Annotated in this window: 55 protein-coding genes and 10 pseudogenes (1 of these 65 running past the window's edge); 38 read left to right on the top strand and 27 right to left on the bottom strand. The window is 38.1% G+C overall.

All coding sequences use genetic code 11. From position 1 onward, the window contains the following. Positions 1 to 512 carry the 3' portion of an IS6-like element IS1006 family transposase gene (locus tag J7649_RS16365; RefSeq protein ID WP_001067784.1) on the top strand. 193 nt of this gene lie to the left of the window's left edge, so 512 of the gene's 705 nt are visible here — the last part of the coding sequence; the start codon falls outside the window, past its left edge; it ends in the stop codon at positions 510 to 512. Positions 513 to 680: 168 nt separating this feature from the next. Continuing rightward, positions 681 to 1,335 (top strand): annotated as a pseudogene (locus tag J7649_RS16360) (DDE-type integrase/transposase/recombinase); the annotation flags it as partial. A gap of 90 nt (positions 1,336 to 1,425) precedes the next feature. Here the strand turns inward: J7649_RS16360 and J7649_RS16355 are convergent. Continuing rightward, positions 1,426 to 1,725, bottom strand: coding sequence for a hypothetical protein (locus J7649_RS16355; RefSeq protein WP_034171686.1), 300 nt, complete (start codon positions 1,723 to 1,725; stop codon positions 1,426 to 1,428). Between the two features lie 2 nt (positions 1,726 to 1,727). After that, entirely contained in the window at positions 1,728 to 2,366 is a 639-nt protein-coding gene (locus J7649_RS16350) for an AAA family ATPase (protein WP_034171687.1), read from the bottom strand. Positions 2,367 to 2,759: 393 nt separating this feature from the next. Between J7649_RS16350 and repM the strand changes: the two genes are divergently transcribed. After that, positions 2,760 to 3,707 carry a replication initiation protein RepM gene (repM, locus tag J7649_RS16345; protein ID WP_201773389.1) on the top strand — a complete coding sequence of 316 codons (948 nt, stop codon included), beginning with the start codon at positions 2,760 to 2,762 and terminating at the stop codon, positions 3,705 to 3,707. Between the two features lie 1,481 nt (positions 3,708 to 5,188). Here repM and J7649_RS17030 read toward each other — a convergent pair. Continuing rightward, a pseudogene (locus J7649_RS17030) lies at positions 5,189 to 5,314 on the bottom strand (IS6 family transposase); the annotation flags it as partial. A 108-nt stretch (positions 5,315 to 5,422) separates the two neighbouring features. Next, a complete protein-coding gene (locus tag J7649_RS16335) occupies positions 5,423 to 5,668 on the bottom strand; it encodes a hypothetical protein (RefSeq protein WP_034171689.1) in 246 nt (81 codons plus the stop codon). A 149-nt stretch (positions 5,669 to 5,817) separates the two neighbouring features. Here J7649_RS16335 and J7649_RS16330 point away from each other — a divergent pair, with 149 nt between their 5' ends. Continuing rightward, positions 5,818 to 6,042 (top strand): helix-turn-helix transcriptional regulator, encoded by a 225-nt coding sequence (locus J7649_RS16330; protein WP_004676219.1) that lies wholly within the window; start codon positions 5,818 to 5,820, stop codon positions 6,040 to 6,042. An 83-nt stretch (positions 6,043 to 6,125) separates the two neighbouring features. Here the strand turns inward: J7649_RS16330 and J7649_RS16325 are convergent. After that, a pseudogene (locus tag J7649_RS16325) lies at positions 6,126 to 6,695 on the bottom strand (type I restriction endonuclease subunit R, EcoR124 family); the annotation flags it as partial. 1,027 nt (positions 6,696 to 7,722) lie between these two features. Next, positions 7,723 to 8,184: a DIP1984 family protein gene (locus tag J7649_RS16320; protein ID WP_000761345.1), complete on the bottom strand. Its 462-nt coding sequence runs from the start codon at positions 8,182 to 8,184 to the stop codon at positions 7,723 to 7,725. 237 nt (positions 8,185 to 8,421) lie between these two features. On the opposite strand from J7649_RS16320, the gene J7649_RS16315 reads away from it, so the two are divergent. The 3 genes from J7649_RS16315 to J7649_RS16305 all read left to right on the top strand — a co-directional run bounded on the left by J7649_RS16315 (position 8,422) and on the right by J7649_RS16305 (position 9,896). Beyond that, on the top strand, positions 8,422 to 8,811 hold the full coding sequence (locus J7649_RS16315; protein WP_034171729.1) for a tautomerase family protein: 390 nt from the start codon (positions 8,422 to 8,424) through the stop codon (positions 8,809 to 8,811). A gap of 218 nt (positions 8,812 to 9,029) precedes the next feature. Next, positions 9,030 to 9,458, top strand: a complete 429-nt coding sequence (locus tag J7649_RS16310) for an organic hydroperoxide resistance protein (protein WP_005108699.1) — start codon at positions 9,030 to 9,032, stop codon at positions 9,456 to 9,458. Positions 9,459 to 9,464: 6 nt separating this feature from the next. Next, a complete protein-coding gene (locus J7649_RS16305; protein ID WP_005108698.1) occupies positions 9,465 to 9,896 on the top strand; it encodes a MarR family winged helix-turn-helix transcriptional regulator in 432 nt (143 codons plus the stop codon). A 253-nt stretch (positions 9,897 to 10,149) separates the two neighbouring features. On the opposite strand, the gene J7649_RS16300 is transcribed toward J7649_RS16305, so the two are convergent. Continuing rightward, a complete protein-coding gene (locus J7649_RS16300) occupies positions 10,150 to 10,716 on the bottom strand; it encodes a recombinase family protein (protein WP_004282172.1) in 567 nt (188 codons plus the stop codon). A 70-nt stretch (positions 10,717 to 10,786) separates the two neighbouring features. Between J7649_RS16300 and J7649_RS16295 the strand changes: the two genes are divergently transcribed. Further along, complete coding sequence (locus tag J7649_RS16295) at positions 10,787 to 11,491, top strand: IS6-like element IS1008 family transposase (RefSeq protein ID WP_001067783.1); 705 nt, start codon at positions 10,787 to 10,789, stop codon at positions 11,489 to 11,491. A 53-nt stretch (positions 11,492 to 11,544) separates the two neighbouring features. Here the strand turns inward: J7649_RS16295 and J7649_RS16290 are convergent. The 4 genes and pseudogenes from J7649_RS16290 to J7649_RS16275 form a co-directional block, all read right to left on the bottom strand. Further along, positions 11,545 to 11,742: pseudogene (locus J7649_RS16290) on the bottom strand (hypothetical protein); the annotation flags it as partial. A 112-nt stretch (positions 11,743 to 11,854) separates the two neighbouring features. Next, positions 11,855 to 12,775: a copper resistance protein B gene (locus tag J7649_RS16285; RefSeq protein WP_086197643.1), complete on the bottom strand. Its 921-nt coding sequence runs from the start codon at positions 12,773 to 12,775 to the stop codon at positions 11,855 to 11,857. Then, complete coding sequence (locus J7649_RS16280; RefSeq protein ID WP_219310247.1) at positions 12,762 to 14,585, bottom strand: copper resistance system multicopper oxidase; 1,824 nt, start codon at positions 14,583 to 14,585, stop codon at positions 12,762 to 12,764. Before J7649_RS16280 ends, J7649_RS16285 begins: the two co-directional genes overlap by 14 nt. Before the next feature lie 89 nt (positions 14,586 to 14,674). Next, the gene (locus J7649_RS16275) at positions 14,675 to 14,971 is read right to left on the bottom strand and encodes a hypothetical protein (RefSeq protein WP_004695744.1); all 297 of its coding nucleotides are present in this window, start codon (positions 14,969 to 14,971) and stop codon (positions 14,675 to 14,677) included. Between the two features lie 148 nt (positions 14,972 to 15,119). Between J7649_RS16275 and J7649_RS16270 the strand changes: the two genes are divergently transcribed. After that, complete coding sequence (locus J7649_RS16270) at positions 15,120 to 15,800, top strand: heavy metal response regulator transcription factor (RefSeq protein ID WP_004679347.1); 681 nt, start codon at positions 15,120 to 15,122, stop codon at positions 15,798 to 15,800. Then, the gene (locus tag J7649_RS16265) at positions 15,793 to 17,193 is read left to right on the top strand and encodes a heavy metal sensor histidine kinase (RefSeq protein WP_005105857.1); all 1,401 of its coding nucleotides are present in this window, start codon (positions 15,793 to 15,795) and stop codon (positions 17,191 to 17,193) included. The genes J7649_RS16270 and J7649_RS16265 overlap by 8 nt, the downstream gene beginning before the upstream one ends. A gap of 38 nt (positions 17,194 to 17,231) precedes the next feature. On the opposite strand, the gene J7649_RS16260 is transcribed toward J7649_RS16265, so the two are convergent. From J7649_RS16260 to J7649_RS16235, 6 genes are all read right to left on the bottom strand, one after another. After that, complete coding sequence (locus J7649_RS16260; RefSeq protein WP_213687778.1) at positions 17,232 to 18,515, bottom strand: MgtC/SapB family protein; 1,284 nt, start codon at positions 18,513 to 18,515, stop codon at positions 17,232 to 17,234. Then, the gene (locus tag J7649_RS16255; RefSeq protein ID WP_004663996.1) at positions 18,512 to 20,887 is read right to left on the bottom strand and encodes a heavy metal translocating P-type ATPase; all 2,376 of its coding nucleotides are present in this window, start codon (positions 20,885 to 20,887) and stop codon (positions 18,512 to 18,514) included. Before J7649_RS16255 ends, J7649_RS16260 begins: the two co-directional genes overlap by 4 nt. A gap of 11 nt (positions 20,888 to 20,898) precedes the next feature. After that, complete coding sequence (locus J7649_RS16250) at positions 20,899 to 21,549, bottom strand: methyltransferase family protein (protein WP_004663997.1); 651 nt, start codon at positions 21,547 to 21,549, stop codon at positions 20,899 to 20,901. A gap of 20 nt (positions 21,550 to 21,569) precedes the next feature. After that, positions 21,570 to 21,818, bottom strand: a complete 249-nt coding sequence (locus J7649_RS16245; RefSeq protein ID WP_004695740.1) for a DUF2933 domain-containing protein — start codon at positions 21,816 to 21,818, stop codon at positions 21,570 to 21,572. A 26-nt stretch (positions 21,819 to 21,844) separates the two neighbouring features. Further along, complete coding sequence (locus tag J7649_RS16240; protein ID WP_004695737.1) at positions 21,845 to 22,276, bottom strand: hypothetical protein; 432 nt, start codon at positions 22,274 to 22,276, stop codon at positions 21,845 to 21,847. A 603-nt stretch (positions 22,277 to 22,879) separates the two neighbouring features. Then, a complete protein-coding gene (locus J7649_RS16235; RefSeq protein WP_004281876.1) occupies positions 22,880 to 23,122 on the bottom strand; it encodes a DUF2789 family protein in 243 nt (80 codons plus the stop codon). A 351-nt stretch (positions 23,123 to 23,473) separates the two neighbouring features. On the opposite strand from J7649_RS16235, the gene J7649_RS16230 reads away from it, so the two are divergent. From J7649_RS16230 to J7649_RS16220, 3 genes are all read left to right on the top strand, one after another. Continuing rightward, a complete protein-coding gene (locus J7649_RS16230; protein ID WP_004681441.1) occupies positions 23,474 to 23,854 on the top strand; it encodes a copper resistance CopC family protein in 381 nt (126 codons plus the stop codon). Positions 23,855 to 23,918: 64 nt separating this feature from the next. After that, positions 23,919 to 24,800 carry a copper resistance D family protein gene (locus tag J7649_RS16225; RefSeq protein ID WP_005220177.1) on the top strand — a complete coding sequence of 294 codons (882 nt, stop codon included), beginning with the start codon at positions 23,919 to 23,921 and terminating at the stop codon, positions 24,798 to 24,800. Positions 24,801 to 25,269: 469 nt separating this feature from the next. Continuing rightward, positions 25,270 to 25,464, top strand: a complete 195-nt coding sequence (locus J7649_RS16220) for a heavy-metal-associated domain-containing protein (protein ID WP_004733233.1) — start codon at positions 25,270 to 25,272, stop codon at positions 25,462 to 25,464. A 65-nt stretch (positions 25,465 to 25,529) separates the two neighbouring features. Here the strand turns inward: J7649_RS16220 and J7649_RS16215 are convergent. Next, positions 25,530 to 25,736: pseudogene (locus J7649_RS16215) on the bottom strand (IS1 family transposase); the annotation flags it as partial. 175 nt (positions 25,737 to 25,911) lie between these two features. Here J7649_RS16215 and J7649_RS17025 point away from each other — a divergent pair. After that, a pseudogene (locus J7649_RS17025) lies at positions 25,912 to 26,013 on the top strand (TetR family transcriptional regulator); the annotation flags it as partial. Positions 26,014 to 26,089: 76 nt separating this feature from the next. Here J7649_RS17025 and J7649_RS16210 read toward each other — a convergent pair. From J7649_RS16210 to J7649_RS16205, 3 genes and pseudogenes are all read right to left on the bottom strand, one after another. Then, a complete protein-coding gene (locus tag J7649_RS16210) occupies positions 26,090 to 26,704 on the bottom strand; it encodes a thiol:disulfide interchange protein DsbA/DsbL (protein WP_004281236.1) in 615 nt (204 codons plus the stop codon). A gap of 177 nt (positions 26,705 to 26,881) precedes the next feature. Beyond that, positions 26,882 to 27,003 (bottom strand): annotated as a pseudogene (locus J7649_RS17020) (cation diffusion facilitator family transporter); the annotation flags it as partial. Between the two features lie 557 nt (positions 27,004 to 27,560). Then, on the bottom strand, positions 27,561 to 28,127 hold the full coding sequence (locus tag J7649_RS16205) for a recombinase family protein (protein WP_219310260.1): 567 nt from the start codon (positions 28,125 to 28,127) through the stop codon (positions 27,561 to 27,563). A 315-nt stretch (positions 28,128 to 28,442) separates the two neighbouring features. On the opposite strand from J7649_RS16205, the gene arsC reads away from it, so the two are divergent. The 6 genes from arsC (at position 28,443) to J7649_RS16175 (ending at position 32,728) form a co-directional block, all read left to right on the top strand. Further along, positions 28,443 to 28,871, top strand: a complete 429-nt coding sequence (gene arsC, locus J7649_RS16200; RefSeq protein WP_004733243.1) for an arsenate reductase (glutaredoxin) — start codon at positions 28,443 to 28,445, stop codon at positions 28,869 to 28,871. Positions 28,872 to 28,915: 44 nt separating this feature from the next. Continuing rightward, on the top strand, positions 28,916 to 29,239 hold the full coding sequence (locus J7649_RS16195) for a metalloregulator ArsR/SmtB family transcription factor (protein WP_004644742.1): 324 nt from the start codon (positions 28,916 to 28,918) through the stop codon (positions 29,237 to 29,239). Between the two features lie 4 nt (positions 29,240 to 29,243). Further along, positions 29,244 to 29,717, top strand: coding sequence for an arsenate reductase ArsC (locus J7649_RS16190; RefSeq protein WP_004781073.1), 474 nt, complete (start codon positions 29,244 to 29,246; stop codon positions 29,715 to 29,717). Between the two features lie 5 nt (positions 29,718 to 29,722). Next, entirely contained in the window at positions 29,723 to 30,763 is a 1,041-nt protein-coding gene (gene arsB, locus J7649_RS16185; RefSeq protein WP_004644740.1) for an ACR3 family arsenite efflux transporter, read from the top strand. Positions 30,764 to 30,767: 4 nt separating this feature from the next. Beyond that, complete coding sequence (gene arsH / locus J7649_RS16180) at positions 30,768 to 31,472, top strand: arsenical resistance protein ArsH (RefSeq protein WP_004644739.1); 705 nt, start codon at positions 30,768 to 30,770, stop codon at positions 31,470 to 31,472. A gap of 167 nt (positions 31,473 to 31,639) precedes the next feature. Further along, positions 31,640 to 32,728 carry an ArsO family NAD(P)H-dependent flavin-containing monooxygenase gene (locus J7649_RS16175; RefSeq protein ID WP_026444402.1) on the top strand — a complete coding sequence of 363 codons (1,089 nt, stop codon included), beginning with the start codon at positions 31,640 to 31,642 and terminating at the stop codon, positions 32,726 to 32,728. Positions 32,729 to 33,055: 327 nt separating this feature from the next. On the opposite strand, the gene feoB is transcribed toward J7649_RS16175, so the two are convergent. Genes feoB through J7649_RS16160 form a run of 3 tightly spaced genes read right to left on the bottom strand, consistent with a single transcriptional unit; the run spans position 33,056 to position 36,427 of the window. Then, the gene (gene feoB, locus J7649_RS16170; protein ID WP_034171691.1) at positions 33,056 to 34,885 is read right to left on the bottom strand and encodes a ferrous iron transporter B; all 1,830 of its coding nucleotides are present in this window, start codon (positions 34,883 to 34,885) and stop codon (positions 33,056 to 33,058) included. After that, positions 34,875 to 35,135 (bottom strand): FeoA family protein, encoded by a 261-nt coding sequence (locus J7649_RS16165; RefSeq protein ID WP_004665962.1) that lies wholly within the window; start codon positions 35,133 to 35,135, stop codon positions 34,875 to 34,877. The genes feoB and J7649_RS16165 overlap by 11 nt, the downstream gene beginning before the upstream one ends. 11 nt (positions 35,136 to 35,146) lie before the next feature. Beyond that, complete coding sequence (locus J7649_RS16160) at positions 35,147 to 36,427, bottom strand: cation efflux transmembrane domain-containing protein (protein ID WP_005105969.1); 1,281 nt, start codon at positions 36,425 to 36,427, stop codon at positions 35,147 to 35,149. Positions 36,428 to 36,517: 90 nt separating this feature from the next. Between J7649_RS16160 and cadR the strand changes: the two genes are divergently transcribed. The 14 genes and pseudogenes from cadR (at position 36,518) to J7649_RS16090 (ending at position 51,912) form a co-directional block, all read left to right on the top strand. After that, positions 36,518 to 36,910 (top strand): Cd(II)/Pb(II)-responsive transcriptional regulator, encoded by a 393-nt coding sequence (gene cadR / locus J7649_RS16155; RefSeq protein ID WP_004281856.1) that lies wholly within the window; start codon positions 36,518 to 36,520, stop codon positions 36,908 to 36,910. Positions 36,911 to 37,052: 142 nt separating this feature from the next. Beyond that, entirely contained in the window at positions 37,053 to 37,463 is a 411-nt protein-coding gene (locus J7649_RS16150) for a hypothetical protein (RefSeq protein ID WP_004733191.1), read from the top strand. 49 nt (positions 37,464 to 37,512) lie between these two features. Next, positions 37,513 to 38,880, top strand: coding sequence for a TolC family protein (locus tag J7649_RS16145; protein ID WP_004281854.1), 1,368 nt, complete (start codon positions 37,513 to 37,515; stop codon positions 38,878 to 38,880). 1 nt (position 38,881) lies between these two features. Beyond that, positions 38,882 to 40,117: an efflux RND transporter periplasmic adaptor subunit gene (locus tag J7649_RS16140; protein ID WP_004281853.1), complete on the top strand. Its 1,236-nt coding sequence runs from the start codon at positions 38,882 to 38,884 to the stop codon at positions 40,115 to 40,117. After that, positions 40,107 to 43,265, top strand: coding sequence for an efflux RND transporter permease subunit (locus J7649_RS16135; RefSeq protein WP_005407475.1), 3,159 nt, complete (start codon positions 40,107 to 40,109; stop codon positions 43,263 to 43,265). Before J7649_RS16140 ends, J7649_RS16135 begins: the two co-directional genes overlap by 11 nt. Positions 43,266 to 43,351: 86 nt before the next feature. Beyond that, positions 43,352 to 44,251 carry a cation diffusion facilitator family transporter gene (locus J7649_RS16130; protein ID WP_008304330.1) on the top strand — a complete coding sequence of 300 codons (900 nt, stop codon included), beginning with the start codon at positions 43,352 to 43,354 and terminating at the stop codon, positions 44,249 to 44,251. 203 nt (positions 44,252 to 44,454) lie between these two features. Further along, positions 44,455 to 44,634, top strand: a pseudogene (locus J7649_RS16125) (hypothetical protein); the annotation flags it as partial. A 521-nt stretch (positions 44,635 to 45,155) separates the two neighbouring features. Beyond that, a complete protein-coding gene (locus J7649_RS16120) occupies positions 45,156 to 45,860 on the top strand; it encodes an IS6-like element IS1006 family transposase (protein ID WP_001067784.1) in 705 nt (234 codons plus the stop codon). Between the two features lie 790 nt (positions 45,861 to 46,650). Next, on the top strand, positions 46,651 to 48,462 hold the full coding sequence (locus J7649_RS16115) for a copper resistance system multicopper oxidase (protein ID WP_180053057.1): 1,812 nt from the start codon (positions 46,651 to 46,653) through the stop codon (positions 48,460 to 48,462). Further along, positions 48,449 to 48,787, top strand: coding sequence for a hypothetical protein (locus J7649_RS16110; RefSeq protein ID WP_004897649.1), 339 nt, complete (start codon positions 48,449 to 48,451; stop codon positions 48,785 to 48,787). Before J7649_RS16115 ends, J7649_RS16110 begins: the two co-directional genes overlap by 14 nt. Then, the gene (locus tag J7649_RS16105) at positions 48,774 to 49,718 is read left to right on the top strand and encodes a copper resistance protein B (protein ID WP_104510421.1); all 945 of its coding nucleotides are present in this window, start codon (positions 48,774 to 48,776) and stop codon (positions 49,716 to 49,718) included. The genes J7649_RS16110 and J7649_RS16105 overlap by 14 nt, the downstream gene beginning before the upstream one ends. Before the next feature lie 231 nt (positions 49,719 to 49,949). Beyond that, positions 49,950 to 51,275, top strand: a complete 1,326-nt coding sequence (locus tag J7649_RS16100; protein ID WP_081400761.1) for an ISNCY family transposase — start codon at positions 49,950 to 49,952, stop codon at positions 51,273 to 51,275. Positions 51,276 to 51,384: 109 nt separating this feature from the next. Continuing rightward, positions 51,385 to 51,630: a type II toxin-antitoxin system RelB/DinJ family antitoxin gene (locus J7649_RS16095; RefSeq protein WP_000246755.1), complete on the top strand. Its 246-nt coding sequence runs from the start codon at positions 51,385 to 51,387 to the stop codon at positions 51,628 to 51,630. Continuing rightward, positions 51,620 to 51,912, top strand: a pseudogene (locus J7649_RS16090) (type II toxin-antitoxin system RelE family toxin). The gene J7649_RS16095 and the pseudogene J7649_RS16090 overlap by 11 nt, the downstream one beginning before the upstream one ends. A 128-nt stretch (positions 51,913 to 52,040) precedes the next feature. Here J7649_RS16090 and J7649_RS16085 read toward each other — a convergent pair. Next, complete coding sequence (locus J7649_RS16085) at positions 52,041 to 52,370, bottom strand: four-helix bundle copper-binding protein (RefSeq protein ID WP_016658833.1); 330 nt, start codon at positions 52,368 to 52,370, stop codon at positions 52,041 to 52,043. A 792-nt stretch (positions 52,371 to 53,162) separates the two neighbouring features. On the opposite strand from J7649_RS16085, the gene J7649_RS16080 reads away from it, so the two are divergent. Continuing rightward, a complete protein-coding gene (locus J7649_RS16080; protein WP_092818271.1) occupies positions 53,163 to 53,519 on the top strand; it encodes a type II toxin-antitoxin system RelE/ParE family toxin in 357 nt (118 codons plus the stop codon). After that, complete coding sequence (locus J7649_RS16075) at positions 53,512 to 53,814, top strand: helix-turn-helix domain-containing protein (RefSeq protein ID WP_001140620.1); 303 nt, start codon at positions 53,512 to 53,514, stop codon at positions 53,812 to 53,814. Before J7649_RS16080 ends, J7649_RS16075 begins: the two co-directional genes overlap by 8 nt. A 59-nt stretch (positions 53,815 to 53,873) precedes the next feature. Here J7649_RS16075 and J7649_RS16070 read toward each other — a convergent pair. Beyond that, positions 53,874 to 54,280: pseudogene (locus J7649_RS16070) on the bottom strand (DUF2000 family protein). Between the two features lie 202 nt (positions 54,281 to 54,482). On the opposite strand from J7649_RS16070, the gene J7649_RS16065 reads away from it, so the two are divergent. After that, the gene (locus tag J7649_RS16065) at positions 54,483 to 55,088 is read left to right on the top strand and encodes a LysE family translocator (protein ID WP_219310257.1); all 606 of its coding nucleotides are present in this window, start codon (positions 54,483 to 54,485) and stop codon (positions 55,086 to 55,088) included. Between the two features lie 21 nt (positions 55,089 to 55,109). On the opposite strand, the gene J7649_RS16060 is transcribed toward J7649_RS16065, so the two are convergent. Then, positions 55,110 to 55,931: an AraC family transcriptional regulator gene (locus J7649_RS16060; RefSeq protein ID WP_219310255.1), complete on the bottom strand. Its 822-nt coding sequence runs from the start codon at positions 55,929 to 55,931 to the stop codon at positions 55,110 to 55,112. A gap of 355 nt (positions 55,932 to 56,286) precedes the next feature. On the opposite strand from J7649_RS16060, the gene J7649_RS16055 reads away from it, so the two are divergent. Continuing rightward, the gene (locus J7649_RS16055; RefSeq protein WP_219310253.1) at positions 56,287 to 57,621 is read left to right on the top strand and encodes an ISNCY family transposase; all 1,335 of its coding nucleotides are present in this window, start codon (positions 56,287 to 56,289) and stop codon (positions 57,619 to 57,621) included. The last annotated feature ends 50 nt before the right edge of the window (positions 57,622 to 57,671 follow it).

Here is a 57,671-nt window from a genome sequence, read left to right as displayed (position 1 = left end):
ATTGGCGTAATCCTACAGATCTGAGCTCGTGGCATATTGATGAAACCTATGTAAAAGTGAATGGACGATGGTCTTATCTGTATCGTGCAGTCGATCAACGTGGCGATACCATTGATTTTTATCTTTCTTCTAGACGTAATACCAAATCAGCATATTGTTTTCTTGGAAAAATTTTAAATAATGTGAAGAAGTGGCAAATTCCACAAGTGATCAACACGGATAAAGCACCCACATATGGACGTGCTTTATCACGGTTAAAACGGGAAGGTAAATGTCCACCAGACCTTGAGCACAGGCAGATTAAGTATAAAAATAACGTGATTGAATGTGATCATGGCAAGCTAAAGCGGATCATCAGGGCCACATTAGGATTCAAATCTATGAAGACGGCTTATGCCACAATTAAAGGTATTGAAGTCATGCGTGCACTACGTAAAGGACAAGCATCGTCATTTTATTATGGTCAGCCTCAGGGTGAAGTGTGTCTAATCAACAGGGTTTTCGGTCTCTAAGTACTTTTTAAAGGAAACATCATCGACTCAAATCTCTATTTGCAACAGTGCCGTTTCAATTGCTTCGGTCGCTTTGCAACATGGATTGAATACAAATCTTGTATCCAAATGGATTCGCTTAATTGATGGTAAGCTAGGGAATGATCGCTCACCACTCTGGCTTTAGCTTACCGCATTTACTGTGAGTTGGCACTGAATCTGCGTATTAAACTGAGAAGAAGACTAAAACGGCATGCACCTGAACCATTGAAAGAACCAATCCGAGAAAATCAGGTTTGGTCATTAGATTTTATACATGATCAGCTTTCCGATGGTCGCAAGTTTCGATTATTGAATGTGATTGATGATTACCGCCGCCAAGGCCTAGCCATTGAGTCAGGGTTCTCATTGCCCACAATCAGGATTATTCGTACGTTGAATCAATTGCTGGAGTAGAGAGAAAACCATTAGTGATCCGATGCGATAATGGTCCCGAATTTATCAGTCACGAATTTGTGCGCTGGGCTACTGAGCACGGTATTCGTATTGAATATATTCAACCGGGTAAACCACAGCAGAATGCGTATATTGAACGCTATAATCGGACCATACGTTATATAGCTGAATTCTAAAAGGTATAGCACCCAAATATTTTCGTAAGATACCATTTCATAAGGATTTTACTGTGCTACTCAATTTTATAATCAACTATAGTTGGCTGAGCAAGCATTTGTTTGATACATTGGAAGAAGTTTAGGATTACGTAACTGATTGGCTGTGGCATTACAATCATGAAAGACCACACCAAGCTAACAAAGGAAAGTTATCTTTAATGGCTGCTTAACCTCTACTTTTAACTTCGGTTATTTATTTATGGGAGGATTACCCACGGATTTAACTGAATAGACCACTTTCCACTTTATCCCCCCCTATTTTATTTAAAACTTTTATCAATCAGCTGCTTAAAATCTTCTAAATTCTGCTCTGCCAGTGACTCTAAAGCTATTCTTACAATACTAGATCTGTTAACACGAGCGTTATTACTTTTGATAATTAGCTCATCAATTAATTCACTTAATTCTTGGTTTAAAGAAAAGGTACAACGAACGAATTTCTTTTGTGAAACTTCTAGATCCTTAACTCTTTTATCAGCTCCAGATATGAAATTTTCAACCAGTTTATCCTGATCTGAAAGCTCGTCAGTTTTCTTTTTTAAACCGCTAAGACCTGCCATAGTTATACTCCTAAAAACTCTTGAGCTATCCCTTCAATTTCTGCTTTTGCTTTAAAATCACTTGTTACTTCAAAAACAGATAGGCCATTTTCATCTGCATCATCATAAACATTTCGATTTGTCGTAATTTGGTCTAAGGCTTTTATTCCGAACGATATACAGGCTTCTTTAGCATCTAGAATTCGCTGTACTTGTGACGGTAATGTTGGGCATTGTGTAATGATTGCTCTTGCATTCAAATCTGGATTCACTGCTCGCGCCAGTTTTAATACTTGCTCCATATGATCCAAAGTCTTTAGATCTCTACGTTTAGGCCTAAAAGGCAATAGCATATGTGTTGCTATAGTCATAGCAGAACGCAATGCTTCCGAATCTTGCCCACCAGCATCAATGATAATATCTTCATATCTTTTTGATAAATCTTTTAAAACTTGACGAATATTGCCTGAAGCTTGTACAGATGGAATATTCTTTAAATCCTCATTCTCATCACGCTCTTTAATCCAGTCAGTAGTTGTACCTTGAGGATCTGCATCTAGAAGAAGAACATCTCTATTCTTTTTTTGTAAATAAACCGCTAAGTTTTGGGCAAGGCAGCTTTTACCAGCTCCGCCTTTTTCACCACCTACTAAAATAATCATAAGTTATGTAAGTTACGTAATTTTGTTAAAAACAATGTACAAGTTTCAATCTCCTGAATCAACTATTGTGAAAAATAAAGTTAAAAAATAAAGTTATCCACAAGTAATGCTCTTTTTTAATTTTATATATATTTTTAAATTTATATTTATAGGACCTTTGTATGCCTTATGTAGTCTAATTCTCAGAGGATTTATATGGACGTTTTCCTGACAATAAGTGGACATTTTCCTTTATTTAAATGGACGTTTTCCTGACAATAAGTGGACATTTTCCTTTATTTAAATGGACGTTTTCCTGATATAAATGGACGTTTTCCTGGCATAAATAGATCTTCCATTAATGGTCATTAAGTGTTAATGTCCATTAATGATATTTGTTTCTCTAATCACAATATGGCAAATCTAATTTATAAAGATAATAACTTGATTGAAGCATCTTATGCGTTGACTTTGTCTGAACAACGCTTAATTTTAGTTGCGATTATTGCAGCTAGGGAAATTGAAAAAGAGCTTACATCGGATACCTTGCTAACAATACATGCATCTGAATACATGAAGCACTTTAATTTGGGTCGTCAAGCGGCCTATGAGGCTCTTCAGGGAGCGTGTGATAACTTGTTTGAACGTAGACTCACCTATAAGGCCATAGATCCTGTTACAGGTAAGCCAGCGGTCTACAAAAGCCGTTGGGTATCAAAAGTTGGCTATGTTAAAGAAGCTGCATGCGCTCAACTAATTTTTGCTCCTGATATTTTACAGCTTTTTGTAAAACTTGAAGAAAAATTTACCCGTTATGAATTAAAGCAAATTTCTCAATTATCTAGCGTATACGCTATACGGCTGTATGAACTTTTGATTAGATGGCGTAGCAAAGGCAAGCTATATATTAGTATGGTTGAATTGCGTGATAAGTTAGGTTTACTTGAAAATGAATATAAAACCATGGGCGATTTTAAAAAGCGTGTATTGACGGTTGCCATAGATCAAATTAATAAACTTACTGATATCGACGTAAGTTATGAGCAGAAAAAAGAAGGAAGAACAATTACACATATCGAATTTTCTTTTAATCAAAAAGCTTCCTTAATTGTTAGTGATAAGGTACTGGAACCGACATATCAGTTGACACCAAAACAATCTATATTTTTCGCTCAAAAATTGTGTGACCTTATCAAATATCCCGAATTCGGGGGAAAATATGCCAATGTAGGTGAAGAGATCGAAGCGTTTAAAGAAAGGATTTCACTTGAACTTCTCGACCCTGAAAAGGTAAAAAAGTATTATCCTGATTTGTTAAAAGTGGGCTATAAAGAAAAATATAAATCAGAAAAGTTATCATAACCTGAATAATAGAAATTCTTATTTTGAACACTACTAACCTATAGAAAAAAATTTAGTCTGTCTTGGTAACCCTAATTCTATAATTTGGTCTTTATTGAGAAGTGTCCATTTTAATTGGAAGGCTATTACATGAACGGTTAGCAGCTGATCTATAAGGAATATTAAATTATAAAGTTACATAACTTACGCAACTTATGAACTTATGTAATCCTGAAGAGAGTGATGAGATGGAAACCTCTCCCGGTCATGCTTGTCAGGGATTTGTCCATATATGGAAGCGCAGTGCTGAAAACTAAGGATCCATCTAATGAGAAGAACTGCCCGGGATTAATCTGCCAGGAATATTAAATTATAAAGTTACATAACTTACGCAACTTATGAACTTATGTAATCCTGAAGAGAGTGATGAGATGGAAACCTCTCCCGGTCATGCTTGTCAGGGATTTGTCCATATATGGAAGTGCAGTGCTGAAAACTAAGGATCCATCTAATGAGAAGAACTGCCCGGGATTAATCTGCCAGGAATATTAAATTATAAAGTTACATAACTTACGCAACTTATGAACTTATGTAATCCTGAAGAGAGTGATGAGATGGAAACCTCTCCCGGTCATGCTTGTCAGGGATTTGTCCATATATGGAAGCGCAGTGCTGGAAACTAAGGATCCATCTAATGAGAAGAACTGCCCGGGATTAATCTGCCAGGAATATTAAATTATAAAGTTACATAACTTACGCAACTTATGAACTTATGTAATCCTGAAGAGAGTGATGAGATGGAAACCTCTCCCGGTCATGCTTGTCAGGGATTTGTCCATATATGGAAGTGCAGTGCTGAAAACTAAGGATCCATCTAATGAGAAGAACTGCCCGGGATTAATCTGCCAGGAATATTAAATTATAAAGTTACATAACTTACGCAACTTATGAACTTATGTAATCCTGAAGAGAGTGATGAGATGGAAACCTCTCCCGGTCATGCTTGTCAGGGATTTGTCCATATATGGAAGCGCAGTGCTGAAAACTAAGGATCCATCTAATGAGAAGAACTGCCCGGGATTAATCTGCCAGGAATATTAAATTATAAAGTTACATAACTTACGCAACTTATGAACTTATGTAATCCTGAAGAGAGTGATGAGATGGAAACCTCTCCCGGTCATGCTTGTCAGGGATTTGTCCATATATGGAAGTGCAGTGCTGAAAACTAAGGATCCATCTAATGAGAAGAACTGCCCGGGATTAATCTGCCAGGAATATTAAATTATAAAGTTACATAACTTACGCAACTTATGAACTTATGTAATCCTGAAGAGAGTGATGAGATGGAAACCTCTCCCGGTCATGCTTGTCAGGGATTTGTCCATATATGGAAGTGCAGTGCTGAAAACTAAGGATCCATCTAATGAGAAGAACTGCCTGGGATTAATCTGCCAGGAATATTAAATTATAAAGTTACATAACTTACGCAACTTATGAACTTGTGTAATCCTGAAGAGAGTGATGTGATGTAAAACTCTTTCTATACTGCCATACTTACAATACCAGCGCACAGCCCAAAGAATGATTTCGCCCCAAAGATGATGCCGACTATGGAAGTGATTCATCTATTGAACCTTTAGCTGAAAAGCTATTTACAACACTGCCAATTTTTCCTCTTTTATAGCGTTTACTCTAATTTCAACTGCTACAAAAGAGGAAAGACGATTCATCAATTAATAGTCAAAGCTGAAGAAATTTTCAGGGAAACAAGAACGGAAAGCTTTTTGAATATCGCTGTACTCACACTCAGGATGCTTCTCTAAATAACGTCTAGTCCAAATCAGTGTGGCTTCATAATCGTTAAAGCACTGATCGAGTTGTAAAAAAATCCACAGTTCATGGGCTTTTTGAATGAAAAAGTCATTGATAATCATGAGAGCAATTTTCTTTTCAGTGTTTGAATCCGGGTATGAGTACATAGTATGTTTCTCCTATAGAGATGATAAATAGATTAATTGATAAGCTATTTATAACACATAAAAAATGTGTTTGTCACATAATTTATGTGATTTTTGTAATTTTATGGTCTGTGTTATACTTCTAATCCAAACAGATTGTATTTATCACGATGCCGTACGAAGAATTTCAAAGACTTATGGGGAAAGCAGGTCTTTCAATTAAGGAATTTGCAACATTATTGGACATGAACCCAAATTCCATAACTAACTATAAAAAGATCGGAAAAGTACCTACTCATATTGCTGTTCTGGTTTATTTGCTTTCTAGCATGAAAGATGAGGGTGTAGACTTTTACCCTATTTTCGAAAAAATTAAGTCGTATTCAAAAGACTAAGACTCTAGTTTTTTTGATTGTTTTAAGCTGTTAGTGATGACGTAAAAAATGCCTGAAGTTCAGGCATTTTTTGTTTCAGGGACTTATAAGCCTCGATAGAACTTTTCAATAAAGTTTCGAGTTTTGAGAACCAGGGTATTCATCATGGTCTTACGTTTTGAGATCTTAGGGCGAGCAATCGGTAAGTCTTTGACATCTTCCCGGCTAGGTAGACGCTGGGTGTATTCATATTGGCTGAGCACCGTTTTGAAGACTTCAGGTTTGATGGCTTCTTTTTGACACAGCTCATTCAGTGCCTTTTCTTTCTCCACATCCCAAAACTGAACAAAGGCTTGTTCAACGCTTTGACCATCGGCCATGCGTGGAATGTTTTCATCCAGAAACTTTTGAATCAGCTCTTGTTTGTCATACAAGTTGTGGTTGGTCGAGATGATATCTTGCACTTGGGAACGATACTGTTGTTTCTTTTCTGGATCTTTATGATTGACCACCGATTGCAGTAAATTCAGGATATAACCGACATTCACGGTATCGCGGTGGATCAGTTCCAGTTGGAAATTGACATCATTGAGGACCGATACTTTGTCTTTAGGCTGGACCACACGGACGTTGTTGTACAGATATTTGTATTGTGAGGTATGTTTCTGGAATTCTGCCTTATTTAAATTGGTATCGTCCTAGTCATACTCGACAAAGTTTTCCAATTGGGCATTGATCCGCATCAGCTTTTCGGGTTTACGCCCCTATTTCTTATAGTATAAATTTTTGAAATATAATACTATTTACTTTGGAATTACATGCGATGCGATAAATTTCGAATAAGAGATTTTATGTTAAATAATGGTTTTTATATGATCTAGTATTTCTAAATATAAGTGCAATTTTACTAAGGTTGCTTAGATGCTATGGAATCTAAATATCTAAATTGTTCATCCCCCTTTACTTCATTTTCATGTTTAATCACCGCTATTAGTAAAACTATGGTCATAGCCCCAGCTAGATAGGTGATCTTTTTTCTCATGATTTCCTTGTAGTGAAATTCTTTTTGCTTATTTTATATAAATTATATAAATAATAAAATTGTTATATATACCAATCTGTTAGGCAAATTAGTCCTATTCCAAATAACCAAAAAAAGCCGATATCTTTGTAAGCTCTAACCCACAAAAATTGAGGGATAGTTTTCGAAATAGAGTCTTTGATAAAATAGTAAGAATCAATAAATACCTACTTTTTAAACCATTATCATTTAGAGAATATTACAAAGTTGTTTAAAAAAGCCGACTTGTTTCCAAGTCGGCTTTTCGACATCGTCGAGCACATTTTTTATATCATAAATTTCCGATTTTTATAATTTTCAAAGTCTATCTTTCAGCTCTTTATACAACAAAGCCGAACTGAATTAAAAATAGAAATGTAGTTGAGCTGATGCTTGCTCATTTCTTTATTTTTAGTAATTGAGGTGAACATACTGTCAGTACATGGTAGTTATAAGTAACGTGTAACTTTGTTTGCACAAAGATTTGAGTTATGCCAAGTGATGGATTGATTTGTACTTAAAATTTTAAGCTTATCCACTTGCTTTGCAAGCCACTACACTTTATTTACAATCCTATGTTGTGGAAGTAGGGGATCTTGTACTCGCCCAGTATGTTCAACTTGATTATATCTAAAGGACTATTAGGCTTCAATCAAATCAATTTTCCAATTATTCGACTGAATTAACACGTTTAAATCACGTAATTTAAGACTAATATCATCAGCTTGTTTTTGTAATGATGAAACTGGAATAACTTTATGCCACTTTATTTCCCGCGTACTATAACGATCAGATTCACGAGATGTATTACTTATTGCTGCAGTTAGGGTTTTGTGCTGTTCTACAAATTCATCACGCAAAGTCAATAAAGCAAGTAGAGAACGGCCATCATTTAATTTTGTTAAAGCATTAGTTTCATGAATTGCATAACTTAATTTTTGAAATTCTTGAATTAAAGAAAATACTTGTTTTAGTAGTTCATTTGGATCTTCAGATGGTTGATCACCATCTTGTACCAATACATTTGCATTGATACGTTGTTTTAGTGAAATAATTTTTTTTTGTTGATCACTTCGAAGTAAGAGAGCTTCTGCTAATTTCATTTTTCACCTATTAACCAATTAGAATTAAGTTTTAAACAGCTTATATCCTCATTCTTTAAAGATCAAAAAAATTGCTTTTTTATCTAACTAAAAGGTGTCTACAAAATCGGTAGCTATTCATTTTTTAAATTTTAAGCCTAGACCAGAGTCTAGGTTTTTTCATTTCGTATAACAGCCATTATCTTAAATGGGAGGGGGAGATTAAGCTAAAATTAGGGTTTTAATTTAGAGAAAGTAATGTCTCAGATAAAAATTTATGCTTTAGATGAAACTATAGAATTACATCGTGATAATTTAAGTAAAGCTATCCATCAGGCTTTAGTTAAAGAATTAAAATACCCTGAAGAAAAAAGGTTTCAACGTTTTATTCCACTAGAATCCAAAAATTTTATATATCCAGCAGACCGCAGTACATCTTATATAATTATTGAAATTTCCATGTTCGATGGACGAACAAAAGAGACTAAAAAAGCATTTATTAAGACTCTATTCGAAAATATAAACAATCTATGCGGTATTGATTCAAATGATGTTGAGATAACTATATTTGAAACTCCTAAAGAAAACTGGGGCATTAGAGGGGAAAATGCGGATGAACTACAGTTAAATTATCAGGTAAGTGTTTAAATTTCCTAAAATTAACATAATACACGTTATGCGAAATTAGAAAAATGAGTTTATTGCACTGATATTTATCTGTTTTTTAAATTTTAGACCTGGGTTGGTGCCCAGGTTTTTTTATTGCGTATAACAGCCATTATGTTAAATCGCATATAAAAAATTTGACATAAATTAAATTTTATACAATTATATTGCACACAATATATTATTTAAAGGTAATTAAAATGAGTAATCTTTATTCTACCCAAGTTAAAGCAATCGGTGGACGTTCAGGGAATATTCGTAGTGAAGATGGTATCTTAGAACTAAAATTAGCTTTGCCAAAAGAATTAGGTGGTCGAGGTGATGCAACGAATCCTGAGCAATTATTTGCAGCTGGCTATGCTGCATGCTTTGGAAATGCCGTGATCCATGTAACTCGTAGCAATAAAGAACATAAAATCCGTGATAACGATGTAGAAGTCCTGAGTACTGTTGGCATGGTTGCTAATGGCAATGGTGGATTTTCCTTAACAGTACACTTAGATGTCACTCTTTCAGGTATTTCACAAGCTGATGCAGAGAAGATCGTGGAACAAACGCATCAAGTATGTCCTTATTCCAACGCTATTCGAGGTAATATACAGGTATCGACCACTGTCTATACCAAATAAAAAGCTATGTCCAAGAATCAGCTTTGCCTAGATGAGCAACTATGTTTTCCTATTTATGCTGCATCTAATTTAATCGTAAAAGCTTATCGCCCTTTTCTTACACCTCTCGGACTCACTTATCCTCAATATTTAGTGATGTTGGTTTTATGGGAAAAAGAATGTGTAAGTGTGGGTGATCTTGGACAAATTTTACACCTGGATAGTGGGACACTAACGCCCTTACTAAAAAGAATGGAAAAGTCTGAACTTATTAATCGATCACGTGATCCTAATGATGAAAGAAGAGTCCTTATTTCATTAAAAGAAAAGGGTCGAGAGCTACGAGCTGCCGCAGAAATGATTCCTAAAGAGCTGACTCAAAGTATTCAACTTGAAAATTTAAATAAACTAAAAGAAGAATTAAAGTCATTGGTTAAAGTGTTATCAGAGAAAATTTAAGAAATCTTATTATCTGGTGATATGAGTCACTATGATTCTGAAAATTAATTAATTTTTCTAAAATTAACATAATACACCTTATACGAAATACTTGATATTTATCATTAAATTTCAGTATATTAGATCAAGCCGTTGTGGGGCATAGGGTACCAGAGCGGCTTTTTATTGATTATTTATGTTCCACGCTTAAAATTCGAACAATGTTTCATGATTTTTATAAGTTAAACTAAATTTAGTTGCCAATCCCAATAAGCTATTCACTAACTTGTAAATATCGGTATACCGCCTGACGACTAATCCCAAAAGCTTTTCCTAATGCCATTTTTGATGGATACTTCCCTTCCCTCCATGCTTGTCGTAAAGCTTCAGCTTGGTCAGGCTTTAGTTTATGCACCCGACCTTTGTACTTCCCCTGAGCAGAGGCGAGTTTTATTCCTTCCTTTTGCCGCTCTAAAATGATCTCACGTTCGAACTGTGCAAAAGCACCCATCAATTGCAGCATCAAATTATCCATCGGGGTGGATTCGGCCGTAAAAGTAATATTTTCTTTTACAAACTGGATGGCAATCCCTCGTTTGACCAGTTTATCTACTTCAGTGACCAAATCTTTCAGGCTTCGCGCAAAACGATCCATGGAATGTACAATCACCCTGTCCCCTTCCCGGACATAGTTCAACATTTCCTGAAATTTAGGTCGGTCAGTATTTTTACCTGAAGCACGGTCAACAAAAATCCGGTCGACTTCAATTCCCTCAAGTTGACGTCCAGTGTTTTGCTCGACAGAACTTACCCGGATATACCCTACTTTTTGGCCTTTCAATTTTTCAGGCACTGTTGCAAATAGGCTGACATGATAAGCTAAATATCTTATTTATTTCGAGATACAGCAGATGAATCCCTTCCACGGTCGGCACTTTCAAGGTGAAATCATTCTTTGGGCTGTTCGTTGGTATTGTAAATATGGCATCAGCTATCGTGAACTTCAAGAAATGCTCGCTGAACGAGGCATAAATGTGGATCACAGTACAATTTATCGTTGGGTTCAGCGTTATGCTCCAGAAATGGAAAAACGGTTACGCTGGTATTGGCGTAATCCTACAGATTTACATTCATGGCATATGGATGAGACTTATATCAAAGTGAAGGGGCGATGGACTTACCTGTATCGTGCAGTTGATCAACGGGGTCATACGATTGACTTTTACCTTTCCGCTAGACGGAACAGTAAATCAGCCTATAGTTTTCTAGGAAAGATCTTCAATACGGTGAAAAAATGGCAAATTCCACGGGTCATCAATACAGATAAAGCAGCGACCTATGGCCATGCTTTATCACGGTTAAAGCGAGAAGGAAAATGTCCAGTAGATATTGAGCACAGGCAGATTAAGTATAAAAATAATGTCATTGAATGTGATCATGGTAAGTTAAAGCGGATCATCAGGGCCACATTAGGATTCAAATCTATGAAGACGGCTTATGCCACAATTAAAGGTATTGAAGTCATGCGTGCACTACGTAAAGGACAAGCATCGTCATTTTATTATGGTCAGCCTCAAGGTGAAGTGTGTCTAATCAACAGGGTTTTCGGTCTCTAAGCACTTTTAAAAAGGAACTTCATCGACTCAAATCTCTATTTGCAACAGTGCCTTTTTTTGACCTTTGCTTCAACTTTCATACAGTCGGTATGCATCATATCCTGGTTTTGAGATGCTTCCATTTGCATGGATTTCATCTGTTCAGATGGCATTAAACACCGCTTATGTACAGACGAAGCAGCAGCAGCCGATCCTACTAAAAGGATAGCAAACGATAAAAACAGCGATAGGCATGTTTTTAACCACTGCATAGAGATAAGACCAAAATTTAAGCTTTTTTAGTTTTACAGATTCGAAAGGAAATGACAACAATTTCATGAATAGTAGCCGAAGCTACCATTCATGATTCCAAGTCATATTATTTTAAAAAACTAATTCGATACCTGCACCATATTTCCATCCCTTTTCAGACTCTGTTGCCTCTTGCATAGAAGTGGCTTTCTGTCCTTTTTCATATTGGTAAGCAACATCAATGAAAGGTTTAATTCGCTTAGTAATCTCATATCGGGTTTTGATACCAGTTTTAAGTTCTGATAAACCTGATTTTGCAGCATAGTTAGAATCATCGCTAAATATTACATCTGCTTCGATATAAGGTTGAGTAATAAGTTTCTGAGTTAAAAGCAAATCACGTTCTAATTCAAAACTTGCTCCCCAAAAATTATTCTCACCGCCATAAAGATATGCTTGTGTTTCAAAGAAATAAGGAGCTAATCCTAATACACCAATAACACCATCAACTCGATCACTGTTGCTGCTATTTTTATCTTCGCTATATCTTACACCAGCTTGTATATCCCAAAATGGGGCTACGTTACGGCTATAAAGTGCTGATACAGCATATTTTGGATCATTACTTTCTGACTTTTCCGAATTGGCTTCAATAAATAGACGATTTTCATCTGTTCCAATCAAAGTTTCAAGCTTTGTTCCTAGGTTGCCCTTACCGTCTTCATCAACCATCCATGCATTTTCAAGTCTTGTTACTTGATAAATTTGTCCGCCATGTTCTTTAAGATGATCATCGTGAGATCCGTCTGATCTCTTTCTTGCAGTCAAAATAATATTATCTCCCCCATTTGCATTTTCCATTGAATAATATTCTGGATACAATTCTTGGGGGCTATATCTTAAGCCACCAGACTCCTGTAATAAGACTCTCATACCATTTGTAATATTACTTTCTTGTTCCGAAGTGCTGCTATTAGCAAAAGTTAAGTTTGATATACTTATTAATGCAATTGATAAGACTGTTTTTGAGAAGAAATTCTTAGTGATTTGCATGTGGATTTACTCCCTTCTCATTTACTTGGGACTGAGGAACAGTCTTTGTAGAATTACCATCTTCCACTTGAGCTACAATGAGTTTATTCATCATTCCTGCACTCATATGGTAAAGCAGGTGACAATGAATAGCCCACTCACCTAACTCATCAGCTGTGAGTAGAGTGGTTATCGTTTTCCCAGGTGGAACAATTACCGTATGTTTGTTTGGCATATTGCTTGGATCCTGACCATTCTCAAGCTGCATAAACATGCCATGTAAGTGCATTGGGTGAGCCATCATACTGTCATTGACAAATTTTAAGCGAATACGTTCACCATACTTCACCACTAGTGGGTCGGCTTCATTAAATTTTTTACCATTTATTGTCCAAATATAACGCTCCATGTTTCCACCAAGACGGATCTCTATTTCACGTTCAGCTGCACGAGTGTCTTTTTGAGGATCTAACGATTGCAAATCACTATATTGCAATGCTTTATTACCTTCAGGTGTTGAAGCATTTGCCCATCCAAATACGGTATTATCATTCTTGTCTGAAGCCGCCTTAACAGTAGCGCTATTCATCGGCATATCATGATCCATACCTTTCATAGAAGACATATCATGATCCATACCTTTCATAGAAGACATATCGTGATTCATGCCTTTCATAGAAGACATATCATGATCCATACCTTTCATAGAAGACATATCGTGATTCATATCTTTCATAGATGACATATCATGATTCATTCCCATATCTTCCATAGTCAATAAAGAACGAGGACGAGGCTTAGGCATCTCAATTTGTTTGACTGCTGGGCTGCTTTCTTCATGTAATGTTCCCACTGAAAAACCGGTACGATCAATAGATTCAGCTTCAATTTGGTAATGTGCTTGTTTTGGTTCCACAATGACATCATAGGTTTCAGCAGTACCAATACGGAACTCATCTACAGGAACGGGCTTTACAGGTTGACCATCAGCACTGACTACAGTCATTTTTAGGTTTGGAATGCGTACATCAAAGAATGACATAGCGGAAGCATTAATAAAACGAAGGCGAACTTTTTCACCAGCTTTGAAGTTACCGGTCCAGTTTTGCTGAGGTGTTTTGCCATTCATTAAAAATGTATAACCAGTCACATCGGACATATCTGTTTTCAACATCCGCATCTGATTCCACATAGAGCGGTCTTGCCAAGTTGCCTTTAATCCATCACGTTTAACTTGTTTTAATACATCGAATACTGTTTCGCGACGGTTCTGATAGTAATCTGCTTCTTTTTTAAGATTTTTCATAATTTGATCACTTGTTGAATTATGAAAATCAGAAAGCAAAACAACGTAATCTTTATCGGTTTTTTCAGCAGCTGTTAGTGGAGTTTTATCTTTAGGATAAATAACAAAAGCACCATATAAACCGTCTTGTTCTTGTCCTTTACTATGTGAATGATACCAATAAGTACCATTTTGGCGGACTTTAAACTTATATTCATAAGTTTTATTAGGGGCAATGCCATTAAATTTGTTAAATCCAGGTACACCATCCATAATTCCAGGTAATAATAAGCCATGCCAATGGATTGAAGAGTCCTGATTTTTTAACTTATTGTGAACACGGATAACGGCCTCATCACCTTCTTCAAATTCAAGAAGTGGTGCAACGAATTTACCATTAACGGTAATTCTCTTTAGCGGTTTTCCTGTGATATTTACAGTTTGTTCAGCGATTGTTAAATCATATTCTTTAACTGCCGCCATTACCCAAGTTGATGAAAATAAACCAACTCCAATTAAGAGTACATGACTTAACTTATTTGACATTCTATCTCACCTTTAGAAAGGTCAAGATTGAAGTAATAAAGCAAATATTTAGTATAAACTTTAATACTTCTTTCTCGCTATTTATAAAATTATTTATTGCTACTAGGCATATTCATCTTTGAATGATCCATTTTAGAATGGTCCATATTCATCATAGAATGATCCATTTTTGACATGTCAGATGAGTTAGGAGACTGATGTTGACTATGATCTTGCTGAGTCTTGTCATCTTTTTCCATTTTACAAGGTTTTGTACAAGGTTTCTGTGCTTTTACCGTTTTAGTGGCACTTGAGGTTGATACATCTTTTGCCCAAGATTGAGTACCAGCAATTAAAGTTCCAGCACACATTAAAATTGTTAGACTACGACGCACTACAGTTTTCATAAGTTTCTCTAAAAGTTAATTTCTTGCTACTACAATAAAGTGAAGCACTGAACATCTAAGTGACTTGAAAATGACATTTTTGTAATCTATCTCGATTAGATGTTTTATAACGTTATTATAGTTTTAATGAATGACTTAGGATTCGGAAATGAGAATACTATTAGTTGAAGATGAACAAAAAACTGGTGATTATCTCAAGCAAGGTTTATCCGAAGCTGGCTATATTACGGACTGGGTTACAGATGGGTTAACGGGTAAACATCAAGCTCTTTCTGAAGAGTATGACTTAATTATTTTAGACGTGATGTTACCTGGACTAAATGGTTGGAATATTATCAATGATATTCGTAGCAGCGGTAAAACAATGCCCATTCTTTTTCTTACCGCCCGAGATCAGATAGAAGATCGAGTAAAAGGATTAGAGCTAGGCGCTGATGATTATTTAGTTAAGCCTTTTGCTTTTGCAGAGCTTCTAGCTCGAATAAAAACGCTCCTTAGACGAGGGCAACAAAGAGAAGATAATAATATTATTAAGATTGCTGATTTAGAACTTGATTTGAGAAAACGTCGGGTAACACGAGCAGGTCAACGCATTGATTTAACGGCTAAAGAATTTGCTCTTATGGAGCTTTTTATGCGTAGAAGAGGTGAAATTCTACCAAGAGCACTTATTGCATCTCAAATTTGGGATATGAACTTTGATAGTGATACAAATGTAGTTGAAGTCGCTATTAAACGATTAAGAAATAAAGTAGATAGTAATTTTACCCCTAAGTTAATTCAAAATATTAGAGGAATGGGGTATGTATTAGAGGTAGAAGATGAATAATAAATTATTCAAATCTATCAGTTTTCGTATTGGTATTATTTTCTCATTATCGACTATATGCATTCTCATTATGATGGGGTTTTTCATCCATAAATTAGTGATGCATCATTTTGAAACGCAAGATCGTACCCAATTAGAAGGTAAAATCCAGCTTATTCAGAATCTTCTCCAACAGCATCCTAAAAATTCTCCAGAACTTGATCTATATTTGAAAGATGCTTTAGTTGGACACCATGATCTTATGGTCCAAATAGAACGACCGGCAGGTCAGATTTTATTTAGTTCAGCATCTTCAATCATTAATACTCAACAGTTAATCAAGTCAGCAAATAACCCTTGGATTAAATGGAAAATTAAGAATAAGACCTATCGTGGCATGATCTACAACACGGATATAAACAAAAATACTGAAATACAATCTGTACGCATTATTGTGGGGATCGATACATCTGAACATCTACATTTTTTAAATGATTTTAAGCGTCAACTTTTTTACATTGGTTTAGCCGGTACGATTTGTTTAATGTTTTTAGGCTGGTTTGCAACCTGGAGAGGTTTAAGACCCGTGCAAAAAATGGCTAAGGTCGCAGAAGGCATTTCTGCCCAACATCTTTCAGAACGTTTAGAAGTTGAGCACACACCAACCGAACTAAAATCATTAGCAATTGCCTTCAATGATATGCTCGACAGACTAGAATCAGCTTTAGAAAGGCTTTCCGATTTTTCATCTGATTTAGCGCATGAAATTAGAACACCGATTAATAACTTAATGACTCAAACTCAAGTATGTCTTGCCCGTAAACGAGATACCAGTACCTATCAAGAAGTACTATTTTCTAATTTAGAAGAATTAGAACGTTTGGCTCGAATGGTATCCGATATGCTTTTCTTGGCAAAAGCAGAACATGGCCTAAAATTACAGAACTTACAGAATATTGACCTGGTTAAAGAAGTTACAGCCTTATTTGATTTCTATGATGCGCTAGCTGCCGAAAAAAATATGACGCTTCAACAAACAGGATCTGGAAATGTCAAAGGTGATCCTGCTATGTTACGTCGAGCACTCAGCAATCTATTATCTAATGCAGTTAAATATGGAAATAAGAATTCTACAATACGCATAAAACTTCAACAGAATTTAGATAACACAATATTTTCAATTGAAAATGAAGGCCCTGAAATCTCTCCTGAACAACTATCCAGGTTATTTGATCGATTTTATCGAACAGATGCATCTAGACAAAGAACAGAAGAAGGAACCGGCTTAGGGCTCGCGATAACAAAATCTATTCTTGATATGCTTGGGGCGACCATCCAGGCTGAATCCCTCAATGGTCGAATCATTTTTACCATTGTTTTTCAAAGTGAATCCATGCAAGGGGAATCATTTTAACTCATTTTTTGAACATCTTCCATTTACCCGAGTTGACCTTACATAAAGCTCAAACTGAGAGCCAGAGCTACGCCAGCACCTATCATGGCAATTGTGTAGCCAAATATGATAGCTCGGCCAAACTGTGCCCCCCCTGTCATCCATGCAATTGTCGCTTTGCTTAACATGTTGCTCAGTGTGGCCAGCCCTAGCGCGACAGCAGCCACATTTGTTGTTAAGCCTTCAGTACTATGCAGGCGGGCAAGTGAGACTAAAATAGCATCTACGTCTGCTAGCCCAGAAATAGTCGATAATACGAAGATGCCGCTGGTGCCCAACCATTGTTTTGCTGCCGGGACCAAGACTGCCATGACAGCCAGGAAAGCAGCGAAGCTGAATGCTGTCCCAAGATCAAAAGGAGCCATTGCTTCTATTGTTCGATCGTTGTTTTCAGCGCTGGTAATTTGGCGTTGTCTCCACAATGCCATACCCAGCAGAAGGATTCCCGCAATCATCATTGCACCACCAAAAGTGCTTAGCAATGCTGGCTCAATGACGCCTATCAGCACAACCATACGAAAAAACATGATGCCACAGGCAGCCAATGTTCCAGAAATAGCAGCACTGACCATGACGGGGTGCTGGCGTGTATAGCGTGCCAGTGCGACAGTTGCAGCTGTAGAAGATGCCAAACCACCCAATAGACCTGTCCAGAGTATGCCTCTTTGTGAACCGGTAAGCCGCATGGCAAAATGACCTGCCAGAGAGAGTCCGGCAATCAGGATCACTGCCCACCATAACTGGTAAGGATTTAATGCAGCAAAAGGTCCCAGACCCGTATTGGGTAAGTAGGGTAATATAACGACAGAAAGTACCAGCAACTGCAGGGATGCGGTTAATTCACGATGCTCTATCAAGCGTAGCCAACCGTGTAAGGTTGGCTTGAGATCCAAAAATACAGCGACGATTACAGCCGCGGTTAATGCTAAAGTAACATTACCATGGGATGCATATGCACCTAAAACTAATGTCAACAGCATCGCGATCGTCGTGGTAGCGCTTAGATTACCGGAAAGTTTTGCGGTACGCGCGTAGGACACTGTTAATAATAAGGAAAGCCCTAATACGGCCGCGACCAGCGGCCAAGGCCCGAAGTTTGGTTGTAAATGACCGAGCACTCCTCCGAGCAATCCTGTCAATGTGAAGGTACGTAGGCCTGCTACTCGGCTGCCCTCGGGCAATTCACGATCGTGCCATCCTCGTTCTAAACCAATGAGCAGGCCGATGGCAAGTGCTGCAATAAGACCTGGTACATCTGGTGGAAGAAAAGAACTCTCTATCATAACTTTTTATTTCGCAGGCGAAGGGCATTCGTGATGACTGAAGCTGAACTCAAACTCATAGCCAAGGCGGCAATCATCGGTGACAACAACCAACCGGTAAATGGATATAGTACGCCAGCCGCGATAGGGATACCCAAAGCATTGTAAAGGAAAGCAAACATGAGGTTCTGTTTCATGTTGCCGACAGTAGCTTCCGAAAGTGAACGGGCAACAGCAATCCCTCGTAAATCTCCCTTGACCAGCGTAACTTGGGCACTATTCATTGCAACATCAGTCCCGGTTCCCATAGCGATACCGACATCAGCTTTAGCCAAGGCTGGTGCATCATTGATGCCATCACCAGCCATAGCCACGATGCGACCTTCCTTCTGCAATTTGCTGACCAGTTCTAGTTTATCTGCGGGTTTGACTTCGCCATGTACCTCATCAATGCCTAGACGTGCTGCGACTGAACGGGCAGTGGTGAGACCATCTCCTGTTGCCATCACGATACGTAGACCCGCTTCCTTCAGGGTGGCAAGTGCTTCTGGGGTATTTTTTTTGATGGGATCGGATACTGCAAGCAGACCGGCCAATTCACCATTGATGGCTAGATGCATCACACTTGCACCTTCCGAACGCAGCTCTTCGGCTTGCGGAATCAGAGATTGTACCGAGATACCCAATTGCTCCATCAGTGCTGTGTTGCCCAAAGCTAACTGACGATCGCCCACTTGACCTCGAACACCAATCCCTGAGCCCGATTCAAAATTATCTGGTGTTTCAAGAGACAGGCCACGTTCGTGTGCTGCATTTACAATCGCTTCGGCTAGCGGGTGTTCACTGCCTTGATCAAGACTGGCGGCTAAACGTAATACTTCAGATTCGTCAAAATCTGATGCGGCAACTACACGATCGAATACAGGGCGTCCTTCAGTTAACGTACCTGTTTTATCGATGATTAGTGTGTCAATCTTGCGTAGATTCTCAATGGCTGCTGCATCACGAAACAGCACACCATGAGTAGCACCTTGACCCGTCGCAACCATGATAGACATTGGAGTTGCCAAGCCTAGTGCACAAGGACAGGCAATAATGAGTACTGCCACAGCATTGATTAATGCATAAACCCAGCTTGATTCTTCTGGGCCGAATAGTCCCCATCCAAAGAAGGTAAGCAAGGCAATGGTCACTACAGCCATGACGAACCAACCTGCTACCTGATCAGCCATACGTTGCATTGGTGCTCTCGATCGTTGAGCTTGCGCCACCATCTGTACGATCTGGGATAACATGGTACTTGAACCAATTTTCTCTGAACGCATGATCAATGAACCATTGGTATTCAGGGTAGCTCCAATGACTTTATCGCCGATACGTTTAGTGATAGGTAAAGGTTCACCTGTCAGCATCGATTCATCCACTGAACTACTTCCTTCAGTGATTACACCATCCACAGGCACTTTTTCACCTGGGCGAATTCTGAGTAAATCTCCTACATGGACATGCGTTAGAGGAACATCTTCTTCAGTTCCATCAGGCAGGATTCGGCGAGCTGTTTTAGGAGCGAGCCCAAGGAGTGACTTAATTGCAGCAGAAGTTTGCGAACGTGCTTTTAACTCCAATATTTGTCCCAGTAGGGTCAATGAAATGATGACCGCTGAAGCTTCAAAGTAAACAGCGACACGACCCATGGAAATAAATGAGTCTGGGAAGATTTGCGGTGCAATGGTTGCGACCACACTATAAATAAATGCAGCTCCAGTGCCCAAACCAATCAGCGTCCACATGTTCGGGCTGCGATTCACAACCGATTGCCAACCCCGGGAAAAAAATGGCCAACCTGCCCAAAGTACAATTGGGAGTGACAACACCAGTTCAATCCAGCTCTGAACAGCCATATTGAACAGGTTCATTTGATGACCAAACATCGCCAAAAAAGTCACGATGATGGTCAATGGCAGTGTCCACCAGAAGCGTCGGCGGAAATCACGTAACTCCGGATTCTCATCTTCCTCTAATTCAGGAATGAGTGGCTCCAGTGTCATTCCGCATTTAGGACAGTTTCCAGGATGATCTTGCCTGATTTCTGGATGCATTGGGCATGTATAGATGGTCGTACCTGTTGTGCTTGCCGCATTAACGTGTTGAACAGTCTGATGATGCTGTGTATGTGCATCGGCAGTCGTCGTTGCGGGTTTAGCGATATATTGCACCGGGCTGCTATGAAACTTTGATTGACATTTATCACTGCAAAAAAAGTAAGTTTTCCCCTTAAATTCCTCATGGTATTTCGATTCTTCAGTGACGGTCATACCACAGACTGGGTCTTTCAGTACGTCTGTTGTAGCCTGTGCCATATGGTCCTGGTTATGATTTTTTTGATCTGACATAAATAATTCTCTTATGGAAAAGTGGTTTTATGGCCGAATTTTGGAATAAATCTCGGAGTCTGTTGAGCATAGCTGTCATAGACAGCGCCAAACTGTTTACTCATTTCAGCCTCTTCCTTAATTGCCAAGCGGCTGTACATTAAGAGTAGGATTGGAAACATAATCAGTGTCAGTAAAGTTGGCCATTGCAATAAAAAACCCAGCAAGATCATCACAAAAGCCACGTATTGTGGGTGACGTATACGTGCATAAGGGCCTGTGATCGCTAAAGAATGCTGACGTTGCGCGTTGTACAGCACGTGCCATGACGTTGATAACAGGTAAAATCCATAACCCAAGAAAACGTAACTGGCGATATGCAAAATGCCAAAATGTGGATCACCTTTTTCACCTAATAGCGTTGACCACAAGTGACCTGCATTATGAGAAAGTAAGTCAAGTTGAGGGAAGCGAGTTTGAAGCCAACCAGATAACAGGTAAATGGTTAAAGGAAAACCATACATTTCGACAAATAGAGCAATGATAAAAGCCGAAAAGGCCCCAAATGTACGCCAATCGCGCGCAGTGGAAGGTCTAAAAAAACTGAAAGCGAACATGATAAAAACTGCTGAGTTAATGATAACCAGCGTCCATAAACCATAAGCCGATTCCGCATGATTCATGATGGATCTCCTGATAAGAGCTATTTTTTGTTATCAGATATATCGGATTTTTTTTGCTGCGAGTGGTTATGCCCATGACCACCATGCATAAAAATATGCATCAGTGGACACGCTAAAAGGAATAAATAAGGCAAAGCACCGATAACGTGGGCCAAATGTTCCGTTAATAGAAAATAAGCTGCGATACCACCCAGCACGATTAGACCAATGGCATAACGTGTAGACCAGAAGTTAGGTACTGAATTATTTTCTTGGTGTTGGTGATTCATGGTGCTTTCCCCTAATTCATGGGTAACTATTTAGTTGCTGACGGAGGCATACAGTCCATCATCATCTGCATCATGGATTGCATCATGTCCATACGTTTTTCCATCATCTGCTGACGGTCAGCCATATTTGCATTCATGCTTTGGCTGCCCATCTGTTTCATCATACTCATACCTCCTTGCATGAGTTTCATGTGCTCAGCCATAAGTTTCTGACGTTCTTGTGGGGTTTTTGCAGCCATCATCTTCTCATGCATGGCTTGCATCGCCTTCATGTGTTGATCCATTGCAGCCATTTTATCTGTAGCAGTGGTGCTGGTAACTGTTTGCTTAATTGTTACTGCAGATGGTGCTGTTTTTTCAGGGTGGTGATCTTTGTGTTCATCGGATTGCTGTGCAAATGTATTCAATGACGCGGCTGCGATACATAAGCCCAAAAAAATGTTTTTGAATTTCATCATAATTTTTTCCTTTAAATAATTTGGAAGTAAAAGCTATGTTTTAGTACTGAACAGAGTCTAGGAATTTGACTACTAAACTGATGAAATTTTTGGTTATTCTCTGTCTCTCTTAAAAATTTTAGCACTATTAATTAATTATTTTTAAAAATGACAAAAATGTAATTTTGAGATCTTCTCGAAATATATAGTCTATGCTGAGATGACAAAAATTTTATTTAATATTAATCTTTTAAAACTATTAAAGTTGTTATGATTTTATGTGCTTAAAAAAATAAAAATGAAATGATTAGATGACTCCAAGGCTAGTTAGAGACACATTCTTAATGTAATTTACACTGTTATTCCTTTAAAGAAAAAATACAGTTGATCAAAATAGTTTTTTATAGAAAAAAGGGTGGATAATTTAATTATTAAACTTATTGGTATATTTATTAGATAGAAGGTAAAGAAGATTATTTTTAATATTAGGGTTTATAATCCAAATTTCAGAGTAAGGAATCTACTACTTATATAATAGAGATTCCATCTCCAAAACAGTACTACTGTATGAATGAGTTGTATTCAATGCAGGGAAGAATGTAGATCCTTAATACTAACGGAAAATTATTTTACTGAATTTTCATGTAAAGACTCATTTAATTGATCAATCACTGTCGTCCATTCACCATCAGAGTGTAGTTTTTCTTCTAAAAAATGACGTTGAGCATCAGTCCAAAAAATTGCTTGTGTTAAAAAAACATCTCCAGCTAGCTGATGGCTCTCTATGAATTTTGCAATTGCTTCTTCAGTAGAAGCTAAACCAAGCTGTTCAAATAATTTGGTCATTCTTGGACGTGTTTGAGTCATGTGCTTAGCCCACAAATTTATATTAGATCAAATTAAACATAACATGTTTATATTTAAACTAAAATATAAAAAATTAAATAGCTACTATTTTCTTAGACAAAATGATTACTACATTTCATAAATCAACCACCTACATAATTTGTTTGTTAAATGATCATTATTTTTCAATAAGATTATTTTAATAGTTAAAGATTTTAAATTTTAAAAATGACAAAAATGTAATTTTGAAGTCATCGCTCTGTTTCTGTCTCTCACTAATAATTGAAATATAAGAGGAGATGATGTGGTCTCATTAAATATAGATTTTATAAAGTCATCTCTAATGAACTAACGAATCAAGAGGAAACGTAAATGAAATTATTTCAAAATAAAATGACTGCTCTACGTAATGTTGTAGTAGCTGCAACGATGATTGTGGCTACTACAACTACGTTCGCTCATGTGAGTTTAGTGAGTGCGATTCCTGCGGAAAATGCATCTATCCTTAGTCAACCAAAGAACTTGACCCTTAACTTTGGTGCAGAGGTTATGTTGATGAATATTAAGTTACTGGATGCTCAGCGAAGAGATGTTCCTTTAAAATATAAAGTTACTCATGACTTAAAGAAATCCTTTGATGTCGCTCTTCCGAAACTGAAAAAAGGTAAATATACCGTTGTCTGGACAACAATGGGGAAAGATGGTCACAACATGAATGGTGAATATAGTTTCACTATCAAATCAACTAAATAAGAATTGATTACCTTTCAACATGTCAGTGAGGTGCTGGCATGTTGTTCTAGAATGGACAAAAATAATGATTTCTGAATATTGGATGTGGGCCACTTGGTTAACTAAGGTTATTTTATATTTAAGTGTAGCTTTTGTCGTTGGTGGAGCCTTTTGCTATTTTTTACTTAGACAATATCTTGAACTAAAAGAATCGATTCTTAAATATATTACAATTGGCGCTGGATTAGGCCTAATTTCCAGTACCTTAGGATTTTTTATTCTGATTGGTAGTTTTGCCAATACTGGTATTACAGGGATGGTGGACCCCACGTATATTAATATATTGGTTAATACTCCGACGGGGTATATATACGTTCTTCGTTCTATTAGTTTTGCTCTTTTACTTCTTCTCATGGTGGTTAAAGTTAACAGGAACAAAGGTCAGTTTTCTATAATTGAAAGTTCAATATTTTGTATTTTACTTATCCCGATTATTTTTAGTTTTTCCCAGCTCGGACATGTCGCTAATTTAACCTTACTTGCTCAAATTTTATTATCAATCCATATTCTAGTTATGTCGTTATGGATGGGGTCTTTATATCCGTTATGGAAAACCAGCCGGGAAATAAGTGGTTTACCTTTAAAAGATCGCATGCATGTATTTGGACGTATTGCTGCTTTCATTGTTGGGATATTAATCGCCTGTGGCGCTAGTGTAGCTCTTCTTTTAATTAAAGATTTTAATACCTTAATCAATACTGCATATGGCTATGGTTTCATGGTTAAAATGTTTTTTGTTATAAGTATTCTACTTTTAGCTGCCTTCAACAAATGGTATTTCACCCCGCGTCTTCAACATCCTAAATTCGCTAAACACCTTAGTCATGCCATTTTATTTGAGATGTTATTAGGTCTATCAATTCTATTAACAACAGGCTATATAACCACTGTCGTGGGTATTGAATAAGAGAATTTCAAAATAAGGGAATTGAGGAAATTTAACATTACTGCATTTATCTTTTGTAGCTGAGCAATAAAGTTTCTACTGGACTGTCAACTTACGACAATCAGAACAGTAAAATCGCATCATGAGGCATTATACATAAAGGTAGTCACCGGTTTTTAGCTTATCTTCAACCCATAACGGTCTCATCTATTCAGTTCACTACCATTGATTGAAATAACTAATCTTATAAATTTCAGAGTGATCGTAGATGACAAAAATGTCATTTTAAAGTCACATTAATGTTGGTTAAGTACTTTTACTGTAGTCATTAGAACACTCTTCTTTGGAATACTCTGAAGAAAACTGTAAGGTTATAAACAGACCAAGTTACAGCGAGTAACTGATTCAGAAAAAGGCTGGTTGTATGGTGAAAGTTTAGAGTTACTGTTCTAATGTTTTAAACAAATGTTTTGTTAAAAAGGAGCAACATATGAAATTTCACATCGCTAATATGACTTGTGGTGGTTGTGCACGCGGCATTACTACCGCAATTAAAGAGCTCGACTCGAATGCCTCACTCGATATTGATTTACAAAACCGTATCGTTGAAATCAACACAACAGTGAGTCAGGATAAAGTCATTGCAACTCTCAGTGAGCGTGGATTTACAGCTGATCCTGCTTAATCTCTGTTAGAGTAACAGTGGGAATTCCTTACCACTTTGGTGGTGTTTCAAAAAGTATGCTAGCGTTAAACAAATCCGTTATTAAGGTAAAAGAAAGTCAAATCAAAGGCTTTAAAATGATTTTCGAGCTTTTTAGAAAAGTTGCAACTTCTCCTAAATCCACGCCTGATTCGATGACGAATTCTACAATTGTTACCTTCAATACCGACGGTAAAAAACTTACCGATCACTTGCTTGCAACATTGAAATGCTGTGATAAAACTATCCCAATATTGTTACTTAGACAGGTAGGACATTTGATTTGTAGCGTTATTTTCATACCTCTATTTTATCAAAAGCCATATTGTTTTTTTCAGCATACTTTTTGAAACACCACCTTTGTTTGTTTTAGAGCGTCGGGGCGCCTCGGCAATTCTGCGTGTTGAAATAGAAAGGAAAATTCATTACTTTAAAGCGCAAAGCGTGTTGCAGATGCAGCTCTTATTCCGAGGAATTTTACACTGGTATCGCCCGCCGATAGAAACACCAGATCCGGCAGTCAGGACGTAAATAACCATTCCTCCAGTTTAAATAAAAAAACCTGCAGATTCGATGCAGGTTTTTTTTAGAGATAATCAATCGCGTCTTATTTGGCTTTACGCTCTTTCTCGATCAGGTAATTCACCACCTGAATGACTTTGGCATCATTACCCTGCACAATATATTTACCATTCACGGTCACTGCCGGAACACCACTTAACTGATACTGAGCAGCCAGATTTTTGGCTTGGGCAATTTTCGAAGTGATCGGGAAAGATTTATAAGTGCTGTTAAATTTCGCTTCAGGAATACCATAGCGGGTATAGAACTTGGCCAATTGCGCCTGTTCTAAAATTGGACGTTGCTTATCATGAATATCATGGAATAATTGTAAATGTGCTTTTTGACGCACACCCAATGCTTCAGACACATAATAAGCACGCGCTGCCTGCTCCCAGAGTGGATTCATTGCAGCCGGCGTACGTACAAAACGTACATCTTTTGGTAATTTTTTCAACCAGCCCTGCATATGTGGTTCAAGCGCGAAACAGTGACCACAGCCGTACCAGAAGAATTCACGTACCTCAATTCTGCCCGGTTTTTCGACTTTGACTGGTTTTGCAACCACTTGATAGTCCTGACCTGCCACAAAATTGGCCATAGCATTGCCTGAAAAGGCCAAAACAGATGCGGCAACAGCTCCTAAAAGGAATTTTTTCATTGGGATTATCGTCCTCTAAATCATTATGCTTAGTGTATGGGTTCACTATAAATCAATTATGCCGGTTCCGTTTTCATGCTGCGAACTTTTGTGCTATCAGAACCGCTACATTAAAGTATGCGACTGATTTTAAGTCAGTTAATATGGCCATTCGACCGCTATGTGTTTTTAGATAATCACAAAAGTTAAACTTTGAGTAATAAAAACGGTTATAATTTCTACGATTAAAACGTAGTGGTCAAACCTACAGTAAATATTAGCTTCTTACTATTCTCTTCAGTAACAGCCGCGTGGCTATGATAATTGCTGGAATTTACAACATAGAACTGAGCAAAAAATGATTTATGAAAGGTTTATTAAATTAAATAAATTATTTATATAGTTAAAATTCACCTGATAAATCACTTTTTAATTTAAATTACTATGTTAATTATTTGTTAATTATTTCTAAATTTTTCTCTAAGAAACGGAGTCCCCCATCAGCAAAACTACTGGTTGAAAAAACTATAGTAAAAATAACTAAAATAATCTTCATGTACATATTATTGAATCTAATCATATCTTGGACCAAAAAAATCTTTACTTATAATAATGAGTAAATATATACATCCGAATGACGACAAAATTACAAACTTGTAATTTTGTTAAGGTTTGTTCTCAAAAAAATAAATTAATACTATTTTAAAAAAGATAAATCGTTGCTGAAAAAGCTAGATTGCAATCGAGTTAATTAATTATAAATCAAAAACTTATATTGTATAAAATTAGTAACTCTTTGCTTTCTGCACTTATTATTTAATCAACGTTTCACGATTTTCATAAGCTAAACTAAATATAGTCGCCAATTTCAATTGAGTTATTTCCCGGCTTTTAAATACCGATATACCGCTTGGCGACTAATTCCAAATGCCTGGCCTAATGCCATTTTTGAAGGGTACTTCCCCTCCTTCCATGCTTGTCGTAAAGCTTCAGCTTGGTCAGGCTTTAGTTTATGCACCCGACCTTTGTACTTCCCCTGAGCAGAGGCGAGTTTTATTCCTTCCTTTTGCCGCTCTAAAATGATCTCACGTTCGAACTGTGCAAAAGCACCCATCATTTGAAGCATCAAATTATCCATCGGGGTGGATTCGGCTGTAAAAGTAATATTTTCTTTTACAAACTGGATGGCGATTCCTCGTTTGACCAGTTTATCTACTTCAGTGACCAAATCTTTTAGGCTTCGCGCAAAACGATCCATTGAATGTACAATCACCCTGTCCCCTTCCCGGACATAGTTCAACATTTCCTGAAATTTAGGTCGGTCAGTATTTTTACCTGAAGCACGGTCAACAAAAATCCGGTCGACTTCAATTCCCTCAAGTTGACGTCCAGTGTTTTGCTCGACAGAACTTACCCGGATATACCCTACTTTTTGGCCTTTCAATTTTTCACGCCCCAATTGGATAAAAATGAACAATTTCGTAAATTATAAATCTTTAATACTAAAGTTACATGTTATTTATGATTAAAAATCATTTAAATGATACATAATTTCATGAACTTTCAGATTGTAACTTTAGGGTTTACTCTAAATTTACATATTTAAATAACGAGTTTTTTCTCACTCATAAGAATTTGCAAGAATATATATACATTTATTGACATTAAGTAATTTAAATAAAATCAATATACGTATTTACATATATGTGGAAATACGTATATAAGTATATCTGAGTTTCTAATAGCAGTGTTAGTCAAAATGTTCTCGACCATAAAGATTTATCACAATCCTGAGTGTGGTACATCAAGGAATACCTTAGCTTTAATTCAAAATGCAGGAATTGAACCAATCGTTATTGAATATCTAATTACCCCACCTTCGAAAGCAGAATTAATTGAACTTATTCGTAGTGCTGGTTTAAGTGTTAGAGAAGCAATTCGTAAAAATGTACCTCCATATTCTGATTTAGAAATTGTTCGGGAAGATTGGTCTGATGAACAGCTTTTAAATTTTATGCTTCAACATCCTATTTTGATTAACCGCCCATTCGTTGTTACGGATTTAGGTACACGTTTGTGTCGTCCTTCTGAAGTTGTTTTGGATATTCTCCCGTTTCCTCAGAAAGGCGCATTTAGCAAAGAAGATGGTGAAAAAATTATTGATGAAAATGGCCAAAGAATTAAATAGTACTTTCTCATCTCTTGAATGGAAAGAATGTGAAGGAGATTTATATGGATCAAGTTAATTTTTTTAAATGCTTATCAGATGAAACACGTCTCAATATAGTGACATTAATTGTTGAAAATAAAGAACTATGTGTATGTGATTTGACTGAAAAACTACAACTCAGTCAACCGAAAATTTCAAGACATTTAGCCCTTTTACGTGCTTCAGGGCTACTTCAAGATCGCAGACAAGGCCAATGGGTTTACTACAGTATCAATCCAAAATTGGCCAACTGGTGTTATGAAATTTTAGATATTTTGAAGACGGTTCAATCTCAATCAAAGCTGGATGATCAACACCCCCTTTCTGTAAATAGTTATTGTGAGTAATTCAATGAAATTTTTATTTTTATGTACTGGAAATAGCTGCCGTAGCATTTTGTCTGAAGTTTTGTTTAATAGCCGAGCACCAGAAGGTTGGAAAGCCTATAGCGCTGGGAGTAAGCCTTCAGGTCAAGTTCACCCGCTAACTTTAGAAACCCTTGAAAACTTAGGATTATCTACCGAAGGTTTATGGAGTAAAACGATTAATGATTGTGAACAATATCAACCTGATGTTGTGATCACAGTATGTGATTCTGCTGCTCAAGAAGCATGTCCACTTTATTTGGGTGGAGCAATCAAGGCACATTGGGGCTTGGCTGATCCTTCACACTTAGACGTGAATAAAGAAGAAAAAATGAAAGCCTTTATGAGCACTGTTGAACATATCAATCGTCGCTTAGATGCTTTATTTAAACTTAATGTAGATAAACTATCTCGCTCAGAATTGATTGCAGCAATTAATCAAATTTCGAACGTTGAGTAAGTGAAATGTCTGAAAAACGCTTATCTTTTTTAGATCGCAACCTGACGCTATGGATTTTTATTGCCATGGCCTTAGGCATTGCCATCGGAAACTTCTTTCCTCAGGCTTCTGTCGCACTCGATAAATTAAGCATTGATTCAGTGAATATTCCAATCGCGATTGGTCTTATTCTAATGATGTATCCACCACTGGCAAAAGTGAACTATGCGACTTTGCCACAAGTGTTTAAGGATAAGAAAACCCTTACTTTGTCCTTAGTACAAAACTGGCTGATCGCGCCAGTACTCATGTTTGCCCTGGCAATCATATTTTTACATAGTTATCCAGAATATATGACCGGTGTCATCCTGATTGGTCTTGCTCGATGTATTGCCATGGTTCTGGTGTGGAATGGCTTGGCCTGTGGTGATAATCAATATGTTGCAGCATTAGTTGCCTTTAACAGCATCTTCCAGATTCTATTTTTCAGTACCTATGCCTGGTTATTCCTGACCTTCCTTCCACCCTATTTTGGTGTCGCTTCGCAGGTCATTAATGTCGATTTCTGGACCATCACCCATGCTGTTCTGGTTTATCTTGGTATTCCGTTCTTATTAGGTTTCTTAACGCGATGGATTTTGGTGAAACAGAAAGGCGTGGAATGGTATGAAACCAAGTTCATTCCGAAAATCAGTCCGCTGAGTTTAATGGCTTTGCTGTTCACCATTCTGGCCATGTTTAGCCTAAAAGGCGGTGATGTCGTGAGTCTTCCGCTTGAAGTTTTACGCATCGCGATTCCTTTAACCATTTACTTCGTTTTAATGTTCTTCATCAGCTTCTTTATGAGTAAATGGATGGGCAATGACTATCCTAAGACCACAGCAATTGCATTTACCGCAGCGGGGAATAATTTTGAATTATCACTTGCAGTAGCGATTGCAACTTTTGGTATCGCTTCGCCTGTTGCTTTTACCACGATTATTGGCCCACTGGTCGAAGTTCCTGTGTTGATTGCCTTGGTGAGTGTTTCACTCTGGCTGAGAAAGAAAGTTTTTAAAGAGGCCTAACTCTATGAATCTCCCAAATGTAGATCTAAATCTTCTTGAGCAACCCACCTTTGAAAAAGTTCAAGCCAAAGAACTTGCTCATCCTCCGCGAATTTTGCTGCTGTATGGCTCTAATCGAGAACGTTCTTACAGTCGCCTTGCAGTTCTTGAAGCCGGTCGAATCCTTGAGCATTTTGGGGCGGAAATAAAAATCTTTCATCCTAAAGGGCTTCCTTTACCAGAAGATGCGGATACTGAGCATCCAAAAGTAAAAGAACTGCATGAGCTTTTAGCATGGTCAGAAGGCATGGTCTGGTGTTCACCTGAACGCCATGGTTCTATGAGTTCAATCTTTAAATCTCAAATCGACTGGATTCCACTGGCAGGAGGGGCAATCCGTGCTACCCAAGGTAAAACTCTTGCCTTGATGCAAGTCAGTGGCGGATCACAGTCATTTAACAGCCTGAACCAGATGCGTATTTTGGGGCGGTGGATGCGGATGATCACCATTCCAAATCAGTCTTCAGTTCCAAAAGCTTTTTTGGAGTTTGAAGAAGATGGACGAATGAAACCTTCGGCTTTCTATGACCGGATTGTGGATGTGATGGAAGAGTTATTTAAGTTCACCCTACTGACTCGTGGACAAAGCAAATACCTGACAGATCGTTATTCTGAACGCAAGGAATCGGCTGAAGAGTTGTCCAAGCGTGTAAATCAGCGCAGTTTATAAATGCTGGATGGTATTAAATACTGCGCCTCATTGCCAGGTCAGTAACACTTTTATGCTGTACCGATGAAGTGCTGTTAAAGGTACAATGAATATTGTAAAAACCCAGTCTTCATGATTGGGTTTTTACATTAAAGAAGTCAGAGATAAATAAGGAAAAGGTGAAGGCTTTGAACCAGAAACAGACTGAAACTGATGTGATCATTATCGGTGGTGGGCAGGCCGCTTTATCTACCGCTTATTTTTTAAAGCGCAAGAAAATCCCATTCATTATATTGGATGAGCAAAATCAAGCGGGGGGTGCCTGGCTGCATACCTGGGAGTCATTGCGTCTTTTTTCTCCTAATACCTGGAGTTCTCTATCCGGTTGGATGATGCCCATCACTGAACAGACCTATCCAACACGAAATGAGGTGATCCAGTATTTATCGGCTTATGAACAGAGATATCAATTTTCGATTGTTCGTCCAGTACATGTCGATCGTGTGGAATCGAAGGGAAAGTATTTAGACGTATATGCTGGAGAAAAGTTTTGGCGAGCCAAGGTGGTGGTCAGTGCAACAGGGACATGGCGCCAGCCGTTTATTCCTGATTATCCGGGACAGGAAAACTTTCAAGGCACGCAGTTACATTCAGCCCATTACCTGAATGCAGATTCATTTAAAGATAAGAAAGTCATCGTGGTGGGTGGGGGGAATTCGGGCGCGCAAATACTCGCTGAGGTTTCACAAGTTGCTGAAACCATTTGGGTCACAAAAACTCCGCCTCAATTTTTACCTGATGATGTCGATGGTCGAGTACTGTTTTTAAGAGCAACTGAGCGTTTAAAAGTACAACAAGAAGGAAGAAAAGTTGACCAGCCAATAGGTGGCCTAGGTGATATTGTGATGATCGATAGTGTCAAAGAGGCAAGGAATAGAGGAGTCTTACATAGCCGTCCACCTTTTCAATCTTTAGCTACAGATGCAGTTATTTGGCCAGATGGAAAAAAAGAGAAAATTGATGTGATTATTTGGTGTACTGGATTTAAGGCTTCATTAAATCATCTAAAAAGTATAGATATAGTAGAGCGAGATAACTTTGTAGAAGTTCAAAATGGAAGGTCTATTAAGTTACCTAACTTGTGGTTAGTTGGATATGGAGATTGGACAGGTATGGCATCTGCAACATTAATTGGCGTTTCTAGAACAGCGAGAGCTACAGTAGATGAGATCTTCACTTATCTACAAGAAATTAATACTAAAAAATTTTCAGAATAATTATCCATATCGAGTATAAGAATTTTAGAATCGGTTTTGTGTCTAGGCTACTGGGAGCATTCCAATATTTTGATTATTATTTCACTAAAAGTGTCTACAAGATCATGCTCTTCATTAAGCCATAATTTTTGATATTTAAACCTAATTTCATGAATTGCACTAAAAAGAGGGAACTCTTTCATAATTTATAATTAAATTAGAAGTTTTCTTAGGAAGCTGTTTAATATTATTGATATCTATACAGTTTTTCTTGTAAAAGCGCTTCATTTATAGTGAGTATTTCAATAAAATAAGGGAGCTAGCTCCCTTATTTTATTCATTTGCTAATTAAAGATTACTCGCAACTTGATATGTGATGAATGAAAAGATGTAGGCTAATGCAAACAAATAAGTTGCCATAATGATGGGCTGTTTCCAGCTGCCAGTTTCTCGTCTAATTGTTGCTAACGTAGCAAGACAATGGGGAGCAAAAATAAACCATACCAATAATGATAAACCTGTGGCTAACCCCCATCCATCCGGGCCTGAAATTTGACTTAACAGACTTTGAGTTACTGTATCTTCATCACCTGACATCGCATAAATCACCCCAAGAGCAGCAATTACAACTTCCCTTGCTGCCATAGCAGGAATGAGTGCAATACATATTTCCCATGTAAACCCAATAGGCGCAAATATAGGATGAATTAAATGCCCTAACTGACCAGCTAAACTATAGTTAATGGCCGGCATGGTTGCATTATCTGGTGGTTGAGGGAACGTGACTAGCACCCATAACAAGATAGACAGCGCAACGATAATGCCACCAACTCGTTTTAAGAAAATAGTTGCCCTATCATATAAGCCTAATGCAATATTTCTAATATCTGGAATTCGGTATGTGGGAAGTTCAAAAATAAAAATACTTTCAGTTTTATCTTTTCGAACCAACTTCAGAAAGACTGAAACTAATAACGCTGAGACTATTCCCGACATATAAAGACCAAAAAGGACTAATCCTTGCAGACTTAACCAGCCGTAGATTAATTGGTTGGGAATAAATGCCGCGATCAATAAAGCATATACTGGCAATCTTGCTGAACAGGTCATCAAGGGTGCAATCATAATTGTTGCTAATCGGTCCCGTTCAGAGCTGATACTTCTGGTTGCCATAATTCCGGGAATGGCACAAGCAAAACTGGATAGCAGAGGAATAAATGAACGGCCGCTAAGCCCGGCTTTAGACATTAATTTATCTAAAAGAAATGCTGCCCGGGGTAAATAGCCTGACTCTTCAAGCATTAAAATGAAGAAGAATAAAATCAAAATCTGAGGCATATATGCAAGCACGCTACCTGCACCAGCAATTACCCCATCCACAACCAAGCTTTTTAATAGAGGATGTTGGATTAGTGGTCCAATAAAATCACTGAGCCATGCGACAAAATTTTCAATGAATTCAATAAAAGGCGTTGCCCATATAAATACCGCCTGGAACATCACAAACATGGTTAAAGTTAAGATTACTAAACCCAATACAGGATGTAGAAAAATTTTATCTAGAAATGCGGTTCTTTTATCACCACTGTCATTATTTAAAATAACTTGTTTGGTGATTTGTTTGACCTGTTCAAAATGACTTAATTCAGAATGATAAGGAGTAATAAAAAGATTTTTTTGATCTAATTGATTAATTAAATCTTGAATTCCTTTTGTTTTAACTGCGACAGCTTCAACTACAGGGATACCTAACAGTTGAGACAGTTTATCCTTATCAATGGAAATACCACGCTTTTTGACCTCATCCATCATATTTAATACAAGAATCATAGGGCGATTTAGAGCACGAACTTCGAGAACCAAGCTCAAATGTAAGCTTAAATTTGTGGCATCTACAACGCATATAAAAATATCGGGTAGAACTTCACCTTTTAGCTCGCCCAAACAAACTGCCCTGGTGACTTCTTCATCTAAACTACTAGGTTTTAAACTGTAAGTTCCGGGTAAGTCCAATACTCGTACTGCATCACCAGAAGGTAATTTAAAAGAACCTTCTTTTCTTTCTACGGTAACTCCAGCATAGTTGGCAACTTTTTGTCGCGTACCAGTAAGCGTATTAAATAAAGAGGTTTTTCCACAATTTGGATTACCGACTAATGCAATGTTCTTAATCTTCATTGGATACTAACTCTACAAAAATTCTTTCAGCTTCATTCTTTCTTAATGCGAATCTTGAAGTTTCAATTTGAACTAAAACAGGATCTCCGCCAAAAACACCTTTAGCGAGTACTTGTAGAGTTTCACCCTCTCTAAAACCTAATAGTTGGAGCCGTTCCAATACGGGATCAGTGGTATGACTGTATTGATTACCTTTTTTGAGATCTCTAATTTTGACGATCTGATTTTGTTTAACTTGAAATAGATTCATTTTCGATACTCTTACTTCAAAGCCAAAATCTTTCGAGCACCATTAAGCACGAATAAAGAAACCAGGATGCCAATGATTAAGTCTGGGTAAGCTGATCCCGTCCACGCCACGAGTACACCGGCAAATATAACGCCCATATTTACGACAACGTCATTCGCCGAGAAAATCCAACTGGCTTTCATATGTGCGCCATCTTCTCGATGACCAGAAATAAGATATAAGCATGTCACGTTAGCTATAAGTGCGAGCAGGCCAATAACAATCATGAGCGTTGATTCTGGCTCGCTTCCAAACATGAATCGTCTAATGACATCAATAATCACGATGACAGCAAGTAATAACTGAATCCAACCTGCGAAATGGGCTGCTTTCACTTGATATTTCGCAGCTTTTCCGACGGCATATAGCGCAATACCATAAACGGCTGCATCGGCAAACATATCTAGAGAATCAGCAATCAATCCTGTAGACGCAGCAATAATTCCGCTGATGAATTCTATAAAGAAAAGTAGAGCATTAATGCCTAATAACAGTTTAAGTACTTTAGCTTGTCTCACAGGATCAGGTTCATTAGGTATATCGCCTGAAGAAAGCTGTGTTTCATCAAGTTTCGCCCCAAAACCCAGTCCTTCAAGTTTGGCCGTAATTTGCTGACTCCCTTCATTATGGAAGACTTTCAGTTTTCGATTGGGAAGATCAAAAGTAAGACCTTTAACTGCTTCAATATCTGCAAGAGCCATACGGACCATTTGCTCTTCAGCAGAGCAATCCATTTTAGGAATGGTGTAGGTACTTGTTTGCTTAGCCTGTTGATTGCTTATATAAGTTTCAGTCTTCACAAGCTTTGCACCAAAACCCAAAGCTTCAAGTTTGGTGGTTATATTTTCATCTTTTTGATTATGTAGAACCTTTAAAGAACGGTTAGGTAAATCAAAGATGAGTTTTTGAACACCATCAATTGAAGATAGCGCCATACGAACCATCTGTTCTTCCGCAGAACAATCCATTTTGGGAACTAAGTATTCACTCATGTAGTGCGAATTTTTTAAAACGTCTTCAGTGCTTAAATTTTCTTTGGGATCAGAACCACAACAGGATTGAGCGGTATCTTCACAACTGTTTGAAGTGTTACAGCAAGGAGATGAAGATTTTTCTTCTTCCTCTTCACCACAACAGCTAAGCGTATTATTACAATTCTTTGAATTGTTTGCTTCTGCAATTGATGGATGATTTTCTTGTTGAGATTTCTTATCTTTGCATGGTGTTTCTTTACTACATCCACAACCACTCATAATTATACCCATTAAAAAAATTTATAAACTTTGAATATTAGAATCCCTATAGTTACTATAGAGTCAAGATTTTTTGGAAATACCAACTCAATGCATTTAAAAATTGGTGAACTCTCTAAAAAAACCTCATGTTCAGTATTAACAATTAGGTTTTATGAAAAGGAAGGTTTAATTCCGGAACCCGAAAGAACGGAAGGAAATTACCGCCTTTACGATATAGGCTATGTTGAGCGAATTAAGTTTATTTTGAATTGCCGAACTTTAAATATGAGTTTGAATGAAATTCGTCAATTACTCACCTATAAAGATAATCCCAAGAAAAATTGTTCAGATGTGAATGAATTAATTGACTTACATGTCAGTGCTATCAGAGAAAATATAATCAAGCAACAAAAGCTTATTGAACAATTATCTGATTTAAGAGGTACTTGTGATGGTTTATGTACAATTGACCAATGTGGAGTTCTAAAAAATCTAGCTTGATTATCTAGACCTATGCTTTTTTCAAAAACTCTGTATATCTTTACTTAAGGCTGCAAAAAGATTAAGGTGACTTAAATTTTGTGATCAGATCTTAGATAGCTTTGGTTAGCTTCCGATTGGTGTTTTAAATACAGATTTGTGTATGAAGAGAAAAACATTTCTAATCCAGATATTGGTACTCTTATTCACATTCCAGAATATTTGGAGTGTGGCAGAGGCTGCTTGTCTGCATGAAATGCCAAACATACCCAATTCAATACTCTCTAATCCAATCGATTTAGACGAAAAGAGTGATAGTCCTCGTCAAGCACTTTATTCCCTAGAAAACTATAAAGAAATCTATGACTATTGTCAGAAGGTTTGTTTTAACGAAAAGTGCAGTCATTTCTCAAATACAATCGTGATTCAGATTGACCCACCCGATGATCTGAAGCTTAAAGCTAATTTTGAGACCGGCATTACCCCAACTTATTTGGGAATAACTTTTTATAAACCCCCTTATCTGGATCAATTAACCCCGCCTCCCGATTTGCCCCTACTATTGGTGGGGTAGTCTTATAAAAGCCCACCACTCCTAATTTCATTATGCGTGGGGCATTTTCATGTCAAAAAACAAATTACATCAGGATACCTCCATCCTGAATTTATCCTGGTCAGCCTTAGGTAGCGGTATCTTGCTATCTGCAATGATCAGCTTCAGTACTTCCGTAGTCGCCAGTACTCAAGATTTAACGCTGCAGCAAGCTATTGAGCAGGTTAACCAATATCAAGCGTCCCAAAATTTCTGGGAAACGCAAAACAGCATTAATGCCACGAATCTTCAGCAAAGTAAGCTGTTTAAAAATCCTGAACTGTCAGTTGAACAAACGGGATTTGGTTCAAATAATGAAAAAGAGCTTACCATTGGCATATCACAACCCTTGGATATTTTTGGTGAGCGAAGAGCAAACCAAAAATTAGCCAGTCTCTCTACAGATAAAACAGCGCTGAAACAGAAGATTTATCAAGCACAAATTGAGCTTGCAGTGAAATATGTATGGTCACAACTGGCCATTGCTGAACTTGAAAAAAACATTGTCAATGAACAACTTCGGGTGAGCCAAGAAAACCTTCAAGCAATCGAAAAGCGCTTTAATGCAGGCAGTATTGCCCAAGTAGATGTAAATCGCGCACGTTTAAGCCATGCTGAAAATATCCGTCTTTTTAGACAGGCAGACTTACAGGTACAAGTGGCCACCCAACAATTATCAAATTTATGGGGTACGTCTGATAAGTCATTGCAGGTAAACCTCTCTTCACAAAAGCTCTGGCCAAAATCGACTCATGAACAGGTTCAAGAATATTTAGCGGAAAACTACGTTGAGAAATATCGAGCTTTACTGGTATTAGAGTCTCAAGCAACGGTTGATCAACTAAGGGCAAAGGCACGTCCTAACCCCACTTTAAACCTAGGTGTCAACCGCACCCAATCCTTGGAAAACTCCACACAAAATCAATTAGTAGTCGGAGTCAGTGTACCGCTTAATATTTTCGATCGTCAGCAAAATGGCATAAAAATCGCGCAAGAAAAAATGAACTTATTAGAGCGTCAGAAAGAGTTTTATCTGAAGCAAAATGCGCTGCAAATAGGCACAATTTTAACCGAGTTGCAGGGTTTAGAGCTGCAATTCAAAGTCGTTGACGAGACTCAAATTCCTTTGGCGACTCAAGTTCAAAGTAAGACGCTACAAGGTTTCTTGGCAGGCAAGTTTGCTTTAACCGATGTTCAGCAAGCCACGCTTCAATTACAAGACATCCGTCTGCGTAAAGTCCAGTTGTTACGGGATGGCTGGCAAAAGGCCATTGAAGCAGAAAGTTTGAGCTTAGGCATTAGCCCAAGTGAAGTCATGTCGAAAGATGCTATTGCACAAATCAATCAAAACTTATGGCAAGACATACAGGCCATGCCTGTCATTGGTGGGGGAAATTAACATGTTCGATCTTAAAAACAGCTTAAAAAAACAGAGCGGAAAAATCTCTCAACCTCTACTGATTAGTTTGGTTATCGGCGCTACCGTACTCCTCAGTATTTTTTTGATCTTAACTGGTAAGAATAAATCGGAAACATCAGATGAACATGCAGAGGAAGAAAGCGGAGAAGAACATGGCGGTGAAACCGAAGAGCATGCAGAAGGTGTGAGCCTGACTGCCAAGCAACTGGTGGAACAGGGCATACAATTATCAGCGGTCGATCAAGGCCCGGTGGTTAAATTAAGTTCTTATCCTGCCAAACTGAATGTGAATACTGACCAGCAAGCGCACGTCTCACCGAGTTTTAGTGGTCATGTAGAAAATGTCTATGTAGAACTCGGTCAAAAAGTTCAGAAAGGACAGCCTTTGGCTGCGTTGCTTGTTCCTGATCTAGTTGATCAGCAGGCCAATCTTAAAATTGAACAAACCAACCTTGAACTGGCGAAACAAGACTATGATCGTGAGCGTCAGCTTTGGTCACAGGGCATTTCAGCAAAACAGGACTATCAACGTGCTTATAACAGCTATAAACGGGCACAAATTCAGGTTCAAGCGGCCCAATCACGTTTAAGTGCATTTGGTGCAGTGAATGCCAGTAACGGACGCTATATTTTGAAAGCTCCCATTTCTGGCGTGATCAGTAAAAAGGATTTGGTTCTCGGGGAAAATGTTCAGTTAGCCGATCAACTCTTTACGATAGACCGGTTAGATCAACTCTGGCTTGAGTTTATTGTTCCAAATTCTGAAATTATGGGCTTAGCCCCGAATCAAAAGATCGAATTTAAATCCTTGCAAACAGAAAAGGTTTATCAAGCTGTTATTCAGACTTTAAATACTGAAGCGGATATTCAAACAGGTCGTCTTCAGGTGCGAGCAAAAGTTGAATCGAATGCAACCGAATTACGTCCAAACTTGATGGTGAACGTACAGTTGCAACAACGGAGTGAAAGTACCGCATTACGGGTACTTAAGTCCGCAGTTCAGAATGTCGATGGAAAAGATGTGGTTTTTGTCGCCACTCAGCATGGACAAAAAGTTGAATTCAGTCCGCAACCTGTGAAATTAGGGCAATCATCTGGGGAGAGCCAATGGATTGAAGTGGTGAGTGGGCTTAGTCAGGGACAAAAATATGCCGCTCAAGGCAGTTTTTTACTGAAATCCGAGCTGGAAAAAGGAGAGGCTTCACATGAGCACTGAAACTCCTCAAATTCCAGACCACGAATCGGTAAAACCTGAAGGACTGTTTGATCGACTGATCCAGTTTTCTATCCATAACGCAATCTGGGTCATGCTGTTTATTGCGGCTTGGATTGCTATTGGTATTTATAGTTATCAAAAGTTACCGATTGATGCTGTACCAGATATTACCAATACTCAGGTGCAGATTAACACTTCAGCCAATGGTTTTACGGCTTTAGAAATGGAACAGCGGATTACATATCCAATCGAGAATGCCATGTCAGGCATGCCGAAAATGGAACAAACCCGTTCTATTTCACGCTACGGCTTATCGCAAGTGACCATCATTTTTGAAGATGGCACGGATATTTACTGGGCCAGACAGCTTATCAACCAGCGCTTGCAAGAAGCAATGGGAGAAATGCCTGAAGATGTGCAACCTAACATGTCACCTATTTCGACAGGTTTAGGTGAAATCTATCAATGGGTGATTAAAGCCGAACCAAATGCTAAAAAACCGGATGGGACCGCTTATTCGGCTATGGATTTACGTGAAATTCAGGATTGGATTGTAAGGCCACAATTACAGCGCGTAAAAGGCGTTGCGGAGATCAACAGCATTGGTGGCTTTAATAAAACCTATGTGGTTGCCCCGGATCTGAACCGATTGCAACAATTGCAAATTCCTTTGTCTGATTTACAAACTGCCTTAACAGAGAATAATGAAAACCGTGGTGCTGGCTATATTGAGAAAAATGGACAACAGCTAACGGTTCGTGTTCCCGGCACTTTAAACACGATTGAAGATATCCAGAACATCAGTATTGCCAATAAAAACGGCTATCCGATTCGGGTGGCAGATGTCGCCAATGTCTCAATTGGTCATGACTTGAGAACAGGGGCTGCAACCTATAATGGTGAAGAAACTGTATTGGGTATTGCCATGATGATGATGGGAGAAAATAGCCGTACCGTTGCTCAAGCCATTGATGAAAAGGTGCAATCGATCCAGCAATCGCTACCTAAAGGTGTGGTGATTGAGACTGTGTATGACCGTACGCATTTGGTTGATCGGGCGATCAAAACCGTTCAGAAAAATTTGATTGAGGGTGCAATCCTCGTCATTGTTATTTTATTTCTCTTTCTAGGTAATTTCCGTGCTGCGCTGATCACGGCTTGCGTTATTCCACTGTCAATGCTGTTTACCTTGACGGGAATGGCAGAGCAGAAGATTAGTGCAAATCTGATGAGTTTAGGGGCACTGGACTTCGGTATTATTATTGATGGTGCAGTGGTTATTGTAGAAAACTGTATCCGTCGGCTAGCAGAAGCTCAGAAGCTGAAAGGTGGTTTACTTAGCCGTTCTGAAAGATTTAAAGAAGTCTTCTTGGCTGCAAAACAGGCGCGTCGTCCTCTGATTTTTGGACAGTTAATTATTTTGGTGGTTTATCTACCTATCTTTACCCTGACGGGTGTAGAAGCCAAACTTTTCCATCCTATGGCAATGACTGTTGTACTGGCTTTAATTGGGGCCATGATTTTATCTGTCACTTTTGTGCCAGCCGCAGTTGCCCTATTTGTCACTGGAGAAGTCAAGGAAACCGAAAGTCGCTGGATGCATTGGCTTAAAACCAAATATGAACTGCTTTTAGATAAAGCCTATGAGCTTCGTTTATTTGTGACTATTGTGGCTGCCTGTATTTTAGTGCTTACGGGCGTGCTAGCCACTCAAACAGGTAGCGAGTTTGCACCTCAACTGGGTGAAGGTGATTTTGCTGTTCAGCAAATGCGTTCCCCAAGTACAGGGTTAGAACAGTCACTGAGAATGCAGGAAAATACTGAAAAGTTACTGTTGAAAGAATTTCCTGAAATTAAAGCGATCTTTGCTCGTACCGGTACAGCAGAAGTGGCCACAGATGTTATGCCACCCAACATTTCAGATGGCGTGGTACTGTTAAAACCTCATGATGAATGGCCTGATCCAAAACAAACGATTGATGAGCTTCGCCAAAGAATGATTACTTTCTTAGCGACATTGCCGGGAAATAACAGTGAGTTCTCGCAACCCATTGAACTGCGCTTTAACGAGTTAATTTCAGGGGTGCGAAGTGATGTGGGTGTCAAATTATTTGGTGATGACATGGAGATTCTAAATCGCGAAGCGAATAAAATTTCTCAAAAAATTAACTCAATTTCAGGCGCGACAGCCGTTAATGTAGAACAGACCAGTGGCTTACCCTTGTTGAATGTAGAGGTGGATAAGTCCAGAGCTGCACAATATGGCTTGTCGGTAAGAGCAATTCAGGATCTGGTAGCTACAAGTGTCGGTGGCCAGAATGTTGGAACAATTTTACAGGGAGACAAGCGTTTTGATTTTGTCATCCGTCTAGATGAATCCCAGCGTAGTCCTGAACAGTTAGCGGTACTTCCTATTCAATTGCCGAATGGTGGTTTAGTCCAACTGCAAGATGTGGCACGCGTTGAAAATATCCTGGGTATTAATCAGGTCAGCCGTGAAAATGGTAAACGTCGAGTGGTTATTACTGCAAATGTAGAAGGACGTGATTTAGGCTCATTCGTAACAGAGCTTCAGAGCACGTTATCCAAACAAGAATTACCAAGCGGTTATTGGATAGATTATGGCGGTCAATTTCAAAATCTGATGTCTGCAAAAGCACGTATGCAATTGGTGGTTCCGCTCGCATTGTTGACGATCTTTATTTTATTGATGGCTGTATTCCATAATATCAAAGAAAGCTTACTGGTCTTTAGTGGTGTACCGTTTGCCTTATGTGGAGGCTTAATCGCGTTGTGGTTGCGTGACATTCCATTATCCATGTCAGCAGGGGTTGGCTTCATTGCACTATCGGGGGTGGCTGTACTGAATGGCTTAGTCATGCTTACCTTTATCAAAGAGTTGCGACAACAATATGACCTTTATTATGCAACGTGGCAGGGTGCAATTTTGCGTCTTAGACCTGTGCTGATGACCGCTTGTGTGGCGTCCCTTGGGTTTGTCCCGATGGCTTTGGCAACCGGAACTGGGGCAGAAGTACAGAGACCTTTAGCAACAGTGGTTATTGGAGGAATTATCTCCTCTACCCTGCTTACATTGGTTTTATTGCCCGTACTGTACCGCTGGATGAATGAAAAGAAAGTTTCTTAATCCAATAGATTAGTCGATTTACAGCAGAGATATTGGCTGTTATCCAATATCTCTGCTCATCATAAATAGAATAAGGAAAATATTTTATGTCAGAACATCATGATCATAGCCATGCGGTTGTTACTGAAGAAAATAGTAAGAAGTTAATGGTTGCCTTAGGTTTAACGACTACTTTTTTAATAGTAGAAGTTGTCGCTGCTTTTATTACCCAAAGTTTGGCTTTGTTATCTGATGCAGCTCATATGTTTACTGATGTAGCCGCTTTAGCTATTGCTCTTGCCGCTATCAAAATTGGTAAAAAAGCCGCAGATGATAAAAGAACTTTTGGCTATCAGCGATTTGAAATTTTAGCGGCTCTGTTTAATGCGGTGATGCTTTTTGTGGTAGCAATATATATTGTATATGAAGCTTATCAACGTTTTACGAACCCTGCTGAAATTCAAAGTGTTGAAATGATGATTGTCGCGGTCATTGGTTTGGTCGTAAATTTGATTTCAATGAAAATCCTTTCTGCTAGTGCTGAAGGAAGTCTAAATATAAAAGGTGCATATTTAGAAGTTCTTAGTGATGCTCTAGGATCGATAGGCGTGATTATCGGAGGAATAGTTATTTATTTTACCCAGTGGATGTGGGTTGATACCGTAATCGCTGTGTTAATTGGCTTCTGGGTCTTACCTCGAACTTGGATTTTATTAAAACAAAGTATTAATATTCTGCTTGAAGGAGTTCCTGATGAGATTGATATTGAGTCGTTAAGAAATGATTTATTGAAGCTAGAGGGCGTTGAAGGGATTCATCAGTTGAAAGTCTGGGCTATATCCTCAAAAAATATTCATTTAACTGCTCATTTGGTTGCTCCGAATAGCAATCCAGATCAGCTCTATCAAAAGGCCTTAGAAGTTCTAAAACATAATCATAATATTACTGAAATTACGTTACAAATAGAAAGTAAGGAATGTAATACATTGGAACAGCATAAACATTAAAGTGCTGCTCTTTCTACATAATGGACAGATGACTAGGCTGATAAACCTTACCATTTTCCTGTATTACACTTCTATTTATCACACGCACTTTAAACACCATCCTGAGACATTTTAAAATTACAAGAATGTAATTTATGAGTCCTCTGGGTGTTAATTCTTTAAAGTTAGAATATCTAACAAGTATTAAATGAGAGTAAATAAACATGCTATTCAAAAATAAATTTTGTACTAAATTACTGTTAATTAGTGCATTCTTTAGTATCGCAAGTTTTAGTTATGCAGATGGCGGCTTGTTATTTCTTGAAAAGAATTTAAAAGCTTCTAAAGTTGAAAATTCTAAACAAAAACAAGTTAAAAATAATGAATCAAATGAATCAAATGAATCAAATGAATCAAATGAATCAAATGAATCAAATGAATCAAATGAATCAAATGAATCAAATGAATCAAATGAATCAAATGAATCAAATGAATCAAATGAATCAAATGAATCAAATGAATCAAATGAATCAAATGAATAGTTGGGTTGCATAAATAAATCAATTAGACTTATTCATTCAGCAATATAATTCCTGAATGAATAAGTTTATAACTAAAACCTATCACACCATTAGTTGAACTACATATAATTATAATATTAAAAATAAAGTATTTTTTTTAATCCCATTTCAATGGGTCATCTTTATATATCTCAATTTATGTTGTAAACATACAATGTAATTTCTAAATAAAAATATCCAATTTTTTTAAATCACTTCAGGATATAAAGCTTTAGCTATGCCAAAGCCAATTAAACCTGCTATGGCTAAATATAGGGCTTTCATGTACCACATGCCCCAAAGGGCACTGTTGCAAATAACCACGAATGGTAAGCTGAAGACTGTTTTAGCTAAAGGTGCAGCATATGAATCCTTTCCATGGTCGGCATTTTCAGGGCGAAATCATTCTTTGGGCTGTGCGCTGGTATTGTAAATATGGCATTAGCTATCGTGAACTGCAGGAAATGCTGGCCGAACGGGGTGTGAATGTTGATCACACGACTATTTACCGTTGGGTTCAACGTTATGCTCCTGAAATAGAAAAACGTTTACGCTGGTATTGGCGTAATCCTACAGATCTGAGCTCGTGGCATATTGATGAAACCTATGTAAAAGTGAATGGACGATGGTCTTATCTGTATCGTGCAGTCGATCAACGTGGCGATACCATTGATTTTTATCTTTCTTCTAGACGTAATACCAAATCAGCATATTGTTTTCTTGGAAAAATTTTAAATAATGTGAAGAAGTGGCAAATTCCACAAGTGATCAACACGGATAAAGCACCCACATATGGACGTGCTTTATCACGGTTAAAACGGGAAGGTAAATGTCCACCAGACCTTGAGCACAGGCAGATTAAGTATAAAAATAACGTGATTGAATGTGATCATGGCAAGCTAAAGCGGATCATCAGGGCCACATTAGGATTCAAATCTATGAAGACGGCTTATGCCACAATTAAAGGTATTGAAGTCATGCGTGCACTACGTAAAGGACAAGCATCGTCATTTTATTATGGTCAGCCTCAGGGTGAAGTGTGTCTAATCAACAGGGTTTTCGGTCTCTAAGTACTTTTTAAAGGAAACATCATCGACTCAAATCTCTATTTGCAACAGTGCCTGATTAACCACGATTGTTTAACTAATATGAACAAAGTCGTGAAACATTGGTCAAAGAATAGGCGTGGAACGTGAAAAATCATAAAAAAAGCCCGAACAGGGATGTTCGGGCTATCAACTAGGAACTACAGCGTTGAATTTTCAAGAGAATTATAACACATTTCGTATAAGGTGTATTATGTTAATTTTAGAGAAACTACTAAATTATATTGAGTTGTAAATATTTGAAATTCCGTTAAGATATTTTGGATTAAATTCTATTCCTAGATAGCATTCGTGTTGACTCATCTCTCCAAAAAACTTTGGTTTTGTTTTCTTATGGTTTTTGCCATAGGATGGAGTAGTGTGTCTGTTGCATCAGTAAAGATAATGCATATCAATATGCAAACTGAAATGAGCCAAGATCATTGTTTAGAGCAAGCACAGCAAGTCACTCAACATGGTATTAATCACGAAGTACAGACTAATACCGATTGCCATAATCATTTAGCTCTTAATCAGAATATAGATCACAAAAAGTGTCAGGAATGTTCTAGCTTATCCTGCCAGACACAGATCTCATGTCTTCATTCTTTGCAAAGCTCGCTAGATCCCCTAGATACCTTCTATTCTATAGATCAGCCTAATTTTTATTACCTCAACCAATATCTAAATGGGTATTGGCAAGAAATTTCACGTCCTCCTAAAACTTAACCAATTTTTTTAAAATTTATTTATTTTTCAAAATTAAGGTTAAGTTATGTCTCATAAAATTAGTTCGTACCTATTAGCAGGTATTTGTTTTGCATCGTCGCCTTTGGTTTTTGCCGAAGTGCGTGAATATCAGCTTGTTATTGATGAAGCAGTGGTCAGCCCAACTGGAAAGCCTGTAAAGCGCATTACCGTAAATGGTCAATTTCCTGCGCCTTTGCTTGAGTTTGAAGAGGGTGATGAAGCCATCATTCGCGTGAAAAATAATTTAAAAAACCAAGATTCTTCTATTCATTGGCACGGACTGTTGTTGCCGGGCATTATGGATGGTGTACCGGGATTTAATGGTTTTAACGGTATTAAGCCTCAAAGCGAGTATGTTTATAAATTCAAGATTCGCCAAAGCGGGACTTATTGGTATCACGCTCATTCTAAAGGACAGGAACAGGACGGCTTATATGGTTCTTTTGTGATTTATCCAAAAGGTAAAACACCATTGGCAGCACATGAAAAAGCTGAACGTGACTATGTGGTGATGTTGTCAGATTTTCATGAAAAAACCAGTGATCAAATTCAGAAAGATCTTAAAATTTCAGCTGAATATTATCAAAATCAGCGTGAAACCTTGGGTGATGTTTGGAAGCAGGTTAAACGTGATGGCATAAAAGCGACATGGTCTGACCGCAAAATGTGGAATCAGATGCGTATGCTAAAAACCGACATGTCGGATGTTACAGGTTATACCTTCCTCATTAATGGCAAAACACCTGAACAAAATTGGACAGGAATGTTTAAACCGAATGAAAAAATTCGCCTACGTTTTGTGAATGCATCTGCGATGTCTTTCTACGATGTCCGTATTCCTAACTTGAAAATGACTGTGGTCAGTGCTGATGGTCAGCCTGTAAAACCTGTTGCTGTGGATGAGTTTCGTATTGGCACAGCTGAAACTTATGATGTGATTGTGGAGCCAAAAGGCGGACATTATCAAATTGAAGCTGAGTCAATTGACCGTGCAGGCTATGCGATTGGTACACTGCACAATGAATTAAATCCTATGACACATGGCATTCATATGCCTGCACCACGTCCACGCTCACTTTTGACCATGGAAGATATGGGACATGGTGGCGGTGATCATGCAGGAATGGATCATTCGAAAATGAACCACGGCAATATGCAAGGCATGGATCACTCGAAAATGGATCATTCAAAAATGAACCATGGCGATATGCAAGGCATGGATCACTCGAAAATGGATCATTCACAGCATGGCACAGCAAAACCACAAGAAAATGATCAAGTGGTTTATGGTTGGGCAAATGCATCTACACCTGCGGGCAATAAAGCCTTGCAATATAGTGATTTAAAATCTTTAGAACCGCAAAAAGATACTCGTGAAGCTAGCAGTGAATTAGTAGTGCGTTTGGGCGGTACTATGGAGCGTTATATTTGGACGATTAACGGTAAAAAATTCAGCGATGCTGAGCCATTAAAAGTGAAGTATGGCGAGCGTATCCGTATCAAATTTATTAATGACAGTATGATGGCGCACCCCATGCATTTACATGGCATGTTTATGCAGTTGGAGAATGGTCAAGAGTCGGTAGATATGCCGAATAAACACACATTGATTGTACCACCGGGTAAAACAGTGACTGCTTTATTAACTGCGGATGAGTTGGGCGAATGGGCAATCCATTGTCATTTGTTGTATCACATGAGTGCAGGAATGATGAACAAGTTGATCGTGGCAAATGTTAGCGATGAACAAGTGTCTACAACGCCAATTCAAGGTACAAATTCGACTCAAACTCACCAAGTAACTGAGCAAAAAGGAGCTGGACATGCACATCACTAATTTTGTATTTAAAGCGTTTTTTTCTGTTGCGGTATTGAGTTTAACAAGCTTAAGTTTGGCGCACGAAGGGCATCATTCAACTGCTCAGACTGATGGAAAAAATGTACCATCAATGAATCATCAAGCGATGTCTGAGATGGATCATTCACAGCATTCTCCACAAGAGCATGCACAACACATGCAGATGATGGGGAAAATGAATCATGCTGCACATTCAGCACCGATGAACCATCAACATGCAGGTCATCAGCCAATGCATCACAAATCAACAGAGAAACAGCAAGATCAAAAAGTACAGAAAGGAGATCAACATGCGCACCATTAATCTTTTTTCTAAAACTGTTTTAGCAAGCTCTTTGTTGATGGTCAGTGCAGTGAGTTTGGCACATAATGGTGAAGATCATAGTGCGCCTGAAAAAATGACAGTTGCTACATCTTCTAGTCAAAATCAGCCGATGCAAATGGATCGCTCTCAAATGAACCATAGCCAAATGAATCAGGCACAACATCAGGCAACATCTACGGTTAATCATTCACATCATGTACCAGATGCGAATGCTCAGCAGAGTTCGCATTATGATCATCGCTCAGAACACGGTGCGCAAATTTATGCGATTACGACAGTGGACAATAAGTGGCTTGTCAATGAAGATGGCACAGGTGATTTAAAGTCAGAGTTTGAAACCCGTATTGGCACAGATGAAAATAAGGTTTTTATTAAAATTCATGCCGATAAAGAAGAATCGCATGATGCACATTATGATGCCAAACTTTTATATAGCCGTATGATTTCAGACTTTTGGGATGCACAAATTGGTGCACGTTATCGTAGTGAAAAAGTTGAACTCAATGATCATCGCAAAGACACCGAAGAAAATGTTGATGCGGTGATTGGCTTACATGGTATGGCGCCATATTTCTTTGAAACTGATGCTTATCTCTATGCGGGAGAAGACAATTATGCGGGCTTTAGCCTAGAAACGGAACGTGATTTTCTGATTACGCAAAAGTTGATTATTCAACCTTATTTAGAGTTGGATGCTATCTTTAGTGATGACTCTAAATATGCGAAAAAAACTGGTTTAAGCAGTGCAACCGCAGGGTTTGAAACTCGCTATGAAATCAGTAAAAAGATCATGCCGTATATCGACATTGCCTATGAGTATTCAAAAGGTAATGATGAAACGTCGTGGCAAATAGAATCAAACTCTGAGAAAGGTTGGTTATATGGAGCTGGTGTTAGATTTAGATTTTAATTAATTTAATGATTACTAAATAGCTTTATTTAAATAAAACTCTAGCTTAATGTGGCCGGAAGCAAAATGTTAACTTATTTTGCTTCCTTCCATTTAACATAATGGCTGTTATGCGAAGTCGACTTGTAACTCCAAAATAGAAATGTCCGGTTTCTCCAAAGTAAAAATGTCCGCTTTTAGAATATGCGCTTTTGCGATTATCGAAGCGGACGGTTTGATATGTTGGTGTCTATGTCGGATAAAGAACTTAAACGATTGTCGGTCTTGCAGGAAATCTGCGATCAACGCATAACTCAATCCCAGGCTGCTCAGCTACTTCATATCTCAGAACGTCAGATCAGACGCTTACTGCAGAAATACAAAGCTCAAGGTCCAGCTGCATTAGCCCATGCCGGTCGTGGCCAAACCAGCAATTCCAAACTTCCTGAAGAACTCAGACTCAAGTGCCTCAATATTGTTTCTGACCAACTCCATGGTTTCGGACCCACTTTAGCGCATGAAAAGCTCACCACCGTACATGGATTCGATCTTTCAGTAGAAACCCTGCGTTCTTGGATGATTGCAGCCGACTTGTGGATTCCTCGCGCCAAGCGCCTGAAACGCCCATATCAGCCTCGATATAACCGGGATTGCTATGGTGAACTGATCCAGATTGATGGCTCTCACCATGACTGGTTCGAAGGGCGTGCTGCTAAATGCTGTCTGCTGGTGTTTATTGATGATGCCACAGGCAAATTACAGCATTTACGCTTCTGTGAGTCAGAATCAACCTTTGACTATATGATTTCGACACGTTTGTATGTTGAACAGCACGGTAAGCCCTTAGCGTTTTACAGCGACAAACATTCAGTCTTTAGGGTAAATCAAAGCAGCAAGAAAGACACCAAGATTACCCAATTTGGGCGAGTACTCAGTACGCTCAATATCGATATCATCTTCGCCAATTCACCACAGGCCAAAGGACGTGTAGAACGAGCCAATAGAACGCTTCAGGATCGTCTGATTAAGGAGATGCGCTTAGAAGCTATCAGTTCGATTGCAGATGCCAATGCCTGGCTGCCCTGCTTTATTGAGCAATTTAATCGTAAATTTGCCAAGATGGCCTTTAATCCTAAGGATCTCCACCGGACTGTCACTGAAACAGCTGAAGAATTAGATGATATTTTTACTTGGCGTGAACCCCGCAGAGTCACCAATAGCCTGACCATTACTTATGATAAATGTGTATATATTCTGGATAATATCCAAGAAAATCAGAAGCTGATCGGTAAATATCTTGAGTTTCTAGAATATCCGGATGGTACTGTAGCGATCATGCATGAAGGACGGAAGATCAATTACAGCATCTTCGATAAATTAAGTCAGCTTAACCAGCGAGAGATTGTTGAGAATAAACGTTTAAGTTCTGTATTGCTGCATATTCAACAACAGCATGAAGAACTGGAACAGCAAAACAAACGTAATCGTTCTCAAAAGATGCCAAGCAGACGTGCACAGAAAACAGCAATTCAACAACGAAATCTGAATCCTGTGCTTGACTTGGAAATGTCCATATAGGACATTTCTATTTGGTTATTAGGTAGGACATTTCTACTTGGGAATAACACGACTTGTAATGCAATTTGCATTACAATATTCCTAGTACATTAAATACTTGGGAAATATGATGGCTACTGTTAACTTCAGGATCGATGAAGCCCTTAAAGAAAAATCTTATTCAATCCTTAAAGAGCAAGGTATTGCACCTACTGATTTCTTCACTAGTATTCTTGAGTATGTTGCTACGACTGGGAAACTGCCTGTCAAAAAAGCTTTGCTTTCGGAAGAAGATGAAGAATTATTAGCTCTTGTCCGTAAGCGCATTAATGATCCTAAAGAGATGTTTGAGGAAGTCACATTAGATGACTTATAAGCTTTTACGTCACAAGGACTTTACAGCAGAATGGGAAAACTCCCTGTTGCTATACGAGATCAATTTAAAAAGAAACTAGCCAAAGTCATAGAGCAGCCACATATTCCAAAGAATATGCTTAGAGGCGATCTTGCAGGTTGCTATAAAATCAAATTATTAAAAGCTGGTGTCCGACTTGTCTATCAAGTTAAATATGATCAGGTAGTTATCCTGCTCATTACCGTCGGAAAACGAGCTGATAGCATAGTTTATGACGAAGCGAAAAAGCGAATTAAAGACTAAAAATGGGAGCTTAAAGCTCCCATTTTTGGCTTCGTATAAGGTGTATTATGTTAATTTTAGGAAAGGCTCTAGACTAGCAGAATGATTATGTTAGTCTAGAGCCATATAATTAACATTATTGAAGTATTTTACATGGCAATTTTTCGACATTCTTCTGCACACTGACGGCAAGCCTCAGCACATTTTTTACAATGATCATGTGAATGTTTTTCACACTCTTCCGCACAATATTCACAGATCTTAGCACAAAGCTCACAAATCTCTTTGAGGAAAGGTGAGTTATGTTGTTGCATACGCACACATAACTGACAAATATCTGCACATTCTAGACAACGTTGAATACATTCACGCATCATCTCTAAATCTTTTTCTTTTAAACAAGAAGTTGCACATTCAGTACAAATAAGTGAACAGTTTGTACATGCAGAAATACACTTTGAAAATTCCGTATTAATCATTTTTTACTCTCAACTTATATAATCAAAGAAATAATTAAAACATAATTTTTTTCTACTAATTATTTTAAATTATTAGTAAATGTAATACATAATGTTAATTTATATGAATAATGTTAATTTTAACTAAATCTTATTTATATTCCAAATTATTAAAAAACAGTTTTTAATTAGGATAGATGATCAAGTATCAAAAGCAGCTATTCTTAAAATAACTGCAATAATTTTATCACTTTAAAAATAGATTTTCCCTCTATTTAACATAATGGTCGTTATACGAAATGCATTTTTAAAAGCCATTATTTATCAAATACTTAAGCTTAAAAACACAAAATCAAAAAGATCAAAAAACGCACGACTTAACAACTCGTGTGTTTTTTAAGCAAATTTGTAATGTTTAGCCAATAGAATCGACTAAAAAACGCTCAATTTTGGCATTTTTTCCTCGTTATCAAGCTTCCAGGATATGAAATTATCCCCAATTTCTGCGGATAAACCTGGGACAGTTTTTAGCCGGTCTTGTACGCATATGCTCACAATAATTCCGGCCCTTTGCGGCTGTCCAGGTGCCTGAAATTTTTCTATGATGGATTCATCAGGAACAGGAAGTTCTACACAATAATAAGAACAACGATACGCACAAGGACTGTAAGGTATGACAGGAGTTATACCGAGCGAACCCATACGAAAAACCCCGGCAGGATGCCGGGGTTTTTTATTGCCTATCATTTCTCATTTGCAAAACAAGCATTATGCTCCTAAAATATAGACTATAATCTATATTTTGGTTGTGGTATGTGGACAGTCATTACGACAGATCTATTTAATCAGTGGCTTGAACAGCAAGACGAATCAACACAAGAGAAGGTTCTGGCTGCCCTGGTTGTTCTACAGCAGCAAGGACCAAGTTTAGGCCGCCCTTTAGTAGATACTGTCTATGACTCTAAATTTACCAACATGAAAGAGCTTCGTGTTCAACATCGAGGTAAACCACTGAGAGCTTTCTTCGCATTTGATCCATTACGACAGGCTATTGTTCTATGTATTGCTGATAAAGGCGGTAAAAAACGATTCTATACAGAGATGCTGGCAATTGCAGACCAACAATATGAACTTCATCTCTCAACATTAGGAGAACAATCTAATGGCTAAGACTCTGCAAGAATTGTTAGCTAGCCGCTCTCCAGAGAGCCAAGCCCGTATTCAAAAAATGGCAGATGAATTACTGCTAGAAAATCAGCTTCATCTTATTCGTGAAGAACTAGAAATTTCTCAAAAAGAACTTGCTGAAACTTTGGGAATAAAACAGCCATCGCTTTCAGCAATAGAAAATCGTGGCAATGATCTTAAGATTTCAACCATGAAAAAGTATGTTGAAGCGATGGGTGGAAAGCTCCGTATTGATGTAGAGCTTCCGACAGGAAAACATATAGGATTCAATGTATAACGATAAAAATGGGAGCTATAAGCTCCCATTTTTATTTATGTTCTACTCAAACACCAATGTTACTTGTGCAAGGATAAACGCTTAATAGCTTTATCTACGGCTTTTTAGGCCCTCTAAGGCCAAGGCCAACTAGGTTTAAATCATTTGCATCTTCGGCAAGGAAAACTTGTCTATTTGCCTCATCATTACCTGTTGAAAACATAGCATGTACGTATGGAATAATCGTCAATTCTTGTTCAATGGCTTTTTGGTGAGCTATTTGAAGAGTTTCCAAATTTCCTTCATACACCATCATTGGTTGTCCAAGCATGATGCCATATTGAACTCCATTTGAATCAATGTATGGTTTTCCCAGAACATCTGGTGCGGATGCCGTAATACCACTGGATAAAAATGCCACTACATTTAAGCGCTGCCAAATCGCAAGATCATCACGAACGATCAACGCAATTTTAGTATCAAACATGTCATACCCTAATTCATTTAGTTAAAAGACATGATCTTTGAATGATGCTTATTTTGTCTTGTACATTTGTGCGAGATTTTAAATGCTAATCAGCATATTGCGCGATGCCATTAGTTCACAACACAAACGTACAATACAGATAAAGATCCGATCACTAAGCTTGGCTCATTCAAACCCATGTAGATTATATTGAGTCAAAGTTATGGAAATTTTTCTGTATACCTTAAGCGTGATGTACAGCCCTGGTCCTGTGAACTTCATGGGATTAAATGCTGGTGTTACGGGGCAGTTTAGAAAAAGTTTACTATTTTTTATCGGTGTCGGAGCGGCAATGCTACTGCTCTTTATCATTTTTGGTTATGTGGGCGAGGCTGTCATTCCTCATCAATATTTGCATTACATTGCTTTGGTCGGTGCGATTTATACCTTCTATCTTGCATTTAAGATGCTCACCTCAAATATAAGTACAGAATCACAAAATGATAATTCCCCATCTAATCTAACGTTTTGGAATGGATTTTGGATACAACTTTTAAATCCTAAAGGTATTTTAGTCATTCTTCCTGTGACAACCGTCATGTATCCAGCAGCACATATTACAGGATATATGATTGCTATTGTTTCCACGCTCATTTCGATTGGGGCTGCGGCCGCACCGTTTGTTTATTCAATTGCAGGTGTGATTATCGGTCATAAAATTAAAGAACCATCCATATTTAATCTCTTAAACCGCATTATGGGCGTTGCTCTGATTATCTCTGGTCTGTTTATGTTTTTTGATTTTATAAAGGGAATAAATATTGTTTAAAAGTAATTGTCATTCTAACAATCATGAGCTTTTTAGTTGACTTATTTCTTTCCAACGCGCTGGTGTAATCCCAAAAGCCTTAACAAAATGGCGTGTCATATGACTTTGGTCAAAGAAACCCGCTGTCATTGCTGCATCAATCAATGGCATTCCTGCGGAAAGACAAGATTTCACAATATCTAACCTTCTCATCGTCATGTATCGATGTGGGCTCGTTCCAAATAAAAGACGAAAGTCTCGAGAGAGCCCCCATCGATCACGCCCAATATTTTGTTCTAATTCTTCAAGACTAATATTTTGATCTAATGTAGCATGGATATATTCTCGAGCTCGTTCTGCCGAAACATAGTCATAAGTTTTTTGATTCGATATGTTCTGACCAGATACTTCACATAATGCCATCGCTAAATCATATAAGGCATCTTCTTCCTCCAGAATATCCAAGGGATATTCAAGATTCTGCAAAAGCACATTGGTTGCCTGAAAGAGCCGAGGATCTTGGCTAATTCCATTGTCTAAAAATGGTAAAGGTTTACCTTGTATAATATTCTGAATCAGAGCTGGTTCAACATACAGCATGCGATACCTAAAGCCATCTTCAGAACCTGACTCACCATCATGTTTTTCATCAGGATGAATCACCATAGTCATACCGGGCAAACTATGTCTGAACTCTCCTCGATAATGAAAACTTTGCACCCCTGAAAGTGTGCGACCAATTGCAAAAGTATCATGACGATGCGATTGATAAGCATGCTTTGAGAAGAATGCTTCAATTCTCTCAATTTGACTTGAATCAGTTGCTCTCGTAATCCAATCACTTGGATACACTAACTTTCCCATTAGCGTTACCTAAAATTACAATCAAGCATGAACAACTATCTTTCTGATCTATTATTCTATTTTACCATTAATTTTAATTAAGATAGATTTCAGTAATCTATTAAGAATTTATGATCTAAGCTTAAAACGAACATAAGTTAAATAGAACTGGATAATCAATTAAATTTTTTAAAATTAATAGGATAAAACTTATATTAGGCCTCAAAAAATAGCTCCTGATTGAGGGGCTATTTAACATAAAATCTCATATACGAAATTCGGTTGTTAGAAACCATTTAAAGTGTCTGTATTCTCACCAATAAAAATGTCTGGTCTATGATGCGCATCAACATCATGGACTGGATATGAACTTGAGATGCTGATCACTATGTCTGACAAGGAAATACAACGTCTTGCTGTTCTGCAAGACGTTCGAGATCAACGTATTACACAAGTCCGTGCTGCAGAAATTCTGAATCTTTCCACCCGTCAAATTACCCGGTTATTGCAGAAGCTCAATCAAGACGGTGTTTCAGGTCTGGCACATGCCAGTCGTGGTCAACCGGGTCATCGTCGCCATGATGACTTGTTAAAATCAAAATGTCTTTCCATTATTTCTGAACATCTGCTGGGCTTTGGGCCTACCTTGGTGCATGAGAAGCTCAGCAGCATGTTTGCCCTGGATATCCCGGTAGAAACGGTTCGGCGCTGGATGACGGCCAATGACCTCTGGATTCCTCGATCCAAGCGCCTGAAACGTCCATATCAGCCACGTTATAACCGTGATTGCTTCGGTGAGCTGATCCAGATTGATGGCTCATATCATGACTGGTTTGAAGGCCGTTCCGCCAAATGCTGCTTATTGGTTTATATCGATGATGCCACTGGAAAGCTGTTGCATCTGCGCTTTTGTGAGGCGGAAACGACCTTTGACTATATGCTTTCAACCCGAGCCTACATTGAACAATACGGCAAGCCTCTGGCCTTTTATAGCGACAAACATTCGGTATTTAGAGTCAACCAGAAATCCAGCCAGGACAGCCAGATCACGCAATTTGGGCGGATTCTGAATGAGTTAAACATTGATATTATCTTTGCTAACTCATCCCAGGCTAAGGGTCGTGTGGAACGTGCCAATAGAACCCTTCAGGACCGTCTGATCAAGGAGATGCGCCTGGAGGGTATTAATTCGATTGCCGAAGCAAATGCATGGCTGCCCTGCTTTATTGAGCAGTTCAATCGGAAGTTTGCCAAGTGCGCGAGAAATTCCAAAAACTTACATCGCCCTTTAACAGAGTCTGATGCTGAACTGGATGATATTTTTACCTGGCAGGAACCGCGTAAGGTCACCAAGAATCTGACCATTACCTATGACAAGTGTATTTATATGCTTGAACCAACTGAATTGAACCAGAAATTAGTTGGACAATACATTTCATTTCTAGAGTATCCGGATGGTACTGTGGCTATCATGCATGAGGGACGGAAGATTAACTACAGCATTTTCAATAAACTGACTGGACTGCAGCAGAATGAAGTGGTTGAGAATAAAAGATTAGGTTCAGTCCTGGCACATATCCAGCAACAGCATGAAGCATTGGAAAAACAGAATAAACGTTCCCGTGCCAAGAAAAGTATGCCGAGTCGTAAAGCTCAGAAAGCAATTATTGAACAAAGAAATTTAAATCCTGTGCTTGACTCTTGTAGTTAAAAACAGGACATTTTAAATGGTTTATCGCATAGACATTTTAATTGGTGAAT

The sequence above is a fragment of the Acinetobacter lwoffii genome, assembly GCF_019343495.1.
In the GTDB taxonomy this organism is placed as follows: Bacteria; Pseudomonadota; Gammaproteobacteria; order Pseudomonadales; family Moraxellaceae; genus Acinetobacter; species Acinetobacter lwoffii_P.
The sequence above is the reverse complement of the archived record's forward strand: the minus strand, read 5'-3'. Positions and strand labels throughout refer to the sequence as shown.

What these genes read in the sequence shown, in the direction of transcription:
- J7649_RS16355 (WP_034171686.1), bottom strand. Translation starts at nt 1,725, where the DNA reads ATGGCAGGTCTTAGCGGTTTAAAAAAGAAAACTGACGAGCTTTCAGAT.
- J7649_RS16350 (WP_034171687.1), bottom strand. Translation starts at nt 2,366, where the DNA reads ATGATTATTTTAGTAGGTGGTGAAAAAGGCGGAGCTGGTAAAAGCTGC.
- repM (WP_201773389.1), top strand. Translation starts at nt 2,760, where the DNA reads ATGGCAAATCTAATTTATAAAGATAATAACTTGATTGAAGCATCTTAT.
- J7649_RS16335 (WP_034171689.1), bottom strand. Translation starts at nt 5,668, where the DNA reads ATGTACTCATACCCGGATTCAAACACTGAAAAGAAAATTGCTCTCATG.
- J7649_RS16330 (WP_004676219.1), top strand. Translation starts at nt 5,818, where the DNA reads ATGCCGTACGAAGAATTTCAAAGACTTATGGGGAAAGCAGGTCTTTCA.
- J7649_RS16320 (WP_000761345.1), bottom strand. Translation starts at nt 8,184, where the DNA reads ATGAAATTAGCAGAAGCTCTCTTACTTCGAAGTGATCAACAAAAAAAA.
- J7649_RS16315 (WP_034171729.1), top strand. Translation starts at nt 8,422, where the DNA reads ATGTCTCAGATAAAAATTTATGCTTTAGATGAAACTATAGAATTACAT.
- J7649_RS16310 (WP_005108699.1), top strand. Translation starts at nt 9,030, where the DNA reads ATGAGTAATCTTTATTCTACCCAAGTTAAAGCAATCGGTGGACGTTCA.
- J7649_RS16305 (WP_005108698.1), top strand. Translation starts at nt 9,465, where the DNA reads ATGTCCAAGAATCAGCTTTGCCTAGATGAGCAACTATGTTTTCCTATT.
- J7649_RS16295 (WP_001067783.1), top strand. Translation starts at nt 10,787, where the DNA reads ATGAATCCCTTCCACGGTCGGCACTTTCAAGGTGAAATCATTCTTTGG.
- J7649_RS16285 (WP_086197643.1), bottom strand. Translation starts at nt 12,775, where the DNA reads ATGCAAATCACTAAGAATTTCTTCTCAAAAACAGTCTTATCAATTGCA.
- J7649_RS16280 (WP_219310247.1), bottom strand. Translation starts at nt 14,585, where the DNA reads ATGTCAAATAAGTTAAGTCATGTACTCTTAATTGGAGTTGGTTTATTT.
- J7649_RS16275 (WP_004695744.1), bottom strand. Translation starts at nt 14,971, where the DNA reads ATGAAAACTGTAGTGCGTCGTAGTCTAACAATTTTAATGTGTGCTGGA.
- J7649_RS16270 (WP_004679347.1), top strand. Translation starts at nt 15,120, where the DNA reads ATGAGAATACTATTAGTTGAAGATGAACAAAAAACTGGTGATTATCTC.
- J7649_RS16265 (WP_005105857.1), top strand. Translation starts at nt 15,793, where the DNA reads ATGAATAATAAATTATTCAAATCTATCAGTTTTCGTATTGGTATTATT.
- J7649_RS16260 (WP_213687778.1), bottom strand. Translation starts at nt 18,515, where the DNA reads ATGATAGAGAGTTCTTTTCTTCCACCAGATGTACCAGGTCTTATTGCA.
- J7649_RS16255 (WP_004663996.1), bottom strand. Translation starts at nt 20,887, where the DNA reads ATGTCAGATCAAAAAAATCATAACCAGGACCATATGGCACAGGCTACA.
- J7649_RS16250 (WP_004663997.1), bottom strand. Translation starts at nt 21,549, where the DNA reads ATGAATCATGCGGAATCGGCTTATGGTTTATGGACGCTGGTTATCATT.
- J7649_RS16245 (WP_004695740.1), bottom strand. Translation starts at nt 21,818, where the DNA reads ATGAATCACCAACACCAAGAAAATAATTCAGTACCTAACTTCTGGTCT.
- J7649_RS16240 (WP_004695737.1), bottom strand. Translation starts at nt 22,276, where the DNA reads ATGATGAAATTCAAAAACATTTTTTTGGGCTTATGTATCGCAGCCGCG.
- J7649_RS16235 (WP_004281876.1), bottom strand. Translation starts at nt 23,122, where the DNA reads ATGACTCAAACACGTCCAAGAATGACCAAATTATTTGAACAGCTTGGT.
- J7649_RS16230 (WP_004681441.1), top strand. Translation starts at nt 23,474, where the DNA reads ATGAAATTATTTCAAAATAAAATGACTGCTCTACGTAATGTTGTAGTA.
- J7649_RS16225 (WP_005220177.1), top strand. Translation starts at nt 23,919, where the DNA reads ATGATTTCTGAATATTGGATGTGGGCCACTTGGTTAACTAAGGTTATT.
- J7649_RS16220 (WP_004733233.1), top strand. Translation starts at nt 25,270, where the DNA reads ATGAAATTTCACATCGCTAATATGACTTGTGGTGGTTGTGCACGCGGC.
- J7649_RS16210 (WP_004281236.1), bottom strand. Translation starts at nt 26,704, where the DNA reads ATGAAAAAATTCCTTTTAGGAGCTGTTGCCGCATCTGTTTTGGCCTTT.
- arsC (WP_004733243.1), top strand. Translation starts at nt 28,443, where the DNA reads ATGTTCTCGACCATAAAGATTTATCACAATCCTGAGTGTGGTACATCA.
- J7649_RS16195 (WP_004644742.1), top strand. Translation starts at nt 28,916, where the DNA reads ATGGATCAAGTTAATTTTTTTAAATGCTTATCAGATGAAACACGTCTC.
- J7649_RS16190 (WP_004781073.1), top strand. Translation starts at nt 29,244, where the DNA reads ATGAAATTTTTATTTTTATGTACTGGAAATAGCTGCCGTAGCATTTTG.
- arsB (WP_004644740.1), top strand. Translation starts at nt 29,723, where the DNA reads ATGTCTGAAAAACGCTTATCTTTTTTAGATCGCAACCTGACGCTATGG.
- arsH (WP_004644739.1), top strand. Translation starts at nt 30,768, where the DNA reads ATGAATCTCCCAAATGTAGATCTAAATCTTCTTGAGCAACCCACCTTT.
- feoB (WP_034171691.1), bottom strand. Translation starts at nt 34,885, where the DNA reads ATGAAGATTAAGAACATTGCATTAGTCGGTAATCCAAATTGTGGAAAA.
- J7649_RS16165 (WP_004665962.1), bottom strand. Translation starts at nt 35,135, where the DNA reads ATGAATCTATTTCAAGTTAAACAAAATCAGATCGTCAAAATTAGAGAT.
- J7649_RS16160 (WP_005105969.1), bottom strand. Translation starts at nt 36,427, where the DNA reads ATGAGTGGTTGTGGATGTAGTAAAGAAACACCATGCAAAGATAAGAAA.
- cadR (WP_004281856.1), top strand. Translation starts at nt 36,518, where the DNA reads ATGCATTTAAAAATTGGTGAACTCTCTAAAAAAACCTCATGTTCAGTA.
- J7649_RS16150 (WP_004733191.1), top strand. Translation starts at nt 37,053, where the DNA reads ATGAAGAGAAAAACATTTCTAATCCAGATATTGGTACTCTTATTCACA.
- J7649_RS16145 (WP_004281854.1), top strand. Translation starts at nt 37,513, where the DNA reads ATGTCAAAAAACAAATTACATCAGGATACCTCCATCCTGAATTTATCC.
- J7649_RS16140 (WP_004281853.1), top strand. Translation starts at nt 38,882, where the DNA reads ATGTTCGATCTTAAAAACAGCTTAAAAAAACAGAGCGGAAAAATCTCT.
- J7649_RS16135 (WP_005407475.1), top strand. Translation starts at nt 40,107, where the DNA reads ATGAGCACTGAAACTCCTCAAATTCCAGACCACGAATCGGTAAAACCT.
- J7649_RS16130 (WP_008304330.1), top strand. Translation starts at nt 43,352, where the DNA reads ATGTCAGAACATCATGATCATAGCCATGCGGTTGTTACTGAAGAAAAT.
- J7649_RS16120 (WP_001067784.1), top strand. Translation starts at nt 45,156, where the DNA reads ATGAATCCTTTCCATGGTCGGCATTTTCAGGGCGAAATCATTCTTTGG.
- J7649_RS16115 (WP_180053057.1), top strand. Translation starts at nt 46,651, where the DNA reads ATGTCTCATAAAATTAGTTCGTACCTATTAGCAGGTATTTGTTTTGCA.
- J7649_RS16110 (WP_004897649.1), top strand. Translation starts at nt 48,449, where the DNA reads ATGCACATCACTAATTTTGTATTTAAAGCGTTTTTTTCTGTTGCGGTA.
- J7649_RS16105 (WP_104510421.1), top strand. Translation starts at nt 48,774, where the DNA reads ATGCGCACCATTAATCTTTTTTCTAAAACTGTTTTAGCAAGCTCTTTG.
- J7649_RS16100 (WP_081400761.1), top strand. Translation starts at nt 49,950, where the DNA reads ATGTCGGATAAAGAACTTAAACGATTGTCGGTCTTGCAGGAAATCTGC.
- J7649_RS16095 (WP_000246755.1), top strand. Translation starts at nt 51,385, where the DNA reads ATGGCTACTGTTAACTTCAGGATCGATGAAGCCCTTAAAGAAAAATCT.
- J7649_RS16085 (WP_016658833.1), bottom strand. Translation starts at nt 52,370, where the DNA reads ATGATTAATACGGAATTTTCAAAGTGTATTTCTGCATGTACAAACTGT.
- J7649_RS16080 (WP_092818271.1), top strand. Translation starts at nt 53,163, where the DNA reads ATGTGGACAGTCATTACGACAGATCTATTTAATCAGTGGCTTGAACAG.
- J7649_RS16075 (WP_001140620.1), top strand. Translation starts at nt 53,512, where the DNA reads ATGGCTAAGACTCTGCAAGAATTGTTAGCTAGCCGCTCTCCAGAGAGC.
- J7649_RS16065 (WP_219310257.1), top strand. Translation starts at nt 54,483, where the DNA reads ATGGAAATTTTTCTGTATACCTTAAGCGTGATGTACAGCCCTGGTCCT.
- J7649_RS16060 (WP_219310255.1), bottom strand. Translation starts at nt 55,931, where the DNA reads ATGGGAAAGTTAGTGTATCCAAGTGATTGGATTACGAGAGCAACTGAT.
- J7649_RS16055 (WP_219310253.1), top strand. Translation starts at nt 56,287, where the DNA reads ATGCTGATCACTATGTCTGACAAGGAAATACAACGTCTTGCTGTTCTG.